The sequence below is a fragment of the Larkinella sp. VNQ87 genome (assembly GCF_049445795.1).
In the GTDB taxonomy this organism is placed as follows: domain Bacteria; phylum Bacteroidota; class Bacteroidia; order Cytophagales; family Spirosomataceae; genus Larkinella.
The window spans coordinates 285,024-339,981 of record NZ_JBMSDT010000004.1 but is presented as its reverse complement, the minus strand read 5'-3'; the positions used below and the strand labels follow the sequence as shown (position 1 = coordinate 339,981).

The window sequence follows — 54,958 nt, the reverse complement described above, 5'->3', positions numbered from 1 at the left end:
GAATAATTGATAGGAACACGGATCGAACGGATCAAACAGATCGTAACGGATAAATCTGTTCAAATCCGTTGCATCCGTTCAATCCGTGTTCCTATCAATAAACCTTCCTTTAACCAATGAAAAAATTTACCTTCTTTCTCGCACTAGGACTTTGTGCGACGCGGGCCATTGCCCAAACCGCCCCCACGCCCGAACTGCAAATCAAAACCGCCGTGCTGGCCGCTCCGGCCGACAAACGCGACGGGGCCATGGTTTACGGTTATTCCGGCAAAAACGAATGGATTATCCTGCGAAAAGGAACAAACGAATACGTTTGCCTGGCCGATGATCCGGCGCAGAAAGGACTGAATGTTTCCTGTTACCACAAAGATCTCGAACCATTCATGGCGCGGGGGCGTGAGCTGAAGAAAGAAGGCAAGTCAGCGGCCGAAATCATGAAAATCCGGGAACAGGAGGAAAAAGCCGGAAAGTGGAAAATGCCAAAACAACCGTCTTCGCTGTTCGTCTATTCCGCACCGGATTCAAGCTACAATGCCATGACCGGTGAAGTGAAAAACGGCTACCTCCGGTACGTCGTCTATATCCCCTACGCAACCGCCGAAAGCACCGGTTTGCCGCTCAAGCCCGAAGCCCCCGGCATGCCCTGGATCATGGACCCCGGCACCCACCGCGCCCACATCATGATCAACCCACCAGCGGGGAAGTAGCATGGGGCAGAGGGCATAGGGCAAAGGGTGGCTTCGCCTGAAATTGAATGCGTCAGCACCCTTACCCCTATGCCCCATGCCCTCTGCCCTTACCCCCCTGCCCTATTTCCCGGGCTTCCGCCCACCGCATCCGGTACGCGTTCATCGCGGTTTTACCGAGGGCGTCCAGCAACCGGTAATTGACCACCAGCCCGACGGCGGCTCCGATGCCGGGAATCAGTTGCGCCATTTTTGCCAGGTCAATGTAGTCACGGTATTCCTGCTGAAAGGTCCGCCAGTCGAACTGATTGATGTCGTTGGGAAGAAGTTGGCTTTTGGCCTGCCAATGGGTCATCTGTTCGTAAACCGCCAGTCGTCGTTCCTGGCTTGAAAACGCCAGTTGAAAGATGTGCATGATGTACAATCGCTCCTTGTATTCGTTGATCGGATACCCATAAATACCCGCAATTTCAAACAGAAGCTTCATTTTCAAGGCCAATAGCAGCGGAAAGTCGGCCAGACCGAGCAGGATGCCACCCGCGCCCGTGACGCCCCCTTCGGCCGCTCCGGCGGTTTTGTAAAACGCAATCCGGTCGCGCACCCGCTCTTCGCGCTCTTCCAGCGACAAGTGATGCAAAACCGGCTCGCGGGTCAGAAATTCGGCTCCGAACAAAACCGCCCGGGTCATTTGCTTGATGGTGGCTGTAATAGCCTGGTGGATTTTTTCGGGAATAATCCGGTTTAGACGGGTTTGCAGGTTTTTAGAAAGCCGGTTCATAGTCGATGGCCTGCGCGTCATTTTCTGTCGCCAGGTTGCCAGTTCACGCAACACGGCATCTTCGTAGGGAGTCATCAGGAGTTTGATTGAAATTAGCGGGGTTGCCGCCGGTTGGTTTGCCGGACGCCCGTTCCCAGCCGGGCGTTGTTCGACACCTTCTTATACCCTTCAAACGTTGTATTTTCGACGGTCGTATTGTACGAATCCAGACTTAGTTGAATGGCGGTTTTGGTGCTATCGGTGGTTACAAACCGGCAGCCACCGGTAATCCGGCTTTGCTTGATTCTGGCTCCTACAATGCCGCTGTTGATAAACTGGCTGTTTTTAATCAGCAATTCGGTCAGTTGCCCGTTGTAATACCGGATATTACCACCACGGAACGTAGCTCCATTGACGGTGATCCGGCGCGACCCGGAGTTTTCGTAGCTAATGTACACATCTTTATCAAACTCGCAACCAGGGCCAATGATGGTTTCTTCGTTGGTCGACGTTCCCCCACCGTAATTGGCAAACGAGTTCCGGGAACGGGTATTGACGGTTTTTACGCGCGTCATCGTCACCGGCCCGCTAAACGTCAGCGCCCCATCGGTGTCGGTAGCTTCCAGACTTTTTCCGCAGTTTCGGGCCGTGAAATTGGTGATTACAATGCGGTATTGGTGATGCAGCCCTTTCACGGCATTCACGCAATTGTCAGCTTCCCCGTTTAGAATAGTGCCTTTAGCCCGTTCCGAAACGCCAAATCCAACCCGGAAGCCAAAGGCTTTGCAGTGGTTCCAGGTCACCCGGTGGTCAGAATCGGTCTGTTCGCCCTCCGACCAGAATCCGGCGTACGGACTGATGCCTTTGGTATGCCGGGCGACACAATGCAGAAAAACCGTGCCGGGCGCATTGTCGCTGTCGTAGGCATCGCCCACGCAGTCGGTCGCGGTGCAATATTCGAAGCGCGTATTTCGGGCATACCCACCAGCAATGAAGGGCGACTTGCCACCCACCTCATGGTAACGTTTCTGGCCCGTAGCCTGACAATGCCGAAACACATTCCGGTCTGAAATGGCTTTGGTCCCTCCGCCGTTGAATAGCTCGTTTTCCACGACAAATGTGGAAGCGTCCGCGTTCCGGATCAGCACGCGGTCGGCTCCGCTGGCGGTGCAGCCCCCGAAATAAATGCCGCCCTCGATGGGGCTTTTGTCGCAATCGATGGTCAGATCGCGAAAAAAAACCCGCTGTTTTTGATTCGCATAGAATGCGTATCCCCGTTGCGAATTTCGGATGATAACGGTTTTTCCCAATCCCGCCCCCTGAATGCTGATCGCCGAGCCGGTGATTTCGACCGGCCCTTGCATAAACCGTCCGGCCGGATACCTCAACGTCCCTCCTCCCTGGCTTTTGAGAAACGCAATGGCCCGAACGGCCGCCGGAGTCAAGTCGGTGTCACCCGGTTTTTTGTAGTTCAGAATAGAAACCGTGGGTAACCCAAAAGCCGCTGATTGCCAAAGGATAAGCGCAGCAACAAGCCATATATGGATTCGCTTCATTCGAAATTAACGTAATCTATCGAATTATTATGGTTAACTTATCGTTATTTACCTACACCCCCTTTTGACATACAAACCTATTAACCAACGTTTTATGAAAAAAGCGCTGTTAATTTTCTTTGCCCTTCTCCCATTCAGCTTTGCCACCACGGGTACAACCATAAAATCCTCCATCCCTCTGACACTCGATCGCGCCAGTCTGTGGATGGGGATATACAACGAATTAAACCTAGAAAGTACGGGGCTTCGGAAAGAAGTTTTTGATTATGCGCTGCGGGGTTTACAGAAAAACCCGTTTCCAAAGTCGGTACTAAGTATTGTCGATTTGAGCCAACCGTCCAGCAAAAAGCGTCTGTACGTGATCGATCTGGATGCGCATAAACTGCTGTTTCAGACCTACGTGGCCCACGGCCGCAACTCCGGCGAACTGATGGCGGCTACGTTTTCCAACACGGCCTCCTCCTTTCAATCCAGTCTCGGGTTTTACCAGACACTGGGCACCTACCAGGGGAAACACGGTTTGTCGCTGCAACTGAAAGGGCTCGAACGCGGCTTCAATGACAACGCTTTCAGCCGAGCCATCGTCATTCACGGGGCTGATTATGTTTGCGAGGATTTTATCCGGCGAACCGGTCGGCTGGGCCGCAGCCAGGGTTGCCCGGCCGTCGACAATGCCGTTAGCAAAGGCATCATTCAGGCCATCAAAGGCGGTTCCTGCGTGTTTGTGTATTCGCCCAACCCGGATTATCTGCAAAAATCAACCTTTCTGCTGTGATTCCATCGGGAATCACATCGGGCGACCGTCCAGCCCGTACACATCCCGATACACCCGCAGCTTGCCGTTATCATCGACATCCGCCCGGTTATAGACCACAAAAACCGGGAACGGTTTGGGCAGTGTCAGGGTCTCCGGTTTCTGACCAATCATACACCGGTTCATAAATCCTTCGTCCAGGACCGGTTCTTCCATCAGGTAGTTGGCCAGTTCGACCGGTTTCTGCACCCGCATACAGCCGTGGCTCCGCCAGCGGTCGCTGGTCAGGTCGAACAGGTCGCGGGCGTTGGTATCGTGCAAATAAATGGCACCCGGCCCAGTCAGGTTAAATTTGATTAGCCCCAGTGAGTTGCTGCAACCGGATGCCTGCCGAAACCGGTACGGAAAATTTTCTGCCGACATTTCTGCCCAATCGATATCGTCGGGATCGACTACCTGGTTTTTTTCATCCAACACTTCCATGTTCTGGCTGGTTAAAAAACCGGGATCACGCTGTACTTTCGGCAAAATCTCCTTAATACCGATTCCGCGCGGTACATTCCAGTAGGGATAGGTAATAATGTCCGTCAGGTAGGTTGTGAAAAAAGGCGTGCGCGTGTCTTTTTTTCCGGCGATCACCTCCATCGGCAGCAAACATTTCCCGCTTCGGTCGTAAACGTTCAACTGGGCCGCTGGCACATTGACTACCAAAAACTTATCGAACCCGAATCGGTTCAGGTACCGGTAAAAGTTCAGCGTTTGCCGAACCAGCTTTGCCGTATCGGACGCGCCGGTTTGCCGCAAGCGGGTATAATGATTCACCAGCGTGGTGTAGTGCCCAAAAACCGGTGTTTTCTTCAGGGAGTCCAGGGCCGAACGGCCTTCGTCTTTTTTCAGCATGGCGATGGCCCAGACCGTATCCACTTTTTCAGGCAGTTTGTTGTATGTAATCCGCGACGGTTTTAGGCCGTAGCGGAGTTCGAGCAACAGACTGGTGAATTTCTCTCCAAACTCTTTTTTAGTGTCGGTTTCCACGAACGAATACCGCATGGTATCGATCCCGACCGAATCAGCCGCCCGGCAAAGCTGCCGCATGACTTGTTCGGCCTGCGCTCGATCCCAGCCCTCGGCCGGTACATCATTTTTGTTCAGAAGCCCAAAATGTTTCAGGCTAAACCAGCCCACAAGCAATACTACTACCGCACTTGCAACGATTATGACGATATTTCGACGTTCCATTTTCATTTATCCAACTAAGTGACTCTGTACTTACTAAACGCCAATTACGGCGGTGGTGTTTAGCCCAGTCCTCAATTTTAGCCGTTAGGATTCTCTAAAAAAGTCCCGCCAGAGAGTGGTGAATCACCTCCGGCGGGACTTTAACCGATTCGTCCTGAATTGTATAGGCTATTTTTTACGGTTACTCCCGAAGAGATACATGACCGTACCGACAATTAGCCCAATACCAATGGCCCGGGCGACGTGGAATGAAACCGGGGGTGGCATGTCGAGGATGCCTTCCTCGTTGGTGTGGGCGGGTTGTTTGGCATACCGGCCTCCTTTGGGTACCTCCCGGTCGTCAAAATTATGAATCAGATCCTCCAGCAATTGCGGTAATTGAATACCCCGAATGGCTTTCCCGTGGCCGGTTCCAGCTGCCGTAGGATTCAGGGCCGCCAGTTCCTGAATGGAGCGTTTGGAAGCTTCCCAATCGATGGTGAAATACGCCGGAGGACCATGTAGCTCCTCTTTTTGCGTCATGACAGCTAACGCTGAATTCTGGTTCGTGTTCGTAAAGGCATCGCCCGCGATCAACACCCGGTCGCTTTCCCGAAACAACGAAACGTGACCCGGTGCGTGACCGGGCGTGTGAATTACCCGCCAACCGGGCAATTCCGGGATCGTTCCGTCCTGGGAGAACGCCCGAACACGGTCGCCAAAATTGTACGGGGAGGTCGGGAACATCCACGACAGATAAGCCATTGCTCCGCCCCCTACACCCGGGTCCGGCGGTGGATAATGCGATTTCCCCTGCAAAAAGGGCAGTTCCAGCCGATGCGCGTAGATGGGCACATTTCCCCACTCCTTCAGCAACGAGTCTAGTGAACCGGCGTGATCGAAGTGGCCGTGCGTCAACACAATGGCCTGGGGCGGGTTGTTTTCGCCGAACAGTTCGCGGGCTTTCTGCCGAATCGGTTCAACACCACTGGGTGTACCGGCATCGACCAATACCCATTTCCCACCGGGTTGGGCCTCACCCACAAAATAGACATTCACAAAAACATTCTTGATGCCCCGCACGTCTTCGGCGACATCGTACGGGCCCAATTCTTCTTTGGTAACCGGATTGGCGGTCGTCTGACTTTCCATATCCCTCATTGTTATTTGGTTTCCGGTTTAACCCCAACCCTGCCGGATTGTTGACATTACTTATCTACCGTTTCAGAGAAAATTAAAGGCACTTCATCCCAAAACGAGTTCTTCCATACCCGGTCGATGACCAATTTTGCCGGTATACAAAAACAACAGCTACTACCATGAACTTCTTTACCCCACAGCTGCACCGTTCCTTGTTTCGCGCGGGACGAAATGCGCTGTATGCCGCCCTCCTGCTCTCAGCAGCGTTTTCCTGCAAAAAAGATCCGGAAGTTGAACCCGACTCAGGAAAAGTTGTCTTCTGGTCCGCCAATGAAGCGATCTCCACCATCAAAGTAGATTGTTATGTCGACGGAAATAAAATCGGGACGTTAAGCAAAGTGACAAATTCGGCTCCTTCCTGTGATGCCTCCGGTTCGCCCATTGCCACCGTGTCGGCGGGTGAACACGAACTGGAATTCCGGGCGGCCAATGGCCAAAGTTTTACCGAAACCTTCGAGGTCGAAGCCGGGAAGTGCGTTGATTTTGAGTTGATGTAAGCCCACCAGGCGGTTTCCCCTTTCATTATTTCGTTATTCGTTATTCAATATTCGCTATTCGATATTAAAAAGACACGAATAATGAATAACGAATAACGAAAGGGAGGTAAGCGACGGGCAAATTATCATAAACAATTCCCCCGGTTACAAAATTGTGTATCTTTACGGCCGCAAACCGCCGTAGAGAATGCGAGTTCTGAAAGTAACCAAATATAGCCCTATTTTGCACGAATTGCGGGCATCGTGGGGCGTGCTGCAAGCCGGAAAATACCTCCTCACGGAGTCAATGCAGAATAAAGGCCCGCACGAAGATTTTTTTGCCTACCAGAATGCAATCGCCGAAATTGGCCGTATTGAACGCAAACTCGACATCCTGTACGATGAAATTCAGGCTATCGAACTGTTGCACCAGGCCGCTATTCTGACCGGAAACTTCGAGAACCTATCGGACCGCAAACGGTCGGGCGATAGCTCTCCGATGAACTAGTGCAACACCCGCACCCCCGCCTGCCTGTATAACTCCAGAATGTCCGAAGCCGCTTCCTGATCCGTCACCAACGTTTGAATCAGGCTCAGGGGAGCCACCTGCACGTATTTGTCTTTTTCCAGCTTCGTCGAATCACACAACAGATACGACACTTCGGCCTGAGCAGCCATCGCCAGGGTCATGCCCGCTTCCACTTCGCTGTGCGCCGACAAACCGTGCCGGACCGAAATTCCATCGATGCCCAGAAAGGCTTTTTGCGCCCGGTATCGCAGGATGTGTTCATGCGCAATCAACCCGTGGACGGCCTGACGCTTCGCATCGACCTCCCCACCCACCAAATTCACCTTCACCTCTGAATTCAGCAGTTCATTGACCACCGGTAACGAATTGGTAATGACTTGGATACGCTTCATTCGAATAAATTGACAGAGCCGAAAAACCGTACTGCCGCAATCCATAAATATGATATCCCCTTCCTGAATTTCCTGAGCGGCCAGTCGGCAAATATGGTCCTTGTTTTCGGCGTTGACGGCGGTTTTATTAACGAACTGCACCGGATTACGGGCCAGTTCCACTTTCATCGCTCCGCCGTGGGTGCGGTAAAGCAGGCCATCGGCCGCCAGCAAGGTCAAATCCCGCCGAATGGTAATTTCCGAAGTTTGGATCAGATCGGCTAATTCCTTCACGTCTACCGTACCCCGTTCTTCGACCGTTTGTAAAATAAGCCGTTTGCGGTTTGGAAACCTCATAGACTAGCTGTTAATTTGAACAAAAATAATCAATTTTTATCAAAATCAATTATGAACAATCCACGTATTAAACTCCTTCGGGAAGAAGTTTTATCCAATAACTGGTACATTCTCCGAAAAGTAACATTTAACTACTTACGAAACGACGGAATCTGGGAAACGCAGTCTCGGGAAGCGTACGACCGGGGCAACGGTGCAACCATTTTACTACATAATCCCGAAAAAGACACCGTTATCCTGACCCGACAATTCCGGATGCCGACTTATGTCAATGGGAATGCGAGCGGAATGCTGATCGAAGCCTGCGCTGGACTGCTCGATAATGACAATCCGGAAGACGCGATCCGACGGGAAACCGAGGAAGAAACCGGTTTTGTCGTCACGAACATTCGTAAGGTGTTTGAAGCCTACATGAGTCCGGGTTCCGTGACTGAGAAATTGTATTTTTTCACGGCTGAATACTCCGACCAGACCGAAAAACGAATCGGGGGCGGAATCGACGAAGAAGACATTGATGTACTTGAACTCAAGCTGACGGACGCCATGCAGATGATTACACGGGGCGAAATTTCCGATGGCAAAACCATCATGCTCCTTCAACACCTCTGCTTGGAACAAAAGATGGTCGCGTGAGTGGAATAACCTAAAACCGACGTACCAAACCGACAATCTTTCAAAACCGGTCTGTTTGGTACGAAAAAAATTGAGAGATGGTAGCTAGATGGCGGACACCGCAGCTTTTGTACCGGGAAAATGGCAGATGGGAATTTCAATTCACATTCCGCTGTCCGGTAAACCGTTCATTTAACAGGCTCCAGCCGCTCTTGTTTGCACGTTTTCTATGAGCGACTGGGCCTGTTTTCAAGCATACGGTGATAACGGAATCCGGTGTCAATAGTAATAGTCGCGTCGGGAATTCCGACGAATCACGACCGGCAGGCCACTCAGGTAAAAATCTTCAATAGGTTGTTCCCAAACCTGATTGAAACGTTCAACTAAATTTTCAGAGTTTGCTTTCTTGTTGCTCTTTATATCCATTTTGTACAATTCATCACCTAGGATGCAGGATAGAAAAAAAAAGGCGTCGTATTTCATCTGGTCAAGCTGTTTAGTGTTACAAAATTCTTTAAAGTGCATTAAAACAACGTGTAAGCCACATTAAAGCAGAATTAAAAGGTACACTTGGCAGCATTCAGGAATTAAAACCAGATTAAAAACACATTTTTTCATCTTTTTTTAGTTCAAACTTCAAGACCCTATTCTCAATCCAACTTTTATCCGGGAGCTCGTTTTGTCTAAAATTTGTTTTGAAGCCAGAAACCGTTTCAAACACCATGACTACCTCCATCGAGTTATTTTCAGACATGTTACGCTCCCTTGTCGCGCTGAGGAAATACGTGAAAATTTTCTATATGACCGATTTAAACGAACTCTTGCAGGAAACGTCGATCATCACCGCTTTTAACTCCGAGCCTGCAGGCGATTTCATTGCGCTGTCGTCTGGCAACTCCATACCTTTGAAGCGACTGGTTACAGTCAATGGTGTATACGCCCCGGGACATGAGGATTATGAAAGCTGTCTGGATTGTCGACTATAACCCATTGGTGAGAGACTTGAATGAAAAAAAGGCCTGATTCGCCGATTTGGTTTCTGGTCAAAAGGCTATTTTGTATAAATAAATGAAAAAACTGTTGGATTGGACTCGAAAAAAAGGGTTCTTTAGGAAATTTTCAATCCCAATTCAATGCAAACAGGAGTAGTTAAATTTTTTAATGAAACCAAAGGATACGGTTTCATTAAACCTGATGGTCCGGGTGAAGACGTTTTCGTCCACTCAACGGGTCTGGTCGATCAAATTCGCGAAAACGACAAAGTGAAATTTGAAGTGGAGCGCGGCAAGAAAGGTTTAAACGCCGTCAACGTAGAATTGGTATAATCGGAAGATAACACCATTTAACTGACACTTGAAAACAGGCCGGCGGCCTGTTTTTTTTTGCCCGCTGAGAACGAAGCAATTACCCCTCGAGGCCGGGATTTCCTGCCTATTTCCGTTGAAAAACCGGCCATTCCTGCTTTTTTTGCAGTCGTATTTTACCAATTGCCCTTCATGAGTCCGACGACTGAATCCAATCCTTTAGCCGCCCGCATTGCCCGTCTGCTTTCGCTGAATATCCGTCAGGTTGCCAATACCGTGCAGTTGCTCGACGGGGGTGCGACGGTACCTTTTATTGCCCGTTATCGTAAAGAAGCCACCGGCCAACTGGACGAAGTGCAAATAACCGTCATCAAAGATACCTACCAAAAGCTGCTCGAACTCGACAAACGGCGGGACGCCATCCTGAAATCGATCGACGATCAGGGCAAGCTGACGGCTGAGCTGCGCCAGAAACTCGAAACCGCCGATTCGCTGACGGAACTCGAAGATTTGTATTTGCCCTACAAACCAAAGCGCAAAACCCGGGCTACCATCGCCATCGAGAAAGGGCTGGAACCGCTCGCAAAACTGATTTTCAGCCAGCGCGAACCTACCATCGAGCGAAGAGCCTCCTCCTTTGTAAACGATCAGGTGCCGTCGGTTTCGGATGCGTTGCAAGGCGCCCGCGACATCATGGCCGAATGGATCAGCGAGAATGCCGACGCCCGCCAGCGTATCCGGAATCTATTCGAGCGCGAAGCCATTCTCCGATCGACCGTGAAGAAAGACAAGGAAACCGTTGGCATCAAGTATAAAGACTATTTCGATTTTGCCGAGCCGCTGCGCCGAATTCCCTCCCACCGGCTGCTCGCCATTCGGCGTGGCGAGGCCGAGGGCATTTTGTCGGTGAGTATCGCGCCCGACGAAGACGCTGCGCTGGACCGGCTGGATCGGCAATTTTTGCGACCCGGTTCGTCGGAAAGCATCGACCAGGTTGCCATTGCCATCAAAGACAGTTACAAACGACTCATCAAACCGTCGATCGAAACCGAGTTTGACAACCTGTCCAAACAGAAAGCCGATCAGGAAGCCATCCGGATTTTTGCCGACAACCTGCGGCAACTCCTGCTGTCGCCCCCGCTCGGTCAGAAACGGGTGTTGGCGATTGACCCTGGCTTTCGGACCGGGTGTAAAGTAGTTTGCCTCGATGCTCAGGGAAATCTGCTGACTAACGATGTTATTTACCCCGACAGCAAACGCGATCAGGCCCGACAAACGCTGCTGAAGCTGGTGGCGACACACCAGATCGAAGCCATTTCGATTGGGAACGGAACCGCCGGACGCGAAACCGAGGAGTTTGTTCGGGGCCAGGATTTCGGCAAAACCGTTCCGATTTTCATGGTCAGTGAGCAGGGCGCTTCCATTTATTCGGCTTCGGAAGTGGCCCGGCAGGAGTTTCCGAACCAGGACGTGACGGTCCGTGGGGCGGTTTCGATTGGTCGGCGGCTCATGGACCCGCTGGCAGAACTGGTCAAAATTGACCCGAAATCGATTGGCGTCGGGCAATACCAGCACGATGTCGATCAGGGCGAATTAAAGGACAGCCTGGATCGGGTAGTCGAGAGTTGCGTCAACCAGGTCGGGGTTTCCCTCAATACGGCCAGCAGTCACCTGCTGCGGTATGTGTCCGGTTTGGGGCCGCAACTGGCGCAGAACATCGTGGAATACCGCGCACAGAACGGGCCGTTCCAATCGCGCGATCAACTGAAAAAAGTGGCCCGGCTGGGGGCAAAAGCCTTCGAGCAGTGTGCCGGTTTTCTGCGCATCGACCAGGCCCGTAACCCGCTCGATAACAGCGCCGTTCACCCGGAAAGCTACCCGGTAGTCGAACGCATGGCCCGCGATCTGAAGTGTACGGTGGGCGATTTGATGAAAAAAAATGAACTCCGGAAGCAGATTAAGCCCGAACAGTACGTTACCGATATAGTAGGGCTACCGACACTCCGCGACATTCTGGCCGAACTCGAAAAACCGGGTCGCGACCCGCGCGAGTCGCTGACGGTGTTTGAATACGATGACCGCGTTCGAAAACCGGAAGACCTGCACGAAGGCATGGTGTTGCCCGGCGTCGTGACCAACGTAACGGCGTTCGGTGCGTTTGTCGATATTGGCGTTAAGCAGGACGGACTGGTCCATATTTCGCAACTGGCCAACCAGTTTGTTTCCGACCCGCGTCAGGTGGTCAGCGTTCACCAGAAGGTAAAAGTGAAGGTGCTGGAGGTAGATTTACAGCGCAAACGCATTGCCTTAACGATGAAAATTTGATAGTTTGTCCATCGGTTTCTGGCTGGTTCTACCAGCCGTCCGATTCTATTCCATTATTTTCTCCCGATCAAACCGTTAAACGTTGAACCTCAAACGTTAAACGAAAACGTATGATAAGGACTCTTTATCGCCCCGTCTGGATTGCCGCTCTGGTGCTTTTGGTGTCTTCCTGTTCGTTTCTGAAAACGTCGCGGTACGTTCCGCCCGCCCAGCGGAAATCGACCGTTGCAGCCCGAAAACCGGTGGCCAAACCGCTCAAAACCGTCGATTCAAAAACGTATCAGCAGGGCTATGTGCCCGAAGTGGTGAAAGTGGCCCGGACCTACACCGGAACCCCCTATCGGCTGGGCGGCTCCACCTCCGACGGCATCGACTGTTCGGGGCTGATTTTTGCGGCTTTCAATACCGTCGGTTTGCAAATGCCCCGGGTTTCGTGGCAGCAGTCGGAAGTGGGCTACGAGGTCGAAGTTCCTCAGATTCAGGCGGGTGATTTGCTCTTTTTTGTACCCGATGACGGCAAAACCGGGTATGTGTCGCACACGGGCATCGTGACGGAAGTGCGCGGGCCGTCGGACATCCGGTTTATTCACGCATCTTCGTCGCGCGGGGTTCGGGAAGACAACCTGTTTTCGAATTACTTCAAAGGCCGGTTTGTGAAAGCCGTCCGGCCTTTCTAAGCATCAATTTTAAGAAACTCGGCCGCCATTTCGAGCGTTTGCCGGTAGCTGGCCTGCGGGGGCGTGTACGAGAGCGAGTAAGCGCCGGAGCGGTATTCGTCCAAAACCGTCGCCAAAGGCCGGAAGCGCAGATCGGCCACTTCGTCGGGCTGCATCACAAACTGCCCGAGCGTTCGATCAACCCGGAAAAGATACACGGCCGCGTGTTCCCGATCAAACAACGATACGGCCTCGTCAATGGCTTCCACATCGACCATTCCCAAAAAATGAAGTTCTCCGGCTTCGGGTCGTACGCCGATTTCCTCCTCAATTTCCCGAATGGCACAGGCTTCGTAGGTTTCGCCGGGGTCGAGGTGCCCGCCCACGCATACATCCCAGTAATTGGGCAGATACCGCTTGTCAGGGTGACGCAAACTCAACAAGACTTCGTTCTGCGTATTTAACACCACGATTTCGGAGGTGCGATGCCAGTCGCCGTCGCGGTGGGCGTCGTGTTTGGGTTTAGTAAAACCCAGCGGCCGGTTTTGGGCGTCGAAGATTTCGAGTAATTCCATAAAAAATCGCCTGGCTGCGGCTGGCTGATGATCGGTGTTTTTAAACCCTGTCAACGGTTGAAAACCCTGACAGGGTGTGGCCCGGTTTTATCGCTTCAGATGAACGGTTCAACTGTAAACTCACTTTTTAACCTCCGTTATCAAATAATCAAGGAGTTCCAGGAAAGATAGCCTGGCAAAATTATAATTCAGCCGATGATAACCGACAATTTGTTCACGGCTATTCACTACCCGTGCTCTTAACTGCTCAAGTTGCTCAAGTAAGCCTTTCTTATCAAGTTTTTTGACAGCTTTGGCGATATCTTCAGGCCAAAGCCCAAAAGCATCGATCCCACAACAGCCTGCCAAACACTCCGTTTCCAGGTAGTTCCAAAATTGCCCCAAGGGATCTTTAGCGTTGTGATATTTGGCGATGGCATCAGATGAGTATCCAAGTAATTCGTCTACTTCCAGAACAGAATCAGGATCATAATCAAACTCAATCAGCTTTATTTCCTGATCAGGTCCTATTGAAATTGTCTGAGCCATACTGATCTGAAAATTAGCACATATTAGGGTAAAATACTGAACTTTAAACCATTCAAAAGGCTATTAGTCCTATCAATCCTTTCACACAAAAAACCGCATGGCTGCGGTTTATGTAAAGTTGCCAAAAATAACTCATTACGCAAAGATCCACCGGTCCGCATATTGTCCTAGACACGCGGAAAAACCGGTTTTCACCGCTGTAACACTTCATCGATAAACCCCTGCGCTTTCGCTTCTTCGGCTTTCATCCAGTAATCCCGGTCGGCGTTGCGCTCGATTTCCTCGACGGCTCGACCGCTGTGGTGGGCCATGATCTCGTACAGTTCCTGCCGCAAAATGACGATCTGACGGGCGGTGATTTCAATATCGACGGATTGCCCCTGCGCCCCGCCGTGCGGCTGGTGAATCATCACCCGGGCGTGGGGCAAGGCCGAGCGTTTGCCGGGCGCTCCGGCGCAGAGCAAAACCGCCCCGAACGACAACGCCACGCTGGTGCAGATCGTCGCGACGTCGGGCCGGACGTACTGCATGGTGTCGTAAATGCCCAACCCGGCGTAGACCGACCCGCCGGGGCTGTTGATGTAAAAAAGGATGTCTTTTTTCGGATCGGCGGATTCCAGAAAAAGAAATTGGGCGATGATGATGTTGGCAATGTTGTCGTCGACGGCGGCACCGAGGAACACGATCCGGTCGGCCATCAGCCGGGAGAACACGTCGACCTCACGGAAGTTCATGGGTCGCTCCTCGATCACGGCCCGCGTCATGTTTTCGACCTGGTGCAAATACCGGTCGACGGTCAGGCCATTCAAACGTTGATCATACACCGCGAATTTTCGAAACTCGCTTTGGCTAAGCTCGGGGTAATACATACGTCAAAAAATAAGGATGAATGAAATTGAAAAGACAATACGATCTCGGACGACCCGAAACGGGTCGTTTTTTTGGAAAAGACGGTTTTGAAAAAGGAGGAAGCGACCGGTTTATCCGAACAGCCGGGTGTGCATACCATCGAGTTCCCGGCGGAGTTGCCGCCGACCGGCCAGCCGAAGGGCTTGGTAAGCCAGCTTCTGAGCCGCAAGCTTCCATTGCCAGTCGCGGTCCCACAACAACCGGATTTCTACCTCCATCCGCTGTTCTTCATTCAGAGTCTCGTGCAGGTAAGCATCGAGCCGTTGGACTTCTTCCAGTGCAGGGCGCATAGCATTCAGGAATTAAAGTGATCGATAGTGAGATGCCCAACGGCTTTGCGGAGCCGTTCCAGGCACTTAAATTTCTGAACGGTAGCCGTGCGGACATTCCGGTAGCCGTGTTGTGTGGCAATTTGCTCCAGGTGTTGCCCGAAGTAATAAAAACTGACCAGAATGGATTTGCAGGTTTCGCCCAGTTGCTCTACAAACGTCATCAGCTTCAACGGGGGCCGATCAGCATCATCCTCCGGCTCTGTCCAAACGGTATCAGCTTCGGTTGCGGTCAACGGCGATTTTCGGGCACGTTTTGTCAACTCCTGCCGCCAGCGGTTTTTGCAGATGCCCATCAGGTAAGTCCTCACCGACGAGGTCAAAACCCGGTTTTCGTGGACGGTCTGCTCGTAGAACGTGATGATGGCTTCCTGAAAAACATCTTTCGCATCCTGGTCGGAGCCACCGTGTTCGCGGACGTAGTGTCGAACCATCGGAAAAGTTTCGGCGTAGATTCGCTCCAGCGTGAGCGCCCGGTCGGTCAGCAGGGCGGCTTTTATCGAAAGGCCTTGGGTGATGGTCATACGCTTTTTTAAGGTTAATCAGAAACCGGCGCAAAAATCACCCAAGGTAGGCACAAAAATTTTGAAAACCGGTTCGGGAAGCCCACAGCCGGGAAGCGCAAAAAAGAAAAAGCCTTCGACCGGATGGATCGAAGGCTTTTTGTCTGCATTCTGTGGAGATAGTCGGATTCGAACCGACGGCCTCTACAATGCCATTGTAGCGCTCTAGCCAACTGAGCTATACCCCCTTTTTTTCGTGGTGCAAAGATGCCGTAAATCTTCAGAAAAAGCAAGGGGTCTGCAAAGATTTCGCGCCAGATTATTGCGCTACTAACTCGGCGTCGGCAATAATGTAGTTCAATTCGTAAATATTGTCGGCGTTCAGCTTGAGCGTTCCCCGGAACGTCCGGCGCTCATCGGTTTTGAACTTCATGCCGCTTTTCTTGAATTTCAGCGATACCACCGACTCCGGCCCGGCGCCCCCGCAAAAGAAACAGGCGCTGTACGGAAACGCCGACAGCACGTAGGTGTTCGACTCAATATCTACCGGCAGTACATAGCCCGTCAGTTCGACCGGTTTGCCGCTCAGTTTCTGAACCCCGGCCCCAAATGTCGGGTAAAGCATGTAAACCGATTCTTCCGGGTACCATTTTTTCTTAAATGTAACGTCACGCAGCGTTTCCCACGACAGTTTGACCGGTTCGGCAACGGAAGCCGACGGGCGAAGATTCGTGGGAGTACCGGGCGTAAAACCGGCTAATGTCAGCACGCTCAGCAGAGCCAGAAAGCAGACGTTTTTTTTCATGAGTAGGTCGCGTTCGGATTAATACAAATCTACGTCGATTTATGCAAAAAAAACAACAGGATGCGGGGATTGGTTCGGATTTGGAGTCCGTTGACGTATAAGTTCGGACAGGTAATCCTCCAAATATTATAAATTTTGTTACCTTTACCTTAATCAACGTTGGTACGAATATAAACCGTGTCGGAAGTCGTAAACGAAAGCGCTCAGCATACGCAGCCTTCAGCCCGTCATTTTAACCGCCTGTTTCTAACGACGCTGGTCATCATTGCCATGCTTCTGACGGCGGCCGAAATCGTGACTCAGTTTCAGACCCGGCGCGAATCCGAACGCGTGCTGGTCATTCAGATGGCCTCGGCGCAGCGCCACCAAAGTCAGCAACTGGTGAGTAAAATTCTCCAGTTGACCCAAGTCGGCGACCCGGCCCGGTTTCAAGCCCAACTAGCTGAAATCAAGCAGCTTTTTGGCCGCTTTGAAACCAATCAACTCAACATTGAGCAGGGGACGGTGCCCGGTTATGCGGTGATGTTTCAAAACAGCGATAGTGTCCGAATCCGTTACCAGACCCTGCGTCCGTATTTCTTCGGTTTCCGGTCCAGTATTCAACAAATTGTCCAGCAGGCTGAACAGGCCCAATCCCCTGAACAATTCAAGGCAACGGTGGATTTAACGAAGCTGATGGCTAACGACACGCCTTATCTGGAAAAGATAGATGAGGTAGTTCAGCAATACACCCGGGAAACGCTGGAGAATGTGGATACAACCCGGTTAATCGAGTTTGTGATTTACCTGTTGACGCTGATCACGCTGGTCCTGGCGGGTTGGTTTATTCTGCGCCCGGCCGTTAACAAGTTTGAAGGCTTGATCAATCAACTGGTCGAAGCCGAAACCCGGACGGCCACCACCAACCGGAAGCTTCTTTCGCTAAACCGGGCGTTGAAAGAAACGCGGCAACAACTTTTCGACGCCACCCGACAGCAATACCAGCAACAGATGGACGAACAGAAGCTACGGACGTCGTACCTGGTGGCTGGCCAGGAAGAAGAACGGAAGCGGCTCTCGCGGGAATTGCACGACGGGATTGGTCAAATGCTGACGGCGATTAAATTGCAGGTGGAAAGTTTTGAGAAAAGTTTGAGCAATAAAGAGAAGGAAACCAAAAGTTTTATGGTCCTGAAAAACCTCATTGCCCAAACGATTCAGGAGACTCGCAATGTATCTAACAACCTGATGCCCACGGTCTTAAGCGACTTTGGTCTGGTTCCGGCCGTGAAGATGCTGGCCGACACCCACGACAAGGATAGTAAGATCGATATAATTTTTCACACGAACCTATCCAATACACGTCTGGATAAAAGCGTTGAAATAGGCGTATACCGGATTGCTCAGGAAGCCGTCAGCAATGCCATCCGCCACGCCGACCCCCGCCAAATTACAATTGATCTCTTCGAAAAAGACAATTATCTGCATTTGATTGTCAACGACGACGGGAAAGGGTTCCGAATTCACCGGAGCAAGAAAGAGGACGTAAAACGGCCCTCGCAGGGCATTCACAACATGAATGAGCGCGCGGCACTGATCAACGGTAAATTTAAAATTTCATCAGCGCCCGATAAAGGCACCAAAGTTCAAGTCAGTATACCATTTAAACTTGCACACCAGGAATATGAGTACACTCAAACTGATGCTGGTTGACGACCACTCGATTGTCCGCAACGGAATTCGCTCTTTACTGGAACAGAACGATGAATTTGTCATCGTGGAAGAAGCCGGCGATGGCGAAGAAGCCCTTGAAAAACTGAAAAGCCAGCAACCGGATGTTGTCCTGATGGACATTTCACTGCCGGGGATGTCGGGCATTCAGACGACGCAGATTATTTCCCGTCTGTACAAAAACATCAAAACCCTGATGTTGTCGATGCACAACAACGAGGATTACATTCTTCGTTCAGTAGAAGCCGGGGCTTTCGGCTACATCCTGAAGGACTCGTCGAGCGACGAGATGATGAAAGCTCTGCGCACCATTGCCGGGGGGGAAAAGTACTTCAGCTCGCCCGTAGCCACGATTATCCTCAACGGCTACATGCACCAGTTGAAGAAAACCGAACGCACCAGCAAGGTCCGGCGGTCGAAACTGTCGAAGAAGGAAAAGGAAATTCTGCAATTCCTGGTCGATGGCATGAGCAGCCGCGAAATCGCCGAAAAACTCCAGCTTTCGGTCCGGACCGTCGATAACCACCGCGCCAACATGATGCGTCGGCTCCAGGTTAAAAATGCTGCGGAACTCGTCAAAATGGCCGTTGAGGAGAAATTAATTTAATTTCTTCAGGCACTTTTTACCTATAGCCCTGTGTTCAATAACCACTGAACGGCAGGGTTATTTTTTCATTTTTCAGGAACAAAGTCTATAGCGTTTCTGTATTAACCCAACTCGTTGAGTAAAATTGAAGGAGAAAAGAGGAGCAATCTATTGACAATCAGAATCTTTTTTATGTATTCTTGCACTCTTTCTCTTCCAGCTTACGTATAACTACTAAACCATTTCAAATATGGCACTCCGATTAGGCGACATTGCCCCGGACTTTACAGCAGAAACCACTGAGGGCACTATCCACTTCCACGAATGGCTCGGCAACTCCTGGGGCATGATTTTTTCGCACCCGGCCGATTTTACCCCGGTTTGTACGACTGAGTTAGGTCGTACCGCCCAATTGAAAGATGAATTCGAAAAACGCGGTGTAAAGGTTATTGCGGTTAGCGTCGACCCGCTCGAATCGCATACCGAATGGGTGAAAGACATCAACGAAACCCAGAGCACGACCGTTAACTTCCCGCTTATTGCCGACCACGACCGCAAAGTGGCCGAGCTTTACGACATGATTCACCCGAATGCGTCGGAAAAAGCGACTGTCCGCTCGGTGTTCATCATCGGTCCCGACAAAAAAATTAAACTGACGCTGACGTATCCGGCATCGACGGGACGGAATTTCTTCGAGATTCTGCGGGTGATCGATTCGCTCCAACTGACGGCGAACTATCAAGTCGCGACTCCGGCCGACTGGCAGGACGGGCAAGATGTGATCGTCGTTCCGGCCGTCAGCACCGAAGATGCGATTCAGAAATTTCCGAAAGGTGTCAATATCGTCAAGCCGTACCTGCGGACAACTCCGCAACCGAATAAATAAGATATTGTACCAACTACCATCTACCGGTAAAACCGTACCATCGTCGGCTTTACCGGTTTTTTATGGCCCTCTATGGCCCGTTACGGACATTTAGCTCATTATTCAAACAATCTACCCGGTGAGTCGTTTCGCTTTTGTAACCAAAATCAAACAACGTTATGGAAGTATTTGAGCAAACCCGTCCGAAAGGATCCGTTAAGAATCCAAATCCTACCCACAAAGAAGGCCCGGTCGCGGAAGCCATTGAAGAGCAAACCGCCAAGCTACCCTCCGATGTATTTCTGTGGGCATCACTGGCTTCGATGGGGGTATCGCTGTTTTATAAAATTCAGGGTGAAAACGAGAAAGCACTTTTTGTGGGCCAGTGGGCAGCTCCCTTTTTGTTGTTAGGTCTTTATAACAAAATCGTGAAACTCGAAGGGCACGACTAAGTTGTTGAACGAATTTGCGGTTGAGTGAAAAGTCTCTGGACATTCAGTTGGTATTTCAATCAATCGCGAATTCGCCCCATAACTTACAAAAAAGGGAGAGGGAGGAGCGGATAGAAGAAGGTAAAGGAGGTTAAATTTTCCTTTCCCCTTCCATCCGCTCCACCCTTTCTCCTTTTTCTGCTTACTTTTGCCCCGTATGAGTCGGCTGGTCCTGTTACTTTATCGAAAAAGAAAGGTACTCGTTTGGCCGTTTCTGGCGTTATGCCTGTTGCTGGTCGGGTTGTGGTGGCAGCGTTCGCTGGAAAAAGTCAATGAATTGCAGTGGCAGTTTGTAAACGGATATGGTATTCGCATACCGTTGAAGTATACCGTCCATGGCATCGATGTTTCGCACCACAACAGCCGCATCAACTGGAAACGGGTTTGCCAGGCACAGGCCGACGGCGTTGCCCTGCAATTCGTTTTCGTAAAAGCCACTGAAGGCGCTACCCTTATCGACCGCCGTTTTAAACACAACTGGCAGGAAGCCCGCAAAGCCGGACTCCGACGAGGAGCTTACCATTTTTACCACCCCAAACGGGACCCGGAGAAACAGGCCCGTAACTTCATCAAAACCGTGACGCTTCAGCCCGGCGACTTTGCTCCGGTGCTGGATTTTGAACGAAACGCCAATGGCAAAGTGCCCGCCGATCAGTTGATTGCCGACATCCGGGTCTGGCTGCGCATCGTGGAGGATCACTACGGCGTCAAGCCGATCATTTACGTCAACCGCCATTTTTTCAAACTATACATCGACGGCAATTTCGATGAGTATCCGCTCTGGATTGCCGACTATTCGACCAATCACCCGCGTGCATTCAAGGCCGAACGGTTGTACATTTGGCAGCACAACGAAAAAGGCTCCGTTGACGGCATCCGTGGCAATGTCGATTTTAATGTGTTTATCTTCGAACCCGACCGATTGAACGAAATTTGTCTTTGACCCCATAAATCATGCAACCTACCCATTCTTTTCTGCAACTTCCGGCTTATCAGCAACTCCAGGACCATTACGAGCAACTTAAAGAACGCCATCTGCGGGACCTTTTTGCCGAAAACCCCAGCCGGTTTAATCATTTCTCACTTCGTTTCGAAGACATTCTGGTCGATTTTTCCAAAAACCGCATCACCAGCGAAACGCTGACCCTGCTGCGTCGGCTGGCGGGCGAAGCCGGTTTATATGAGGCCATTGAGAAAATGTTTGCGGGCGACCGCATCAACGTGACCGAAGACCGGGCAGTTTTACACGTTGCCCTACGAAACCGCTCAAATACGCCCGTGCTGGTGGATGGAAAAGATGTGATGCCGGACGTGAACGAAGTACTGGATAAAATGAAAAGCTTTGCCGACCGGATAGCCTCAGGCGACTGGAAAGGCTATACCGGCAAACCCATCACCCAACTGGTCAACATCGGGATCGGTGGCTCCGACCTCGGCCCAGTCATGGTGACCGAAGCACTAAAACCGTATGCCGTGCAGAAAGACGGCAAACCACAACTAGAGGTGCATTTCGTGTCGAACGTCGACGGGGTACACATCTACGAGACGCTGCAAAAACTCAACCCTGAAACGACGTTGTTCATGATTGCCTCGAAGACGTTCACGACGCAGGAAACGATGGCCAATGCCCATTCGGCGCGGCAGTGGTTCCTGGATCATTCGGGCGACGAATCGGCCGTAGCCAAGCATTTTGTGGCTATTTCCACGAACAAAACCGAGGTTGAGAAATTCGGCATCGATCCCGAAAATATGTTCGGTTTCTGGGATTGGGTCGGTGGCCGCTACTCACTCTGGTCGGCAATCGGTTTGTCGATTGCCTGCTACATCGGGTTCCACAACTTTGCGGAGTTGCTGGAAGGCGGGCATGCGATGGATTTGCATTTTAAAAATACGCCCCTCGAAGAAAACATTCCGGCAACCCTGGCGCTGATTGGCATCTGGTACAACAACTTTTTTGGGGCCGAATCGCACGCCATTTTGCCGTATGACCAGTACATGCACCGGTTTGCAGCCTATTTCCAGCAGGGCGATATGGAAAGCAACGGCAAATCCGTCGACCGGAACGGCCAACCGGTGGCCTACCAAACCGGCCCTGTGATCTGGGGAGAACCCGGCACGAACGGACAACACGCTTTCTATCAGTTGATTCATCAGGGCACGAAGTTGATTCCGTGTGATTTCATCGCGCCAGCCATCAGCCACCGGCCGCTAGGGAACCACCATAAGATGCTGTTGTCCAATTTCTTCGCCCAGACCGAAGCCCTGATGAATGGCAAATCCGGCGAGGAAGTCGTGGGCGAACTCGTGAAAGCGGGCAAGAGCGAAGACGATGTCAAACTGCTGATGCCATTCAAGGTCTTTTCGGGAAACCGACCCACCAACTCCATACTGGTGAAGCAGATTACCCCCCGAACCCTCGGCAGCCTCATTGCGATGTACGAACACAAAATCTTTACGCAGGGCGTTATCTGGAATATCTTCAGCTTCGATCAGTGGGGCGTTGAACTCGGTAAACAGCTTGCCAACCGTATTCTGCCTGAGCTGGCCGATGATCATCCGGTGGCGTCGCACGACAGCTCAACCAATGGATTGATCAATTATTATAAAGAATTACGAAATTCGTAAACAATCCAAGAGTAAGCCTGTTAGAAAGGTGTATGCGTTGCATGCACCTTTTTTTTATACAACTTTTACAACGTTATGATCATGAAACGGAGCAGTACAATGCTGGCACTTTGCCTGCTGGGAACGTGGAGCGGATTTGCTCAAACCATGTCGTCGGATACTACGAGAGTACAATCGAACACGACGACAACGACCATCAATCAGACTGGGACTGACACGACATACCGCTCGAATTCGGGAAACAATACGATGAATAATTCGTCGGCGACCAGCACGAGCCCGTCGAACAGTTCGTCGTATTCGACCACCCCGAACACGAGTGGTTCTTATTCGAGCAGTTCAACCCGTTCTTCGACAACCGATTACAGCAGCCGGGAACGGCGCCCCCGCGCCGACAAACCGTACAAAGCCTTTACGGGTGGTTTTTACGTGGGTGCTAACACAACCCGTTACCGGGGCGAAGACATCGACGGTGATAATCCCTCGGGGCGCCTGGGCTATCAGGTTGGGGCATTTGTCCGGGGCGGTGGCCGTCTGTACGGGCAGTTGGGTGTTGAGTATTTTGCGTCCAGTTCCAATTATTTCCGTCCCGGTGATGGCGCTTCGCTGGAGGACATTTCCGGCCGAATCAACACCAAATGGCTGCAAGTTCCGGTGCTGGTGGGTGTAAAACTGGCGCAGTCGGAGCGCGGTATCTCGGCCGTTCGGCTGGGTGTTGGGGCTGAATATGCCAATCGGTTGAGCAGCAGCAACACGATTGACATCGACAATGATGAAATCAAAAGCGGCACGTTTCTGGGGTTGGCCAACCTGGGCTTCGACATTGGTCCGGTATTGATCGACATCATGTACCACCACGGTTTTTCCGATGCCATCGAAGGCTTTAACGACTCCCAACGGCGCTCATTGGGTGTCAATGTCGGCTTCAAGTTTTAATCGAGCAATCGAATTTAAAAAAAGCCTCCTGTATCGCTCAGGGGGCTTTTTACATATTACTCCTGTCGGATTAGTTCACCTCCGACACCAGCATTTCCACTAGCTGGGTGGCCGTCAGTTTTTGCTGTTCGCCCGTTACCATGTTTTTCAGTGCCAGCAATCCGGTTTGCATTTCTTCCGAACCAATGAGCACCACGTAAGGAATGTGTTTGGCATTGGCGTAATCCAATTGTTTTTTCAGTTTGGCTGTATCGGGATAAGCCTCCGTCGGAATGTTTCCGGCCCGCAACTGACTCAGCAAGGGAAGCCCAATCGACCGAGCTTCCGGATCGAGATGAACCACCAGCACCCTGGTAGATTGCAAACCGGTTTCCGGAAATAGCTTCAGTTCCTCCATGACATCGTATATCCGGTCGACGCCCAGAGAAATGCCCACACCCGACAAGCCCGGCATGCCAAAGGCCCCGGTCAGGTTGTCATACCGCCCACCCCCGCTGATGCTGCCGATTTGAACACCGTTGGCTTTCACCTCGAAAATCGCGCCGGTATAATACGACAGCCCACGTGCCAGCGTTACGTCGAGTTGCATCCGGGCATCGTTCAGGCCATACTGCGTCACCAATGCCCAGACTTCTTCCAGTTCGGTCAAACCTTTTAAACCGATTTCCGAACCAGATAGCCATTTTTTCAATTCGGAAAAAGCCACCAGTGAGTCAGTCGGGAACGTAAACATGGGTTCCAGTTTCTGAATCGATTCATCGGAAAAACCGCGTTGTTTCAGTTCTTCCACCACCTTTTCCTTGCCGATTTTGTCGAGTTTATCAATCGCAACCGCCAGTGCAGCTTCCTGCCCTTCCGCCCCGACGACCTCGGCTAAACCGGTCAAAATCTTGCGGTTGTTAATTTTTATGGTAAAGTCCTGGATGCCCAGGTTTCGTAAACTTTCGTGCAACATCAGCACAATTTCGGCTTCGCACAAGAGCGAATCCGTCCCAACGACGTCGGCATCGCACTGCACAAACTCCCGGTATCGGCCTTTCTGCGGGCGGTCGGCGCGCCAGACCGGCTGAATCTGGTACCGTTTGAAGGGCATCGTCAGGGCGTGTCGGTTCATCACGACATAGCGGGCAAAAGGCACCGTCAGGTCATAACGTAGTCCTTTTTCCGATATCTTCAGGGTCAACTTGCGTGCATTCTCCTGCCAGTCTGATTCTGACAAGCCGCTGGTAAAGTCACCGGAATTGAGGATTTTGAACAGGAGTTGATCGCCCTCTTCACCGTACTTGCCCATCAAAACGGATAGGTTTTCGAGCGCGGGGGTTTCAATGGGTTGAAAGCCATAGCGCCGGAACGTCTGCCGGATGGTTTCCAGCAGAAAAAGCCTCTTGCTCATTTGTTCCGGCCCAAAGTCGCGGGTGCCACGGGGTAAACTCGGTTTTTGCATGCCGCAAAAATAGTAAGCCGGATGGATTAGAGGTTGGTTTTCTGCGGGATTTCCACTAATTTTGCGGACCATTTGGCATAAACGAATTAATTCATACAATCATGGGAGTAACTGCACTGAAGCGCAAAGACCAGAAAAATAAGGCCCGGGCCAATAATAAAATCGCCCGCATCAAGCAACTGTTGCGTCGTCCGGATATCAAAAATGTGGATGTAGACGCCATCAAAGCCTCTTTTGCGGAGAAGAAAGAGCAAGCGGCTTCCTAAGTTCTGCTGCCTTTCGTTGGGCCGACCGCTTGCTGAACACTGGTCATCACCCGATTGCCTCGTTACGCTCGACGGACGGGGTTTTCTTTTTTAGGGCGGGGTCGATTCCGCAGCATTTTTTTCATGTACCGCCGAATCATCCGACGGTTTTCGATCTGCATCCGGAACAGGATGGCTTGCCCGAACAGCGATAATCCCGCGTTGATCACGACCAGGCTATACGTTCCGAGTAAAAACCAACGGCTAAAGGGTTCACCCGTGTGTTTGAGATGAGCAGCCTCGCTGAATACACACAAACCGTAGCCCACCAGCATCAAACTAAAGGGTGCCAGTAAAAGCCATTTCGTGCGCGTACTCATGCGCTTGATGAGCCGGCGGCCGGGCGGTTTGGAAGGAGCAGGTAGAGCCATCGTAACGGGGTAAATGAAAGTGATTAAGTTACTAATTTAACGGTCTAAATGACATATTGTCTTTTGATCCGTTACTTTTTGCGTGTTCGGATAACCACAAAGGCCCCTGTCTTCGTTTTTTGTCCGTCTTCTTCGTTGTATGAAACACCTCATCAGCTTTATCCTTCGCACCGTGCCCCGCCCGGTTTTGCAGCGCATCAGCCATTACGCCATGAAAGCGATGGTGGTTTTTTACCGGGGCAACAACGTGGAATGTACGGTTTGCAGCAAAAATTTCCGGGAATTTATGCCCTACGGCCGGAATATTCCGCGCCCGAATGCGCTGTGTCCCAATTGCCTGGCCCTGGAGCGGCACCGGCTGATGAACCTGTATCTGCAACGGAAAACCAATTTTTACCGCGACCCACTCAAAGTACTCCACGTAGCTCCCGAGCACTGCTTCATCGACCGGTTTGAAAAACTGCCGAATCTGGAGTACATCACGGCCGATATCGAATCGCCCCTGGCGAAGGTCAAAATGGATATCCACCAGATTCCGTTTCCCGACAATACGTTCGATGTAGCGTTCTGCAACCACGTTATGGAGCACGTCGACGACGACGCCAAGGCCAGCAGCGAACTATACCGGGTGTTGAAACCGGGTGGCTGGGCCATCATTCAGTCGCCCATCGACTACAACCGCCCGACGACCTTCGAAGACCCGACCGTCACCGATCCGAAAGAACGCGAGCGGCTGTTCTGGCAAAGCGATCACGTCCGGCTGTTTGGTCGGGATTACGCCCAGCGACTGGCCAAAGGCGGTTTTACGGTTATTGAGGATCGCTTTGTATTCGACCTGCCGAAAGAGGAAGTCAAACGGTTTTCGCTGCCCGCCGGGGAAGTGATTTACCTCTGCAAAAAATAAACGGAGCTACTCGACCGGATACGGTCCTTCCGAAAACCGGGTGGCGTGGTAGCGCTTGACACCGACCATCTTTGCCAGCGGGCTTTGGAGCGTTCCGCCGTTTTTCAACCGCTCAATCACCGCCTTAAAATCGTGCCGGGGCTGCCAGCCTAGTTCGGTTCGGGCTTTTTCGTTCACATATACCCGGTCGATTTCTGCGAACATCTGCCAGCCGCGACGCTCGTATTCAGCCCGGTACTCGGGAACGTATCGGTCCACCACGGCGGGTGCGTTGGTACGGATCTCAGCCCTGTCTTCCGGACGGAAAGGGGTCGTTGCACTGATGATGTACCTGCCAAAACCGATTGTCGGTGCCCGTTCGGCCGCCAGCAGGTGAGCCGAAACGACATCTTCCAGATCGACCCGTCGGAACAAATATTCGTTGGCTTTCAGGTTTTCGCCCGGAAAGGCATCCCGCATTCCCTTGTTATCATCCTCTTCCGGAAAAAACCGTGAGGTTCGGAGAATGAGACACGGCAAACCGTGATTGCGGTGAAAAAGCTGGCAAAGGTCTTCAGCGGCTGCCTTCGTCACTCCGTAAATATTCTTGGGAACGGGCGTAACGTCCTCCGTAATCCAGGCGGCTGGCTGGCCCAACGGCGGCACCAGCGCATCGCCGAACACACTGGTCGTGCTGGTAAAAATGAATTGTTGAACACCCGCAGCAACTGACTCTTCCAGCAAATTGAGCGTACCGGTGATGTTGGTATCAATAAAATCCTGCAAGCTATGCGTAGCGACATGGGGCTTGTGGAGGGTTGCCGTGTGAAAAACCGTATCGACGCCGTTCAGACAGTGTCGTACAAAATCCCGATCGGTTATGGAACCAATATAGGTAGTAAACGGAGATGCCAGCCGGTCGAGACCCACAACGTTCCGGCTGGTTTGTTGAAGTGTGCGAACCAGTGCTTCGCCCAGGTGTCCGGCACTGCCGGTGACCAAAACTTTCATGCCGCAAAAGTATACAATGAATCCGGAAACCGCTACGTTGCCAAGGTAATACCGATACCTTTTCGGAGTGTGTTCTGAACTTCGGCAACCTGGTCGGTATGTCGGATCAAAGCCTCGATGTCGGCGCGGGAAGCATCGGCCTCCACCTGAACGGTGTACGAAAAATTACTTCCTGGTTCCCCATCGGCCCCAAATTCGCCGGTTACGTCTACGTTCACCTCCTTAACCGCGAGATTCCGTTTGGCGGCTTCCCGGTACAAGTCATTGCAGAAACAGGTAGCCAGGGCCAGCAACAGCAGTTCGCCCCCGTTAATGGAAGAGCCAAAACCGGTCGGTTTGGTAGCTATGGCCAGACTTTTTACGGTTCCGTTGGTCTGTACGACACAATCGTGCCGATTGTAAGCACTTTTTATGCTGGCTGAAAGGTTCATAAATACTGTGGTTAAGGTGAAGGAATCACTATCTAAAGCTAAGCAGAATTCGGATCAGACGGGATTAAAATCAAAAAGCCCCGGTAACCAGCAGGTTCCAGGGCCTCGTTTAACCAGGCGGTTTTTACGACAGATACTTCCGCAGCATCCAGGCCATTTTTTCGTGGGCTTCCATCAACCCCGTCAGGAAGTCGGCCGTACCGGCATCACCCAGGTCTTCGCATTTGCTAACATCTTCGCGCAGTTCACGGATGGCTTGTTCGTGGTCGTCCAGCAGCCGTTGGAACATATCGGCGGTTTTGACTTCGGCACTTTTATCTTCTTTCAGGCTGGTGTGGGCCAGAAAATCTTCCATCGTCGACAACGGACGGCCACCCAGCGTCCGGATTCGCTCGGCGACTTCGTCAATTGCGGCTTCAAGCTGCTTGTACTGCTGTTCAAAAAACTCATGGTACTCCAGAAAACTCGGTCCGCTGACGTTCCAGTGGTACTTGCGGGTTTTGATGTATAGCACATGCTGGTCGGCCAGCAAGGCATTCAGAAGGTCATTGACTTGTTTGAGTGTGTCCTGATCGAGACCGATGTTAAGTTTCATGTTGTGTGTTGGCTTAAAATAGGAACAATGGCTTGTCAGCCGTCCTTCTAAAAACCACCAGAAAGCCGGTTTGTTTGCTAATTCGTGCAAACAACCTCTTCCAATTCTGGTTTGAGAGTGCAGAGCGAACGGGTCGAGCAAAAGTAACGGCTCCGGCCTGGGTCTTTTGTCTCACGTCTACTCTCTTTTTTTCTTAACAACAACGTTATGGCAGAGTCAAAATTGAAACGCACCCTCTCGGATACCTGGACGCTGCTGGTGGGTGCCTACAACGGTTTTACCAACGACCGGGGTCTGAAACTAAGTGCCGCACTGGCCTACTACACGGTTTTTTCCCTGGCTCCCCTGCTGGTGCTGGTGATTTCCATCACCAGTATTTTCTTTGGGGAGGAAGCCATTCGGGGACAGGTTTTTTCGCAGATTAACGGACTGGTCGGCAACGAAGCCGCCAGGCAGATTCAGGATATGATTAAAAATGTCGAGTTATCGGGCAAAACGAATGTCGCCCTGATCACCGGTATTTTTACCCTGATTCTCGGTGCCACCACCATTTTCATCGAGATTCAGGATTCGATCAATCTGATCTGGCGGGTGAAGCCCAAACCGAAAAGGGGCTGGCTTAAAATCCTGAAAGACCGGCTGCTTTCGTCTTCGCTGATCGTCAGCCTGGGCTTTCTGCTGGTTGTTTCGCTGATAATAAACGGTATGATTCTCGCCCTGAGCGAGTTGCTGATGCGTTATTTCCCCGACATTGCCGTCATCTTCGCCCAGATTCTCAATGTACTGATCAGCTTCGCCGTCATTACGGTCTTGTTCGGGGTCATTTTCAAAGTTCTGCCCGACGCCAAAATTGCCTGGAAAGACATACGTTGGGGAGCCTTTTTCACGGCCTTGCTTTTTATGATTGGGCGGTATTTAATTGGCCTCTACATCGAAACCAGCAGCACGGGTTCGGCCTACGGAGCCGCCGGATCACTGATTGTGATTCTGGTCTGGATTTACTACACAGCCGCTATCTTATACTTCGGAGCCGAATTCACCCAGGTGTACGCCGAGCATTACGGGATTAAAATCGAGCCCGCCGAGTATGCCGTCTATGTGGAGCAGCAGGAAAAAGAAAAGGAGGTCAGTGAACTGCCTCCGCAAAATAACCTGGAAAAAGTAAAGTAAGCGGTCGCTAGCCTACGGTTTTACGTCAATCCGTGGTAGCCGTATTCTTTCCGCAGAATTTCTTTCACGACTTCGGCTTCTTCATCGCTCAGACCGTCGATGGTCAATTCACTGCCATCCTCAGTAGCGGATACCTTCAGCCGCTCTTTGTGTGAAATCGGAAGCCGTTTGTCGATCACTTCAGCCGCGTGTTGCAGCAGGGTTTCTTTCTGAGAGGCCATATGGTTTACGGTATTTGGTTTACGATGTTGGCACGTACCCACGGACTTTAGTCCGTGAGATTCTAACCGCACCATGAGTCAATAGAAACACGGACCGCCGGGCGGCCCCGTAAAGTCCGTGGGTACGTGCCAACACCGAAAATCTTACGATTTCTTCTTCTCCTTCGCCCAGGTGTCTTTCAGCGTCACCGTCCGGTTGAAAACCAGTTGGTCGGCGGTCGAATCGGGATCAACGCAGAAATAGCCTTTACGCATAAACTGGAACCGCTCGCCCACTTGTGCGGTTTTCAACGAAGGCTCGATGAAGGCCCGGACGATTTCCAGCGAATTTGGATTAATAAACTCCTTAAAATCGCGGTCTTCGGCAGAAGGGTCTTCGCTGGTCAACAGCCGGTCGTACAGACGCACTTCGGCTTCCTGGGCGTGCGCCACCGACACCCAGTGAATCGTTCCCTGCACTTTCAGACCCGACGTATCCGAACCGCTCCGGCTTTCCGGAATGTACGTACACCGAAGTTCTACCACCTCACCCGCATCGTTTTTGACCACTTCCTCACACTTAATAATATACGCGCCTTTCAGCCGAACCATGCCACCCGGCGACAACCGGAAGTATTTTTTCGGCGGATTTTCAAGGAAGTCTTCCCGCTCGATGTACAGTTCACTTGAAAACGGTACGTTGCGGTGACCGCTTTCCGGATCTTCGGGATTGTTTTCGATGGAAAGCTCCTCGATCTGCCCTTCCGGGTAATTGGTAATGACAACCTTGATCGGTCTGGAGTCGACCACCGCCATCACCCGCGTCGTGGTTTTGTTCAACTCCTCGCGAATGCAGAATTCGAGCAGTCCGACGTCGATCAGGTTGTCGCGTTTGGCAATTCCGATCCGGTCGGCAAACTCCCGGATGCTGGCGGGTGTGTAACCGCGCCGACGAATCCCGGCGATGGTCGGCATCCGGGGATCATCCCAACCGCGTACATGGCCTTCGTTCACGAGTTGCAGCAGTTTCCGCTTACTCATGACCGTGTATGTCAGGTTTAGGCGGGCAAACTCAATTTGCCGGGACGGAAAAATTTCGAGTTTTTCGATGTACCAATCGTACAATGGGCGGTGCACTTCGAACTCCAGCGTGCAAAGTGAATGCGTAATCCGTTCGATGGAATCCGACTGCCCGTGTGCAAAGTCGTACATCGGGTAAATGCACCATTTGTCGCCCGTGCGGTGGTGATGGGCGTGCTTGATCCGATACATGATCGGGTCCCGGAAGTGCATATTCGGGGCAGCCATATCGATTTTGGCCCGCAGCACTTTCGCACCGTCGGCAAACTCCCCGGCCTTCATTCGCCGGAACAGATCCAGGTTCTCGTCGACGGAGCGGTTTCGGTAGGGACTTTCCTTGCCTGGTTCGGTTGGGGTACCTTTCTGGGCGGCAATTTCTTCCGAAGTCGAATCATCGACGTAGGCCAACCCTTTCTGAATCAGTTTTTCAGCAAATTCATAGAGCTGGTCGAAGTAATCCGACGCATAAAACTCGTTTTCCCATTCAAAACCCAGCCAGCGAACGTCGGCCTTGATCGACTCAACGTACTCCGTATCTTCCGTAACCGGATTGGTATCGTCGAAACGCAGGTTTGTTTTTCCGCCGTATTTATCGGCCAGCCCAAAGTTCAGGCAAATCGATTTGGCGTGCCCAATGTGCAAATAGCCATTGGGTTCGGGCGGGAAGCGGGTATGAACGCGGCCCCAGTTTTTACCGGCAGCCAGATCATCCTCAACGATCTGTTCGATAAAATTCAACGAACGCTCGGCGGGGCCTTCGCTCCGCCGTTCCAATTCGTTGGGGGTACGACTATCCGTATCATTGGGTACTTCAGGCATACCGCATCAAATAAGTTATCAAGGCCCGATCATCAGGCCTTCGGTTAGCGTAAAATGCAAAAAGATTAGTTTCGACGGCTCATTTCGTCCCGAATCTTGGCGGCTTTTTCGTATTCCTCCTTCTTCAGGGCTTCATCCAGCGATTGCTGCAACTCGTCGTAGGTCATATCTTTCAGTTGCTCGGTCAACGAGCGTGAAGAGCGGGAGGTCTGCTGGGGCACCAGTTCTTCCTGTTGCTCGTCGGCTTCGTCGGCCGCGCTGGCCGTAATACCGGCTTCGGAAAGTATGGTTTCGTAAGTGTAAATCTGAACGTTAAACCGGATACCGATCGCGATGGCGTCGGACGGGCGGGCGTCGATCACGGTTTCGCGGGTGCCGTCGGTGCAGACAATCCGGGCAAAGAAAATCCCTTCCCGCAAGTCAGAAATCACGATTTCACGAACCGTAAAACCAAATTTGTCGGCAAATGATTTGAAGAGGTCATGGGTCATCGGGCGGTTAGGCACAATTTTCTCGATCTCGATGGCAATGGCCTGCGCTTCAAACATACCGATGATGATCGGTAACCGGCGGTTTCCATATTCCTCACCCAGTACCAATGCAAATGAACCCGATTGGGATTGGCTGGGGGATAAACCTAATATTTCAAGTCTAATCTTCTCCACGGTGCAAAGTTAATAGAGTTTGGGAGTTAGAGAGGGCGGTTTCGGGAGTTTTTCATCAAAAACTAAAAAACGCCCGAAACCGTTGCACCCGAATTCCCTCTTCTTCAAAAATTACAACTCCTTCACCGCATTCGTCAGCCGGGGCAGTACGTCGAACAAGTCACCAACAATGCCGTAATCCGCCGACTTGAAGAACGGGGCTTCTGGGTCTTTGTTGATAACGACGATCACCTTCGAGGAGTTCACCCCGGCCAGATGCTGGATAGCGCCTGAAATCCCGCAGGCGATATACAGATTCGGGCTGATTTTAATCCCGGTTTGCCCGACGTGTTCGTGGTGTGGGCGCCAGTCGAGGTCCGAAACCGGTTTCGAGCAGGCCGTAGCCGCGTGCAAGGCTTTCGCCAGGTCTTCCACGAGGCCCCAGTTTTCCGGCCCTTTCAAACCCCGGCCACCCGAAACGACAATGTCGGCTTCCGGCAACAGAATATCACCGGTTGCTTTCTCGGTATGGGTTATTTTGAGGGCAAAGTCGGCTTCGTTCAAGGCCGGATTGAACGTTTCGACCGTGGCCGACGCACCGGTTTCTTCGGGCGTGATTGTGTTTTTCTTGATCGTCAGAATTTTTTTCTCCGCCGACAGTTCCGTCACCGCAAACGCTTTACCGGTAAAGATGCTCCGTTTGACGCGAAATCCAGTACCGGTTTCCGGCAGTTCAATGACGTTAGCGGCCAGACCGGCTTTTAGTTTTCCGGCCAACCGGGCCGCCACGGCATCCCCCAGCGAGGATTTGGCCAGCACAATCACGTCGGTCCCTTCCTGTTGCACGGCTTCGGCAACCGCACTGGCATAGGCCATCGCGTTGGCTTCGTTCAGCCGGGCATTGATGGCGTGCAGCACTTTCGTGGCCCCAAACCGCCCGGCTTTGGTCAGTTCGTCGGCGCTGGCTTCGCCCAGAACAAGGGCGGTGACCGAGGTGCCGGTTTGTTCGGCTACTTTTGAGCCGTAGTATATCGCTTCGAGCGACGATTTCTTAATCGCTCCTTCTTCGAGTTCAACAAAAATTAAGACTGACATAGCATATAATGGAATTAAAAGGGTGGGAAAGAACTATTACACAGGGTTAATCAGAGTTTATCAGGGATTTCTCTGATTGCCTCTGATATTCTCTGATTAACCCTGTGTAACAACCATCAGATTACCTTTGCCTCAGTTCTGAGCAATTTGATTAAGGTTTCAGCCTGATCGGCGGGGATCATTTTGCAGGCACCCCGGGCCGGGGGAAGTTCATAGCTGGCTACCTGTGTCAAGGTTTCTTTCCCGGTCGGTTCGACTACCTTGAGCGGTTTAGTCCGGGCGCTCATGATGCCGCGCATGTTCGGAATTTTCCACTCGGCAATCGGTTCCTGACACCCCAGCACCAGCGGCAGGCTCGCTTCCAGTTCTTCGTGCCCCCCTTCAATTTCGCGGGTGATTTTGGCGGTCGTACCCTCAATGGCCAGTTTCATGACCGGTGAAATCGACGGGATGCCCAGCAGTTCGCCCACGATACCGTGGACCTGGCCGCCGTTGTAATCGATCGATTCGCGCCCCATCAGTATCAGGTCGTAGTTATTTTCTTTGGCGATGGCCGCAATCTGTTCGGCCACAAAATAGGCATCGGTCGGCTCGGCATTGACCCGAATCGCGTCGTCGGCGCCGATCGCCAGACACTTCCGGATGACGGGCTCGGCATCGGCTTCGCCTACATTCAGGACCGTCACGGTGCCGCCCACTTGTTCCTTCAGATCCACGGCCCGCGAAAGGGCGTAGTCGTCGTAAGGCCCGGTGATGTACTGTACACCGGCTTTATTCAGTTTGGTATTGTTGTCGGTCAACGTAATTTTGGTGATCGTGTCCGGTACACTGGTCACACACACTAAAATTTTCATATTGTCTGTGGTTTAGATGATATTCGCAAAAATACAAACTTGTCGGAATAAAACGTATGCTTGCATACTAATTTTCGTTTAACGTTACGTAATTCTCTTCAATCGTTAAACCTTAACCTTCAAACGTTAAACGATGAATAACACCCGCATTCAACTCTTGCAGCAATACATAAGGGAACAACCCGACGACCCGTTCAATGTTTACGCGCTGGCGATGGAATACCGGGATGAGCAACCCCAAAAGGCCCTGCATTACCTGAAAAAGCTGCTCGATGAACATCCCGCCTATTTAGCGACGTATTATCATGCAGCGGCTCTCTTTGCAGAGCAGGACGACCGTACGGCGGCTCAGGCAGTGTACGAAAAGGGCATTGCCCTCGCCCGGGAGCAAAAAAACGAGAAAGCCCTTCAGGAGTTGACCCGGGCCTACCGGGCTTTTCAGGATGATGATGAGTTTTGATAGGAACACGGATTCAACGGATGAAACGGATTAAATCAGTTCTAATCCGTTTCATCCGTTGAATCCGTGTTCCCAACCAAATCAGTAGGCAAAGCGATTTGGGTGCTTATAGTGGTAAACATTCAATCTATCCATGAAAAAAATTGCTCTGCTGACTGCGTTTGCCTTCCTGATCGCGGTGACTTCGTTTGGTCAACGGTTTAGTAAAAGCCTGAAAGATACTCCCGGTATGGTATCGTATACCTTTCGCAACGAATTTGCCAAAGATATGCCCGGCACGCTCGACAAAATCAAGGCGATGGGCATTACCAACATTGAATTCTCCAACCTGTTCGGCAAGACGGCCGCCGAAATCCGGGCCGAACTCGACAAACGGGGGATGCGCTGCACGAGCCACGGCGTCGGCTACGACGACCTGATGAAAAAACTGGATATGGTGGCCGAGAACGCCAAAACCCTGGGTGCCAAGTATGTCCGGCTGGCCTGGATTCCGCACCAGGGAAAATACTCCCTGGAAGCAGCCCAAAAAACCGTCAGCGAGTTCAACCAGATTGGTAAACAACTGAAAGACAAGGGCCTGATGTTTGTCTACCACAACCACGGTTTTGAATTTGAACCCTACGAAGACGGCACCCTGTTCGATTACATCGTTCAGAAAACCGATCCGAATTACGTCAACTTCGAGATGGATATTTTGTGGGTGTACTTCCCCGGACAGGACCCCGCCAAACTCCTCGCCAAGTACCCCAACCGATTCAAGCTCATGCACCTGAAAGATTTGAAAAAAGGCATTCAGGGCAATATGTCGGGTGGAACGCCCCCGGAAAACGACGTTGCTCTGGGCACCGGCCAGATTAATCTACCTGCCGTGCTGAAAGCCGCCCAGAAATCATCGATCGAGTATTTTTACATTGAAGACGAAAGCCCGTCGGCCCAGCAACAGGTACCGCAAAGCCTGGCTTATCTCAAATCGATTTAAGCACCGGTTGAACATTCGATTGAAACATTGCATTGGGGTAATTGGGCCGGCGCCTGATTGCCCCACTTTCTTTTCCAGGCAGCCTGTCCGGTTTTTCTTTAACTTGTCGGGCCAATGTGGCTTGTACGACCTGAAATATTCAAAAAATGACCCAATCTGCACTTCCTTCGGCGTTTCGCCATCCCTATGCGTTTGATCCCCGATTCAGTAAATCCGTTGCCTATTTTTCGATGGAGTTTGCCATCGACCAAGCCCTTAAAACCTACTCCGGTGGACTGGGCTTTCTGGCAGGTTCCCACATGCGAAGCGCCTTCGAATTAAAGCAGAACGTGATTGGTATCGGTATTTTATGGAAATACGGTTATTATGACCAGACCCGTAAAACCGACAACGCGATGGATGTGCAGTTTCGCGAGAAGATATATAGTTTTTTGGACGATACGGGCATCCGATTTACCATCAATGTGCATCACACGCCGGTTTGGGTGCAGGCCTACTACCTCGACCCGAAGCACTTCGGCACGGTTCCGATGTTTTTTCTGACCACCGACATCGACGGCAACGACAGGCTGGCCCGGTCTATTTCCTTCCGGCTATACGATAGCTACACGTCGGCCAAAATAGCCCAGTGCATGGTGCTGGGCCTTGGTGGTGCCAAGCTGCTCGACGAACTCAATTACTCGCCCGATGTCTACCACTTGAACGAAGCCCACGCGGTTTCGGCGGCTTTTCATTTGTACCAAAAGTTCGGCGACGCCGACGAAGTACGGAAGCGGCTGGTGTTTACGACCCACACCCCCGAAGAAGCCGGGAACGACAAACACGATATCAACCAGTTGGCGGTCATGAGTTTCTTTGGAGACGTACCGCTCGAAAAAGTTCGGAGAATTACCGGCATTCAGGACAATGTGTTCAACCACTCGCTGGCAGCTCTGCGGTTGAGCCGGAAGGCCAACGGCGTTTCCAAACTCCACGGTGAAGTATCGCGGCAAATGTGGGGAAGTTACTCGTCTATTCCGGAAATCACCCACGTCACCAATGCCCAGAACCAGCAGTACTGGACCGATTCTGAACTAACGCAAGCTCACCAGCAAGGGGACGGACCGTCCATCGCTGAACGAAAAAAACAACTCAAATCGCTTCTTTTCAAATCCGTGGCTGATCAGTGCGGCAAATTGTTCGATCCCAACGTGCTAACCATCGTCTGGGCCCGGCGGTTTGCGGGGTATAAACGCCCGGATTTGCTGGTGCAGGACGACGAGCAATTCAACCGGCTGATGAACCAGACGACCTACCCGATTCAGTTTATCTGGGCCGGAAAACCGTATCCCGCCGACGAAACCGCTACCCATATTTTCAACTCGCTGGTGTACAGGAGTCACCTGCACAACAACATGGCGGTTTTGACCGGCTACGAACTGGGCTTGTCAAAACTGCTGAAAGACGGTTCGGACGTCTGGCTGAACACCCCGGTTGTGACGCGGGAAGCCTCGGGCACGAGCGGCATGACGGCTGCCATGAACGCCAGCCTCAACCTCTCCACCTTCGATGGCTGGATCTGCGAGTTTGCAGTTCCGGGAAAAAACTCGTTTATCGTGCCGGTTGCCCCGTCGGATCTGTCACCCGATGCCCGTGATGCCCACGACCGCAACCACCTGTTCCGGCTGTTACAGAACGAACTTCTGCCGATGTACTACAACCGCCCGGACGAGTGGCAAACAATGATCCGGCAAAGCATGGATGATGTCAACGCCTTTTTCGGCTCCAACCGAATGGCAACCGACTATTTTGAGAAAATGTACTGAATACTTTGCGACGCTTAGGCCAGGTACGGCGAAGTTGGAAGGGGATGGTAAACATTGGTCAAACCGCCGAGTTTGGCGCGGCCCTGCCAGTCGTAATCGAGCTGATCGAGTCCCAGTAAAGCGATATCTTCCAGCGTCACCACCCGCTTGTCGGGTTTGAGCGTGCCGCCAAATTCGCCGGGCTGGGCCGACGGGTTCCATTGGTACGGCGGGTCGACCAGCGTGCCGCGTGGATACATGATGCCGGGCTGTCCTTTGCCGATTAGGTTGAGATTGGGAGGGTGGCCGTCGGGCGTGCCGGGTACCAGCCCCCAGCCGTGCCCCATTTCGTGGGCTTCGGTGGTCGAGCCCTCAAAACCGACGTTATCGAGCCGCAGAAAACCGGTATTGCTGTTTCGGCCATCCATGTACGAAATACCGCCCAGTGGGTTGTCGGTTTCGGGTTCGATGCGAAAAAATACTTTTTTATAGTCCCGGTTTCGGCTCAGCAGTTGGCGGGGGTCTTGGGTGTGGACGCCGGTAATCTCGAAACGAATCAGGAATTCGACCTCGTTTAGCGAAAGCAGGATTTCGGGGCCATTCCAAAGCCGGTCGATGTTTCCGGCGATACGGCTGGCCAGATCCTCGGTCGCGACCGAACCGTAGAGGTAAATTTGCGCGAAGATGGTCAGCGTTTGTCGGACTTCGTCCTTAAAAACATTGTGGTTTCCCAGGAAATCCGGAAAGGTGGCCGAAAGCATGTCAGACAGAGGGTCGGGTTTTGGCACAAGATACGATGCAGGCGGCAAAACCCACAACGGTTTATGGCAAACTCAATGCGGCTCGCAAGGATCGGAAATAGGCGGCCGCTTTCAGCATCCGGCTTCCGTACCAGCTAAACAATTCGCCATCCACCCGAACGACCGGCGTTCCGGGGCACAAGGACTGGAATTCAGCCCGATGTTTGTCCTGAAACGGATACGGTTCGGAAGCCAGAAAAATGAAGTCGGGCCGAGCGGTTTTCAGGTCGGTTTCCGTAATTTCGGGATAGCGGGTCAACCCGGCGAAGGCATTCCCGAAGCCTGCCATTCCCAGCATCGAATGAATGAACGTCTGGCTAGCGGCTACCATGTACGGTTTTCTCCAAATGAAATAGGCCACCGTGGGACTTTCGGCATCCGTCGGTAACGCATGCAGAGCCTCTTCAATTTTCGATGCCAGCTCGAAAGCAGCGGTTTTTCGTCCCACCAACGCCCCAACTTCCCGAATCATCGCCAGCGCATCGGCGACGGTGTCTATGTCAGTGACGTGAACGGGGTAGTGCCGATGAAGCTCTTCAATCTGTTCGCGGGTATTTTCTTCTTTGTTGGCCAGAATCCAGTCCGGCTTCAGGCTATGAATTCGGTCGAGGTGCAGCGTTTTGGTGCCCCCCACCACGGTTTTGTGTTTCACCCGGTTTTCGGGATGGATGCAGAATTTGGTCACCCCCACGATTTGCTCATCCAGCCCCAGATCGAAAAGCAGCTCGGTTTGAGAAGGAACAAGGGAAACAATGCGTTGGGGCGGCTTTTTTACTGTATTTTGCACTTCCTGACAGACCACATAAAAACGAAAACGTTATATTTAAAGTAAGCTATGCCAAGCAACTCCGAAGGTATCTATGATCCGGAATATATAAAAACTTTGTTTGATAAAATGTCCAAAACCTACGGACTAGCCAATTATGTATCGTCCTTCGGGTTTACGGAACGATGGCGGGCCGCCTGTCTCAACAACCTTCCTCCTATACCGCCCGATTCGGTAGGGTATGATTTAATGACTGGTATGGGTGAAGCCTGGAGCCATATTCTTCCGCGGCTGAATGGGGCTGGAAAACTCATTGCCGTCGATATTTCGCCCATCATGATCCGGAAAGCAGTCGCCCACCGGGAGAAGGTACGAAACCGAACCATCGAAATCGTCCAAGGCGATGTATTGAATAATTCCTTAGCGGCCCATTCAGCCGATTTTATTGTTTCCACCTTCGGTTTAAAAACTTTTAATGAGACTCAATCCCTCGCCCTCGCCAAAGAAGTCAACCGGCTGCTCAAACCGGGCGGGGTTTTTTCCTTCGTGGAGATATCGTCGCCCGACGGCTGGGCGTTAAAAGGCTTGTATCTGTTTTACCTAAAATCGATCATTCCGCTCATTGGCACGCTGTTTCTGAATAGTGCCGCCGAATACCGGATGCTGGGGGTATATTGCCAAAAATTCCAGAACTGTAAAAACTTTGTCCATCACCTGGTTTCGGAAGGTCTTGAGGCAGACTACCAGACTTATTTTTTCGGATGTGCTACCGGCGTAACCGGCCGAAAAAAGAGTCTTTAAGCAACTGATAGAATTAGATCGATCCGTCGATTGCCTATATTTGTTAAAGTTATCGAACGTAAACAACAACATGCGTATTCAATCGGAGAACGGCATTAGCCAGCCGTCGTCGGCCCTGACGGAACTGGGGCGGATTGCCGTCGGGGAGAAAGTGGAGCGGTCGGGGCAGGTGGTGCCCAGCAGCATCGACAGTTTCCGGATCCGGGGGGATCATGCCGGGGTCGTTCATAAAATCTACGGCGACTCCATCACCGAACTGCCCATTCTGTTCTACTCCGATCAGGAAGAACTCGTTTGCAACGAACGGCTCGAAATCCGGACCAACGACGGCAAACTGTTTGGCTACGGCGACAATCACACCTTCCACATCTGGAACGACGAGTTGAAGAAATACGCCGTCACAACCACCGACCGCCGACCCCAGATCCGGGACGAAACTGTGGCCTTTTTGCAGAAAAGCCTGCCACCCGCCAAAGCTAAGCTCATTAAATGGTTGCCGGTGTTGACGCTGCGGTTTGTGATCCGCGACATCCCGCTGCTGGGCTACTGGCAGTTTAGCACCCGCGCCGTGCAAACAACGATCCCGAATCTGCGGAACAAGTTCGATGAATACAAAAAGCTGTTCGGCAGCGTCCAGTACCTGCCGTTTCTGCTGAAAGTCAAAAAAGTGAAGACCAACAAACCGGGGCTGGCCTACCAGTACCCGATTGTCGACCTCGTGCCGCAGTTTTCGTTCGAAACCGCCCACCGACTGGCTCGCTACCTCCGCGAAAACCCCACCGCCGACGCCAGCCGCTGGCTCCGCGAGCAGGGCGACAGCCTGGAATCGCTGCCGTCGGCGGAGTAAACAACAAGATAATCATTCAATCGGGGTTCAAGCGTGAGCAAGTGATTAAAGTCCTCGAAATGAACCGAAAAGTTGCTTCTATTTGTTGATCCCCAGAAAGCAATCATGGCAATGTCTGGAAGAATTTGACAGACCAGTGACCGTCACCAATCATGCGCACTTTACACATAACCATTCCTGAAAGCCAGCATCAAGCCGTGAAGGACTTTCTGAAATCGATTCCCGCCGTGGAAGTTTCGGAGGACAGCGATCCCTGCATTCTCCCATCCAAAGCGCTTGCCGATGAAAAACCATCTGATTTCGATGGTCCGTGGAAAGGAGATGATCGTGATTTTCAAGAAATTCGGCGCAAGTCATGGACAAAAAAGCGTTGATTTTGTGCGACACGAACATCATTGTTGACTACTTCCGTGAAAATGCAACCGTCCGCCAGGAATTAGATCTGATCGGTTTTGCCCGGCTAGCGATCAGCGCCGTTACCGAAGCGGAACTCTATCAGGGAATGTATAAAAAGGAAATACGAGCCACAAAAGAGTTGATCAACAAATTTGCCATTATCCACATCGATAAATACGTTTCACAACGCTTCACCCAACTTCTTTTTGAGCATTCCGGAGGACGGCTTTTTATCGGCGATGCCTTCATTGCTGCTACCGCCCTGGAATTAGATCTCCAACTTTATACGCAAAACAAGAAGGATTTTCAATTCATCAAAGGGTTGCGGTTTTACCGGCCTAAAACTAAGCTGGTTTGAATCTCATACAATCAGCTTATACCCCACCCCCCGCACATTGACGATCTGAATCTGCGGGTCCTCTTTTAAATACCGGCGCAACCGGGTAATGAACACGTCCAGACTCCGGCCGTTGAAGAAACTATCGTCGCCCCACAACTCCAGCAACACCGCTGAACGCTCCAGCACCTGGTTCCGTTGCTCATACAGCCGTTTCAACAACTCCGCTTCCCGGTGCGACATCGCAATTTCGTTTCCATTGAACGCCAGCTTCTGCTTCAGGTAATCGAACTGGTACCGACCAATCGGCAGACGATCGGGCATGGCAGGCCGAACGCCCAGGTTGCGATTGAGCAGCGCCTTGATTCGCACAATCAACTCGTCGATGCTGAACGGTTTTTTCAGGTAGTCATTGCCCCCCAATTCAAACCCGCGCACCACGTCGGCGGTTTGCGAACGGGCCGTCAGGAAGATAATCGGAATGTCGGCGTCGGCCTGGCGGATGCGCTCGGCCAGGGTAAACCCGTCGAGCCGGGGCATCATGACATCGGCCACGACCACATCCGGTTTTTGCTCCCGGAACAGCGCGTAGCCTTCCTCGCCATCGGCTGCGTACAAAACCGTAAACCCGCGCACTTCCAGGCTGTCGCGCACGATCATGCCCAGGGCGACTTCATCTTCGATTAATAGGACATTTGGCATGTTGCTGAGAGAACTATTTCGCGGAGATGAGCGGAGAATGAAGAGTTGAGCGGAGGATATTTTTCTCTGCTTAACTCCTGTTATCTCCACTGCACTCCGCGAAACAACCTTAAAATTCACCCCGGAATCCAGATAATAAACTCACTCCCCCGCCCCGGTTCGCTCGACACGTCGATTCGCCCGCCGTGTTTCTCGACCACCTGCCGGACGTACGACAGCCCCAGTCCGAAGCCCTTCACCGGATGCAGATTCCCCGTCGGAACCCGGAAAAACCGGTCGAAGATCGCTTCGTGGTAGGCTTTCGGAATCCCGTTTCCATTGTCCTGCACCGACAACCGCCAGCCCTGCCCGTCGGTCCGGCTGCTAATTCGGATTTCGACCGACTCCTTCGAGTACTTGATGGCATTGTCGATCAGGTTGTTGATGGCGTTGCCCAGATGAAACCGGTCAGCCTGCACGGGCCGGTCTTCCGACTCGGTTTCGACCTGGATGGAAACGGGTTTAGGGGTTTTCAATTGATGATTCCCGACCACTTCCTGAATCAGGTCGGCAGGAGTCAACCATTCCCGGTTGAGTTCGAGTTCTTTTTTCTCATCGACCGCCATGTTCAATACCTTCTCGACCAAATCTGACAGGCGTTGCAGTTCGTTTTTCGAAATCCCGAGGTACGTCTGCGTTTTCTGCGGGTCGTTCAGCGCCCCGAAATGCTGCATGGCTTCCACGGCCGCCGAAACCGTGGCAATCGGCGTTTTCAGCTCATGAGTCATGTTGTTGATGAAATCATTCTTGATTTCCGACAGCTTTTTTTGCTTCAGAATGGTCGACAGCATGTAAACAAAACACCAGGTCGTCAGGGCCAGCAAGAGCGTCGAGCCCGCCAGCAGCCAGCTCATTTTTCCCAAAATATAGCCCATTGGACTATCGAACGACGCTTGCAGAAACTGATTTTTGACCGGATTGATCGGCATCGGCGGGGTCTTGATCGGTGTTTCATGCCGACCTTGCGGTTCCAATTGGCGCACAAACGCCCCGGGTTTGATCTGAATGGTATCGAGCCGGTAAACCGCTTCGACCTCCCGCAACCGCAACTCGGCCCGGTAGGTCGAATCAAATTTTTTAAGGTTAAACCGGTGGCTACCTGCCCAGTCGACAATAATCATTTCGGAGATCCGGCGGGCCAAGGTGTCGATGAACAGACTGTCTTTCGGTGGACGGATCTGCCGCCTGATGGTGTAGTTCGTGACCTTCGTGCCGCCGGTGGCCGACTGATCGACGCGCACCAGTACACTGTCCTGCACCCGGTCTAACCGAACCTGCTCCGGTCCGTCGGACTCTTCGGAATCCATTTCACGAAACCGCCAATGGGGAGGTCCGGATGGGCCGTCGCCCCGTATCAATCGCCGAGCCTCTTTGAACTGCTGCTGCTCGACTGCCGAGATAAACGCACTCCGCACCGTTCGCCGGAATTGCTGCTCGTGGAGTTGGTAGCTGGTCAACAGCCAATACCCCTGAAACGCCACCACGCCCAGGATACAAACCGTCATCAGAACAAAGATCGACCGAATGCGCTGTTTCATACTTTGCAAAGGTACCGAGTGTTGGGCGGTCCGTCAAAAACCGTTAACACTACTTAACACTGGGTGCGGTTATTTAACAAAGTGGATTACAGCAGCGTATACCCCGCCATCAGGCTGAAGCCTTTGGTATTTTCGCCGTAAGCCTTGACGCTCATTCCCAATGAAAGCCCGCTCCGGAAGCGATACAACAAATTATACCGCTGGTACGTAGCGGGTTTGTACTTGCCAGGCCGGATAATATTCCAGCCGTGGTGAGCCGCAAACATGAATTGCCCCTGCCAGAATTCGTATCCGGCCAATAGAGTCACCTGCCGGGCGTCGTTGTCCTTGTAACCCCAACGATAGGTCTGTTCCTTAAAATACCGGTCGTCGACGAATTCAGCTCCGGCGGTTAGGGCATGATTCCGGGTGAAGCAGTAGCCACCGACCCAGTTCACGCCAACCATAGGCAAGGCCATTTCCGGTTTTTTATCGGTTTCGGGCAACACCCGCACTGACCCCATGAGCAGGGCACGGGTCAGCCAGCGCCGAGTCAAAGCCGCCGGAGCCCATTGGCGAGCATCCGGAAAAGCCGCCCTCCGGAGTTGGTATTCCGCCCCCAACGCCAGCGTCGGAATGTTCATGCCCTGGTTGGGCAGGCGCGTTCCGGCGTTGGAAATGTGGTTATAATGAGCGCCGAACGCCAGCGACCAAGTCGGACTCAGGCGGTAATGCGCCGTTAAACCGGCCCCGATCAGGGCGCTGACGGGCATACTGAAATGATCATTGGTTGGGTTGGTGACGGGGTCATACACCCGGGTCAGGTAAGTCAGTCCGGCCAGCACCCGGACCGAAAAGTACAACGATCGACGGTAATTGATGAGCGGTTCGAAAAAAAGCCCGGCCCCCGTCGTTCGGCCCAACGGAACCGGATTTCGGAACGTGATGTAGTTCAGATAGCCCCCAACCCGGGCAAAACACTGACAACTCGCCCAGGCCCTCCGGCTCATCGTTACCTGACTGTACACCAACTCGATGCCTGCTGGCAATTGGTCGGAAACCGGAACGACCTGCGTGGAGTTGGATACCCCCTGATGAACAAAAAGGCCAAGTTGCCGGGGCGTTACGATCGAGTCTGGCTGCGCCTTTAACGTTGGCAAAATAAGCAGCCAGAAGGCCCAGATAGCTAAAATCCTTCGGAGAAGTCCTGTCTTGTAAACAACGCTCATCAATCTGATCAACAGCTAGTTAAAAATTAAACTGTAAGCTATTAACAGATTGATCGATTTTGATTACCACTTACTCAAAAATTAAGAATCTACTCTTATTTCACAATTTTTCAATATTTTCTGCCTACTCAGGCAATCTTTCTCCCCCTAATTGGTTCTTTTCCAGGCCGTTTCCCTAAACGCTAACTGGACTCACTTTCTTTGCTCTGGGGCTTTTTAAGCATCGTCAGTGTACAACGGGTGTAGTGTCCTAGTTCGCTTTCGATTGTAAGCTTTCCGCCGTGCATCTCCACAATCCGTTGCGACAGCGACAGTCCAAGGCCGGTACCGGGATAATCGGCGGTATTTGAGCCCCGGAAAAAGCTTTTTTTCACGTGCTTCAGTTCATCGGCGGGAATACCGATTCCGTGATCCAAGACGTAGAGCCTCCATTCCCCATCCAGTTCGGACAGCGTCAACTCCACGGGTTTGTCGGATTCGGCCGAGTATTTCAGGGCATTGTTCATCAGATTTTCCAGCACCTGCTCAAACAAAACGGGGTCTACCCAAACCGGTAAGGTCGGGACATTGCTGGTAAAGACGATTCGCTGGTAAGCCGGGTCCAGTTGCCGTTGTTGGATGATCAGATGCTGACAAAATTCGACCAGATCCAGTTGTTTGCGACGAATCTCCATTTGGCCCGATTGAATCCGATCATTGAACAATACTTCGGTGATGAGCTTGCTGATTCGGTGGATATCCCGGGTGACCTGCTCGGTATAATCGGCCACTCGGCGGGCAAACACCCGGTCGCTGCTGCGTTCGCTAAACCGCTTGAGAGCCTCCGCTTTCAATGAAATGCTGGTCATTGGCGTCCGAAACTGATGGGATACCAAATTGATAAACTCGGTTTTGAGTTGATTAGCCTCCCGTTCTTTTTCCAGCGCCCGGTTCACTTCCAGCTCGGCAATTTTCAACCGATCGATATCGACATCCACCTGCTCTTTGGCATCCTGCAAATTGCTTAGCTGGCTTTCGAGTTGTGCCTTCGCCTTTTTCAATTCCGTAACGTCCAACCCGATCCAGAGAACGTCATCGCCTACTTTATGAAAGTGCCCATCGATCCAGATGTCGAGCCCAAAAGCGGTAAAGTGCCCATTCAGCGTCTGGGGTTGCCCACTTTGAAAACAGGCCAGCAGATTTTGCCAGAATACATCAGGGCCGGCCTGTGGGAACACTGTTTTCAGCGTCTGGTTGATCAGTTTTTCTACGGCAAGGCCACCAGTTTTGGCATTGGCGGGATTGGTGAGTTTAAACAGGAAATCGCTGACCCGGCCCTGCTCGTCAAAAACCGGGGTAAACAGGGAAATGCCTACCGGCGATTGTTCAATGAGCGTCGACAACAAGTCAACCAGGTGATCTTCTCTCTGATGGCTTTCCTGCGGCCTGTTTTCGTAGTGCTTCTCTTCGGTCAAGTCATGGATTACCCCCCCAAAACCCGACAATTGATCTTTCTCGTAAATGGGCGTCAGGGTAATCTGAGCCCAAAACCGGCTTTGGTTCTTCCGAAGCAGCCAGGTTTTTTCCTCAAATCGGCCCTGTTCGATGGCCTGCGTGAGTTTATTGGAGTAGCTTCTCCGATCAGACGCTGTCGTGTAATAGAAATCGAAGACGGGTTTCTTGATGGCTTCCGCGGAAGAATATCCCAGTAATCGGTGCCCCCCCGGATTCCAGGTCTGAATGGTACCTGGTATGTCCAGCAGGAAAACGCAATACTCCCTGGCGTTTTCCACCAGTAACCGGTACTGCTCCTCCATTTGTTGTTGTATGGACATACTCAATTACATTTCCGGGACAGGCTCAGAATTATTTTACAATTTTCACATAATCCGTTTTCAAAAAAACTGCGCGGCTAAAAAGAGAGCGTACGGCCCCGTTGTAAGCTCGGCATCTTCCCTGTTAACACTACTTAACACTAAATAACAGTGCTTCACACCCGGCTTCCGCATCTTTGCATCATCAAGTTCAGCAACTATTTACTCCTTCCAATCATGCAACGATTCCGACTGTTCATGCTGGCATTCGTCTGGCTAACAATGGCTTCCGGCCCGGCCAGATCCCAACCCAAATCCGGCAAAATCACTTACGAAGTGATGCAGAAAGTAGACTTTTCGCAGATGCGAATCGTCATTAACGGCCAGGAAGTCCGGCCAGGAAGTGCCGAAGCCCCCCCGGACTTACCCGAAACCCGCTCGTTTACGCAGCATTTTCTCTTTTCGGGCAACTACGGGAAAGAAGAACAGGATCGAAACGGCGGAGATGGCCTCATGATTCGTCGCGACTTTCCGGGAGGCCCGGCTGGAAGCCCCGGCCCACCGCCCGGCCCCGGCGGCCCCGCCGGACGCGGGAACCGAAATTTCGGCGGTCGCCCGTTCGAACGCAACGTGTATTTTGACCTGGCCGCCGACAAAACCGTCGAAGTGCTGACCCTCAAAAAGGATTCCGTAACGACGCATTACCAGACCGAACTGCCCGTGAACCGCGTACCGGGCTGGCAGGAATCCGGCAAAACGAAAAAAATTGCGGGTTACCTCTGCCGGAAAGCAACCGTTCTATTCCGAAACCTGACCTACACCGTCTGGTACACCACCGAATTGCCGTTCAGCTACTCGCCCATTCCCGGCTTAAGACCGGAAAAAGGGGTTGTCCTACAAATTGAGAGCGACAACGAAGCGTTTAAAGCCACGAAAGTCGACGCGCAGGCCGTCCGGGAAAGCGACGTGATGCCGCCCCAAACCGCCCAGGTCGTTACGCCCGACGAACTCAACACCATCCGCCAGAAAGCGATGGCCGACTTCCGTCAGCGGATGATGGACAATTTTCAACCCCGGTGACCATAAACTTTTGCTTTCATGCGTCTACTTTCTCTTGCCTTTCTGCTTCTCATCAGCGTGACGGTGGCAACGGCCCAATCCAGCATCCGGGGGATTGTCCTTGACTCGACCAGCCGAAAACCGCTGATGGAGGCCAATGTTACGCTGTTGTCTGCCCGGGATTCGTCGCTCGTTCAGTTCATGATCACCAACGGGGAAGGCGGGTTTTCGTTTCCCAAAGTAGCCGTGGGCACCTACCGGCTGCTGGTGACGTTTGTGGGTTACCGGAACCAGTCGAAACGAGTTTCGGTACAGCCTGACAAACCGACCGTCGATGCCGGGATTATTTACATGGTGCCGCAAACCGTCAACCTGAACGAAGTGATTGTCAAGCAGGAAGGTCCGCCGATCACCATCAAACAGGATACGGTGGAGTTCAACGCAGGCTCGTTCAAAACCCAGCCGAATGCGATGGTCGAGAATATGCTGAAGAAATTGCCGGGCGTAGAAGTCGAGCGCGACGGGACGATCAAGGCGCAGGGCCAGGAGGTGAAAAAAGTGCTGGTGGATGGCAAACCGTTCTTCGGCGACGACCCCAAAATGGCGACCCGCAACCTTCCGGCCGATATTATCGACAAAGTCCAGTTGTACGACCAGCAATCCGAGCAGTCGCAGTTTTCGGGTTTCGACGACGGCGACCGCAGTAAAACCATCAACCTGGTTACGAAAAAAGAAAAGCGCAAGGGCTACTTCGGCCAGCAGTCCGTTGGCGCAGGGCCGGGCGAAACTGGCGACGACGTTCGGTACGCGGCCCGGCTGAACCTAAACCGGTTCAACGGGGTGCAGCAGATGTCGCTGATCGGCCAGGCGAATAACGTCAACCAGCAGGCGTTTACGGGGCAAAGCATCTTCGGCGGTGGAGCCGGACTGGGGGCCAACGTAGGCGGAGGGGGCGTTGTCGTTACCGACGGCCGGGGCGGTGGCGGCAACGGGGCTAACACCAATGCAATCACCCGGACACTGGCTGGTGGCCTCAACTACCGCAACGAGTGGGGGCAAAAAGCCGATCTGGCCGCCAGCTATTTCCTAAACGATCTGAACACGCTTACCAACCAGCAAAGCCGCCGTCAGTACGCCCTGCCTGACACCTCCTACCGGGTCAACCAGACGAGTACGTCGCAGAATCAAACCACCAGCCACCGGCTTAACCTGCGGTTTACGTATCAAATTGACTCCTTGACTTCCCTGCGGATTACCCCCGGTTTTACGATTCAGAATTCGAATTATGAAAGCCTGAACAACTCCCAAACGTTTACTGGAGAGGGTATCGGCGAAACCGGCCAGATCGACTCTACCCGTCTGATCAATACCAGCGCAACCCGGTATTACTCCACCGGCCGAGGCATTTCGGGCAACAACAACGCCCTGCTCATGCGGAAGTTTAACCGGAAAGGCCGGACGCTGTCGCTTAACTGGAACCTTGCGGTGAACAACCAGACGACCGACGGAATTAACCAATCGACCAACCGGTTTTACAGCGAAACGGGCGATCGGGAAGATCAGGTGATCAACCAGCAGAACGAACAAACCAACCGATCGGTCACGAACACGATGAACCTGGCGTATACAGAGCCGTTGTCCTTAAATAAAACCCTGGAGTTTCACTACAACTTTTCGAATAACCGTAACACCTCCGACCGAATTGTAAACGACTTTAACGAAGCGACTGACAGCTATTCGCTTCTCAACCCAACGTTAAGCAATAACTTTGTCAATACGTACCAGACCAACCGGGCCGGATCGACGCTGCAAATCAAACGATTAAAGTATACGTACGGCCTGGGTTTCGATGTTCAACAGGCTAGCCTACGAAGCGATAATCAGACTACCGATGCCAGCATCCGGAAGAATTTTACGAACGTGTTGCCGAACGCAATGCTGACGTATAATTTCAGTAAAAACCGGACGCTCCGCTTCAATTACCGCAGCCGGACCAATGCGCCCTCTGTAACCCAGTTGCAGCCAGTGCCCGATAACACGAACCCGCTTAATATTCGAATCGGCAATCCGGATCTGAAACAGGAGTACACGAATACCGTTACGATGAACTACAACAGTTTTCAGCAAAGTACCTATCGCTCGCTGTTTGCCCTGCTGAACGCCAGCCAGACGACAAACAAGATCGTCAATGCCACCTCGTTCAACAGCCAGGGTGCCCAGACCACGCAGCCGATCAACACCAACGGGTATTACACTCTGAACGGTTTTCTGGCTGTCGGCCGGCGCATCCAGCCACTGAAGGCCAACCTGAACCTGACCAGCAACGTCAACTTTATCCGGAACGTCAGCCTGGTCAATAACCAGACCAACCGGTCACAAAACTGGACCCTGAGCCAGAGCGCCCGACTCGAATCCAACTTTGACGATAAAATTGAGTTTGGCCTGAGTGGGAATGTTAGTTACCAGACCGCTTTATACTCCCTGCAATCCTCGCAAAACACGGAGTTTTTCAACAAATCGCTCACCGGTGATCTGTACTACCAATTGCCGTTCAGCTTCGTCTTTACGACCGATATTACGTACAATAATTATTCAGGAAAATCGGCCGGAACAGTTCAAAACTTTGCGCTCTGGAATGCGGCCATCAGTCGGCAATTTTTCAAAAATAAACAGGGAGAATTGCGGTTCCAGATCTATGATTTACTGAATCAAAACCGGAGTATTACCCGAAATGTAACGGAAACATACACCGAAGAAACCCAAAGCCGCGTCTTAAACCGGTATTTTATGCTCAGTTTCACGTACAACCTGCGCCGGTTCGGAAGCGGGTCATCATCCCGGTTGGATCGCAATGCGACTGGCGCTCAACGGGGATATCAACGTTCCGGACGGGCAGTGGTTGATTAAGGACTGACTCTAAAAGCCAGCTTTTCCGACCCGGACTTAATTCCGTATTCCAAAAAGTCTCTTTACTTTTTCCAACGCCCGTTGATACGACTCTAAATCCGGATTTTGACGATCCGGATTTAAGTCGGATAATAACATCCCCTCCCGCAAACGCGGTTGTCCCATATACGCCCACATGGTTAGTGTCAGGTGCGCTTTTTGCTGTAAAACCGTATCGCTGCCCTCCAGACAATCGACCAGAAACCGTTGCAGTGGTTTGTTATCGATCATCTCGTTAAAAATCCAGAAAATATCGTCGGCCATCCGGTCCCGGTGCGTGAGCAGTAGCTCGTGTAAAATGGAAAAGCTGGGCTTGTAATGACATAGTTTCCAGAGTTTTCCGGCAATCACAGCCCGTTGTTTCAGGCTAGCCTGATCGAGTCGGGCCGTTAACTTTTGGAGCAGATTCGGGGCCTGGTGGTAGGACAGGGTATCGATACAACTTTGCAGCAACGGAAGGTTATCTTCGGTATCGAGCAGGTGCCATTTCAGTGCAATCAATTCCTCCGTCCACTGCTTTTCCTCGGCGGGTGTAGCCCGGTACTCCTCGCCAAATCCATCGCGGTGGATGTAGGCCGTAATCCCGCCATTCATGAAAAACAGTTCTTTTGACGTCATGGTATTGCGGTTTTCCGGGCAAAAAACAGAAGCGCAGCCTACGATGGCTGCGCTTCCCCAGATCTCGTATTCGGGTATTCCTTACTTGATGTACCGAAAATCCTCGTTACCTTTTACGGCCAGCAAGGTCTCATAAATCAACTGGATCACGGCCTGTACATCGTCTTTATGGACAGTTTCGACCGTGGTGTGCATGTATTTGAGTGGCAGCGAAATCAGCGCCGAGGCACTCCCTTCGGCTGCATAGGCAAACGAGTCGGTGTCGGTTCCGGTCGAACGGCTCACGGCCTGGCGCTGGAAGGCAATCTCCTTGTCCTGCGCCACCTGGATGATAAAATCCCGGACTTTGTTCTGGACCGCCGGACCGTAGCAAATCACCGGACCGCCCCCGGCTTTCAGGTCGCCCTGCTCCTTCTTGTCGTACTTGGGCGACTGCGTATCGTGCGTCACGTCGGTAATGATCGCCAGGTCCGGTTTCAGCCGCCGGGCGATCATTTCGGCCCCGCGCAGCCCGATTTCCTCCTGTACCGCGTTGACGATATAGAGCGTAAACGGCAACTCCACTCCGTTCTCCTTCAGCATCCGGGCCACTTCGGCAATCATAAAACCGCCCATGCGGTTGTCGAGCGCCCGGCCGACGTAATACCGGTCGTTGAGTTCAAAAAGGCCGTCGGAAAACGTACAAACCGTGCCGACATGGATGCCCATGTCCAGCACCTCCTGCTTCGTCTGCGCGCCCACGTCGATGAACAGGTCCGTCACTTTCGGGGCGGCATCTTTCGCCAGATCCCGCACGTGGATGGCAGGCCAGCCGAAAACGCCCTTCACAATGCCGTTGGCCGTATGCAGATCGACCCGCATCGAAGGCGCAATCAGGGCGTCGGAACCGCCGTTGCGCCGGACGTACAGGTACCCATCGTCGGAAATGAAATTGACAAACCACGAAATTTCGTCGGAATGGGCTTCAATGACCACTTTGTACGGTTGCTCCGTCGCACCCGCTTTGGCATTCACCACCCCGACAACCGTGCCGTACGTATCGACCAGGTACTCATCAATATAAGGCTTGAGGTAATCCAGCCAGATTTGCTGCCCCGTGGACTCGAAACCCGTCGGCGAGGCATTGTTCAGATAAGCATAGAGAAAGTTCTTACTCGATTCGGTCATTCGTTTCAAAAATTAATGGACTAGTCACCAAACCAAACGAAAACGGTCGACAAATCCCACTTGCCGACCGTTTTTTTGCGGATAGTTTGTTTAAAAGGCAACCCGGTAACTCAGAACCGGAATCAGGGGCGTCATATAGCTGGTTTTGACCTGCCCGCTACGGGGTTCAAAATACCGGCCGTACACATTCGGGCGGTTGGTTACGTTCTGGATATCGAGCGAGAGCGTACGGGTCGAATGGGGTCGGTTGCGTTTCCAACTGGCTCGGATATCCGTCCGGAAATAATCCGGTAGTTTCTGGCTGTACGACTGGCTGTCGATGTACACGGTTTCCTGTTTCCGGACCGATTCAGCCAGGTCGATGGGCGTCGTCCGGTAGCCACCGTAATACGTCAGTTTCAGGTTCAGACCAATCACGTTCCGGCCCGACTCGCCCAGAATGAATTCTTTGCCGCCCTGAAACGTGAAGGCATACTTGCCGTTGAAGCGGGTATCACGCCAGACGTTGTCCGAAGCCCGGTATTTCGATTCATAGAGTGACGACGAAAACAGGAAGTAGACATTGTTGTGTAAAAACTGCTCCAGCGTCAGTTCCAGGCCATAGTTTTTGCCGACGCCTTTATTCGTCAGCCGCTCGACAGTCAGCCCATCGAAGCTATTGACCAACGCAAACGCATCCTGCTTGTCGGCGCTGATCGGAATGTTGAACAGCGACTGGTAGTAGGTTTCGGCTTTCACGCGCAGGTGGTCGTTGAGCAGCCAGTCGTAGGCTAGCACCAGGTGGTGGGAGCGCGTCAGGCCGAGGTTCCGGTTCAATAGCTGCTTCACGCCGGTTTCGGACTCGCTGGTAGCAAAATACGTCGCCAGGTTCTGAATCTGGCTGTGCAGGCCGTAGCCCAGGCTCAGCGAATGCCCCGGCACAAACGCCCAGCGGACCGACCCGCGCGGTTCAAGCGCATCCGAATCGTTAAGCAACAGGCGTAGGTAGTGCAATCCGGCATTGATCGTTAGTTTTTCGCTCAGTCGGTAATTCCACTGGCCGTAGCCCTGCACGGTTTGAGTCTGGTCCTTCGTCTGGACCTGGGTTTCGAAGCGGTCGGTTTCGTCGTTGCGTTCGTTCCGTTCCAGATTAAAGCCCATCGCCGTCGCCGTCAGACCCGCCCAGACAGTATGCCGGGCATTGAACTTGTAGGTGAGCGTGGAGGAGACAATTTGTTTCCGGAGGCTATACGCTTCCCGCATTTGCAGCAACGGCACGTAGCCGGTTTCCAGCGACTCGCTCTCGTAGCCGCTCTGGTAGCCCGACCACAGCACGACGGTTTTCAGGAAAGCTTTCCAGCTGAGGTTGATGGCGTGGGTGGCCCCCACGGCGCCGGTTTTGGCAAAAAACCGGTCGTTGTACTGCTCTCCCTCGCTGGTCCATTTCGTCGAATCCTGTTCGGCGTCGATGTTACTCGTGCTGGAACCGCCGAAGCCAAACACCGTAAAGTTGCCCGCTTTGCCCGCCGGAAAATATAAATTGAACGACAAATCCTGAAATACGTTAACGGCCGGCCCCACGTTGACGCCCATTTTTGCGAGTAAGCCCAGCGTCGAATACCGGTAATTAAACAGGTAAGAGCCTTTGTAACTTTTGGAAAACGGGCCTTCGCTGGCTACGTCCAGCCCCAGAAAACCGGCCTGAACCGTATGTTCGCGTTTGGCATTGTTGCCCTTCCGCAACCGCAGATCGAACACACCGGATAGCGCATTGCCGTATTCGGCCGGGAACGCGCCGGTCATGAAATCGGAGTTGGTCAGCAATTGCGCACTCAGGATTGAAATACCGCCCCCGGCCGAGCCCAGGTTGGCAAAATGGTTCGGATTCGGAATTTCGACGCCCTCCATGCGCCACAACAGGCCGTTCGGCGAATTGCCCCGGATGACGATGGTGTTATTGCCATCGTCGGCCCCGACGACGCCCGCGTAGGCCGTCGCCATCCGGGCCGGGTCGTTGACGGCGGCTGCAAACTTCTGGGTTTCTTCCACCGAGAACGTCCGGGCGCTCACGGTGGCCATCTCATTCAACGGTTTGTTTTTTTCCAGTTGCGGTTTTACCGTCACTTCGTTGACCGTCACCACAGCTTCCTCCAGCGCCACATTCAGCACCAGCT

Annotated in this window: 58 protein-coding genes and 1 tRNA gene (1 of these 59 running past the window's edge); 28 read left to right on the top strand and 31 right to left on the bottom strand. The window is 52.2% G+C overall.

Going from position 1 to position 54,958, the window contains the following annotated elements:
- Positions 1-116 precede the first annotated feature (116 nt).
- Entirely contained in the window at positions 117-707 is a 591-nt protein-coding gene (locus tag ACO2Q8_RS09025) for a hypothetical protein (RefSeq protein ID WP_423344467.1), read from the top strand.
- 67 nt (positions 708-774) lie between these two features.
- Here the strand turns inward: ACO2Q8_RS09025 and ACO2Q8_RS09020 are convergent, their stop codons facing one another.
- Entirely contained in the window at positions 775-1,539 is a 765-nt protein-coding gene (locus ACO2Q8_RS09020) for an EcsC family protein (RefSeq protein ID WP_423344466.1), read from the bottom strand.
- Positions 1,540-1,556: 17 nt separating this feature from the next.
- Positions 1,557-2,999 carry a hypothetical protein gene (locus tag ACO2Q8_RS09015; RefSeq protein ID WP_423344465.1) on the bottom strand — a complete coding sequence of 481 codons (1,443 nt, stop codon included), beginning with the start codon at positions 2,997-2,999 and terminating at the stop codon, positions 1,557-1,559.
- 94 nt (positions 3,000-3,093) lie between these two features.
- Between ACO2Q8_RS09015 and ACO2Q8_RS09010 the strand changes: the two genes are divergently transcribed.
- Entirely contained in the window at positions 3,094-3,774 is a 681-nt protein-coding gene (locus ACO2Q8_RS09010; protein ID WP_423344464.1) for a murein L,D-transpeptidase catalytic domain family protein, read from the top strand.
- A gap of 12 nt (positions 3,775-3,786) precedes the next feature.
- On the opposite strand, the gene ACO2Q8_RS09005 is transcribed toward ACO2Q8_RS09010, so the two are convergent.
- Positions 3,787-4,992, bottom strand: coding sequence for a L,D-transpeptidase family protein (locus tag ACO2Q8_RS09005; protein ID WP_423344463.1), 1,206 nt, complete (start codon positions 4,990-4,992; stop codon positions 3,787-3,789).
- Positions 4,993-5,160: 168 nt separating this feature from the next.
- Positions 5,161-6,123, bottom strand: a complete 963-nt coding sequence (locus ACO2Q8_RS09000) for an MBL fold metallo-hydrolase (protein ID WP_423344462.1) — start codon at positions 6,121-6,123, stop codon at positions 5,161-5,163.
- A 167-nt stretch (positions 6,124-6,290) separates the two neighbouring features.
- Between ACO2Q8_RS09000 and ACO2Q8_RS08995 the strand changes: the two genes are divergently transcribed.
- Together ACO2Q8_RS08995 and ACO2Q8_RS08990 are read left to right on the top strand one after the other, a co-directional pair.
- On the top strand, positions 6,291-6,668 hold the full coding sequence (locus ACO2Q8_RS08995; protein ID WP_423344461.1) for a hypothetical protein: 378 nt from the start codon (positions 6,291-6,293) through the stop codon (positions 6,666-6,668).
- Positions 6,669-6,855: 187 nt separating this feature from the next.
- Entirely contained in the window at positions 6,856-7,155 is a 300-nt protein-coding gene (locus ACO2Q8_RS08990) for a hypothetical protein (protein ID WP_423344460.1), read from the top strand.
- Here ACO2Q8_RS08990 and ACO2Q8_RS08985 read toward each other — a convergent pair.
- Complete coding sequence (locus ACO2Q8_RS08985; protein ID WP_423344459.1) at positions 7,152-7,904, bottom strand: DeoR/GlpR family DNA-binding transcription regulator; 753 nt, start codon at positions 7,902-7,904, stop codon at positions 7,152-7,154. The genes ACO2Q8_RS08990 and ACO2Q8_RS08985 overlap by 4 nt on opposite strands.
- Before the next feature lie 51 nt (positions 7,905-7,955).
- On the opposite strand from ACO2Q8_RS08985, the gene nudK reads away from it, so the two are divergent.
- The 5 genes from nudK (at position 7,956) to ACO2Q8_RS08960 (ending at position 12,822) form a co-directional block, all read left to right on the top strand.
- Positions 7,956-8,537: a GDP-mannose pyrophosphatase NudK gene (nudK, locus tag ACO2Q8_RS08980; RefSeq protein ID WP_423344458.1), complete on the top strand. Its 582-nt coding sequence runs from the start codon at positions 7,956-7,958 to the stop codon at positions 8,535-8,537.
- Positions 8,538-9,238: 701 nt separating this feature from the next.
- The gene (locus tag ACO2Q8_RS08975) at positions 9,239-9,502 is read left to right on the top strand and encodes a hypothetical protein (protein ID WP_423344457.1); all 264 of its coding nucleotides are present in this window, start codon (positions 9,239-9,241) and stop codon (positions 9,500-9,502) included.
- A 147-nt stretch (positions 9,503-9,649) separates the two neighbouring features.
- On the top strand, positions 9,650-9,841 hold the full coding sequence (locus ACO2Q8_RS08970) for a cold-shock protein (protein WP_423344456.1): 192 nt from the start codon (positions 9,650-9,652) through the stop codon (positions 9,839-9,841).
- A gap of 171 nt (positions 9,842-10,012) precedes the next feature.
- On the top strand, positions 10,013-12,145 hold the full coding sequence (locus ACO2Q8_RS08965; RefSeq protein WP_423344455.1) for a Tex family protein: 2,133 nt from the start codon (positions 10,013-10,015) through the stop codon (positions 12,143-12,145).
- A gap of 110 nt (positions 12,146-12,255) precedes the next feature.
- The gene (locus ACO2Q8_RS08960) at positions 12,256-12,822 is read left to right on the top strand and encodes a C40 family peptidase (protein WP_423344454.1); all 567 of its coding nucleotides are present in this window, start codon (positions 12,256-12,258) and stop codon (positions 12,820-12,822) included.
- Here the strand turns inward: ACO2Q8_RS08960 and ACO2Q8_RS08955 are convergent.
- The 7 genes from ACO2Q8_RS08955 to ACO2Q8_RS08925 form a co-directional block, all read right to left on the bottom strand.
- Positions 12,819-13,376, bottom strand: coding sequence for an NUDIX hydrolase (locus tag ACO2Q8_RS08955; RefSeq protein WP_423344453.1), 558 nt, complete (start codon positions 13,374-13,376; stop codon positions 12,819-12,821). The two genes, ACO2Q8_RS08960 and ACO2Q8_RS08955, sit on opposite strands and share 4 nt — an antisense overlap.
- Before the next feature lie 120 nt (positions 13,377-13,496).
- Positions 13,497-13,904: a DUF6331 family protein gene (locus ACO2Q8_RS08950; protein ID WP_423344452.1), complete on the bottom strand. Its 408-nt coding sequence runs from the start codon at positions 13,902-13,904 to the stop codon at positions 13,497-13,499.
- A gap of 191 nt (positions 13,905-14,095) precedes the next feature.
- Positions 14,096-14,773: a ClpP family protease gene (locus tag ACO2Q8_RS08945; protein WP_423344451.1), complete on the bottom strand. Its 678-nt coding sequence runs from the start codon at positions 14,771-14,773 to the stop codon at positions 14,096-14,098.
- Between the two features lie 111 nt (positions 14,774-14,884).
- The gene (locus ACO2Q8_RS08940) at positions 14,885-15,103 is read right to left on the bottom strand and encodes a hypothetical protein (protein WP_423344450.1); all 219 of its coding nucleotides are present in this window, start codon (positions 15,101-15,103) and stop codon (positions 14,885-14,887) included.
- A 5-nt stretch (positions 15,104-15,108) separates the two neighbouring features.
- On the bottom strand, positions 15,109-15,666 hold the full coding sequence (locus tag ACO2Q8_RS08935) for an RNA polymerase sigma factor (RefSeq protein ID WP_423344449.1): 558 nt from the start codon (positions 15,664-15,666) through the stop codon (positions 15,109-15,111).
- A 153-nt stretch (positions 15,667-15,819) separates the two neighbouring features.
- Positions 15,820-15,893 (bottom strand) — tRNA-Ala (locus ACO2Q8_RS08930).
- Between the two features lie 71 nt (positions 15,894-15,964).
- Complete coding sequence (locus ACO2Q8_RS08925) at positions 15,965-16,450, bottom strand: DUF3299 domain-containing protein (RefSeq protein WP_423344448.1); 486 nt, start codon at positions 16,448-16,450, stop codon at positions 15,965-15,967.
- 177 nt (positions 16,451-16,627) lie between these two features.
- Here ACO2Q8_RS08925 and ACO2Q8_RS08920 point away from each other — a divergent pair, with 177 nt between their 5' ends.
- The 7 genes from ACO2Q8_RS08920 (at position 16,628) to ACO2Q8_RS08890 (ending at position 23,663) form a co-directional block, all read left to right on the top strand.
- Positions 16,628-18,142 carry a sensor histidine kinase gene (locus ACO2Q8_RS08920; protein ID WP_423344447.1) on the top strand — a complete coding sequence of 505 codons (1,515 nt, stop codon included), beginning with the start codon at positions 16,628-16,630 and terminating at the stop codon, positions 18,140-18,142.
- Positions 18,132-18,767 (top strand): response regulator transcription factor, encoded by a 636-nt coding sequence (locus ACO2Q8_RS08915; protein WP_423344561.1) that lies wholly within the window; start codon positions 18,132-18,134, stop codon positions 18,765-18,767. Before ACO2Q8_RS08920 ends, ACO2Q8_RS08915 begins: the two co-directional genes overlap by 11 nt.
- A 229-nt stretch (positions 18,768-18,996) precedes the next feature.
- Complete coding sequence (locus tag ACO2Q8_RS08910) at positions 18,997-19,632, top strand: peroxiredoxin (RefSeq protein ID WP_423344446.1); 636 nt, start codon at positions 18,997-18,999, stop codon at positions 19,630-19,632.
- Positions 19,633-19,790: 158 nt separating this feature from the next.
- Positions 19,791-20,063: a hypothetical protein gene (locus tag ACO2Q8_RS08905; RefSeq protein WP_423344445.1), complete on the top strand. Its 273-nt coding sequence runs from the start codon at positions 19,791-19,793 to the stop codon at positions 20,061-20,063.
- Positions 20,064-20,259: 196 nt separating this feature from the next.
- Positions 20,260-21,045: a glycoside hydrolase family 25 protein gene (locus tag ACO2Q8_RS08900; RefSeq protein WP_423344444.1), complete on the top strand. Its 786-nt coding sequence runs from the start codon at positions 20,260-20,262 to the stop codon at positions 21,043-21,045.
- 11 nt (positions 21,046-21,056) lie between these two features.
- A complete protein-coding gene (gene pgi / locus ACO2Q8_RS08895; RefSeq protein ID WP_423344443.1) occupies positions 21,057-22,727 on the top strand; it encodes a glucose-6-phosphate isomerase in 1,671 nt (556 codons plus the stop codon).
- Positions 22,728-22,802: 75 nt separating this feature from the next.
- Complete coding sequence (locus ACO2Q8_RS08890) at positions 22,803-23,663, top strand: PorT family protein (RefSeq protein ID WP_423344442.1); 861 nt, start codon at positions 22,803-22,805, stop codon at positions 23,661-23,663.
- 70 nt (positions 23,664-23,733) lie between these two features.
- Here the strand turns inward: ACO2Q8_RS08890 and hisS are convergent, their stop codons facing one another.
- A complete protein-coding gene (gene hisS, locus ACO2Q8_RS08885; RefSeq protein WP_423344441.1) occupies positions 23,734-25,107 on the bottom strand; it encodes a histidine--tRNA ligase in 1,374 nt (457 codons plus the stop codon).
- A 101-nt stretch (positions 25,108-25,208) separates the two neighbouring features.
- Between hisS and ACO2Q8_RS08880 the strand changes: the two genes are divergently transcribed.
- Positions 25,209-25,373 carry a hypothetical protein gene (locus tag ACO2Q8_RS08880; RefSeq protein ID WP_423344440.1) on the top strand — a complete coding sequence of 55 codons (165 nt, stop codon included), beginning with the start codon at positions 25,209-25,211 and terminating at the stop codon, positions 25,371-25,373.
- 62 nt (positions 25,374-25,435) lie between these two features.
- Here the strand turns inward: ACO2Q8_RS08880 and ACO2Q8_RS08875 are convergent, their stop codons facing one another.
- Positions 25,436-25,783 carry a hypothetical protein gene (locus ACO2Q8_RS08875; protein WP_423344439.1) on the bottom strand — a complete coding sequence of 116 codons (348 nt, stop codon included), beginning with the start codon at positions 25,781-25,783 and terminating at the stop codon, positions 25,436-25,438.
- Positions 25,784-25,922: 139 nt separating this feature from the next.
- Here ACO2Q8_RS08875 and ACO2Q8_RS08870 point away from each other — a divergent pair, with 139 nt between their 5' ends.
- Entirely contained in the window at positions 25,923-26,687 is a 765-nt protein-coding gene (locus ACO2Q8_RS08870) for a methyltransferase domain-containing protein (protein WP_423344438.1), read from the top strand.
- Between the two features lie 6 nt (positions 26,688-26,693).
- Here ACO2Q8_RS08870 and ACO2Q8_RS08865 read toward each other — a convergent pair whose 3' ends face one another.
- The 3 genes from ACO2Q8_RS08865 to ACO2Q8_RS08855 all read right to left on the bottom strand — a co-directional run bounded on the left by ACO2Q8_RS08865 (position 26,694) and on the right by ACO2Q8_RS08855 (position 28,703).
- Positions 26,694-27,677: an NAD-dependent epimerase/dehydratase family protein gene (locus ACO2Q8_RS08865; RefSeq protein ID WP_423344437.1), complete on the bottom strand. Its 984-nt coding sequence runs from the start codon at positions 27,675-27,677 to the stop codon at positions 26,694-26,696.
- Positions 27,678-27,709: 32 nt separating this feature from the next.
- On the bottom strand, positions 27,710-28,108 hold the full coding sequence (locus ACO2Q8_RS08860; RefSeq protein WP_423344436.1) for an OsmC family protein: 399 nt from the start codon (positions 28,106-28,108) through the stop codon (positions 27,710-27,712).
- A 124-nt stretch (positions 28,109-28,232) separates the two neighbouring features.
- Positions 28,233-28,703, bottom strand: a complete 471-nt coding sequence (locus ACO2Q8_RS08855; RefSeq protein ID WP_423344435.1) for a Dps family protein — start codon at positions 28,701-28,703, stop codon at positions 28,233-28,235.
- A 207-nt stretch (positions 28,704-28,910) separates the two neighbouring features.
- Between ACO2Q8_RS08855 and ACO2Q8_RS08850 the strand changes: the two genes are divergently transcribed.
- Positions 28,911-29,873 carry a YihY/virulence factor BrkB family protein gene (locus ACO2Q8_RS08850; protein WP_423344434.1) on the top strand — a complete coding sequence of 321 codons (963 nt, stop codon included), beginning with the start codon at positions 28,911-28,913 and terminating at the stop codon, positions 29,871-29,873.
- A gap of 20 nt (positions 29,874-29,893) precedes the next feature.
- Here the strand turns inward: ACO2Q8_RS08850 and ACO2Q8_RS08845 are convergent, their stop codons facing one another.
- The 5 genes from ACO2Q8_RS08845 to ACO2Q8_RS08825 form a co-directional block, all read right to left on the bottom strand.
- Positions 29,894-30,094: a hypothetical protein gene (locus tag ACO2Q8_RS08845; protein WP_423344433.1), complete on the bottom strand. Its 201-nt coding sequence runs from the start codon at positions 30,092-30,094 to the stop codon at positions 29,894-29,896.
- A 144-nt stretch (positions 30,095-30,238) separates the two neighbouring features.
- Positions 30,239-31,972 (bottom strand): glutamine--tRNA ligase/YqeY domain fusion protein, encoded by a 1,734-nt coding sequence (locus tag ACO2Q8_RS08840; RefSeq protein WP_423344432.1) that lies wholly within the window; start codon positions 31,970-31,972, stop codon positions 30,239-30,241.
- 65 nt (positions 31,973-32,037) lie between these two features.
- Complete coding sequence (locus tag ACO2Q8_RS08835) at positions 32,038-32,637, bottom strand: bifunctional nuclease domain-containing protein (protein ID WP_423344431.1); 600 nt, start codon at positions 32,635-32,637, stop codon at positions 32,038-32,040.
- Between the two features lie 111 nt (positions 32,638-32,748).
- A complete protein-coding gene (locus ACO2Q8_RS08830; protein ID WP_423344430.1) occupies positions 32,749-33,711 on the bottom strand; it encodes an electron transfer flavoprotein subunit alpha/FixB family protein in 963 nt (320 codons plus the stop codon).
- 116 nt (positions 33,712-33,827) lie between these two features.
- Positions 33,828-34,565: an electron transfer flavoprotein subunit beta/FixA family protein gene (locus ACO2Q8_RS08825; RefSeq protein ID WP_423344429.1), complete on the bottom strand. Its 738-nt coding sequence runs from the start codon at positions 34,563-34,565 to the stop codon at positions 33,828-33,830.
- A 133-nt stretch (positions 34,566-34,698) separates the two neighbouring features.
- On the opposite strand from ACO2Q8_RS08825, the gene ACO2Q8_RS08820 reads away from it, so the two are divergent.
- From ACO2Q8_RS08820 to glgP, 3 genes are all read left to right on the top strand, one after another.
- Positions 34,699-35,025 carry a tetratricopeptide repeat protein gene (locus ACO2Q8_RS08820; protein WP_423344428.1) on the top strand — a complete coding sequence of 109 codons (327 nt, stop codon included), beginning with the start codon at positions 34,699-34,701 and terminating at the stop codon, positions 35,023-35,025.
- Positions 35,026-35,158: 133 nt separating this feature from the next.
- Positions 35,159-36,004, top strand: coding sequence for a sugar phosphate isomerase/epimerase family protein (locus ACO2Q8_RS08815; protein WP_423344427.1), 846 nt, complete (start codon positions 35,159-35,161; stop codon positions 36,002-36,004).
- 146 nt (positions 36,005-36,150) lie between these two features.
- On the top strand, positions 36,151-37,809 hold the full coding sequence (glgP, locus tag ACO2Q8_RS08810; RefSeq protein ID WP_423344426.1) for an alpha-glucan family phosphorylase: 1,659 nt from the start codon (positions 36,151-36,153) through the stop codon (positions 37,807-37,809).
- A 14-nt stretch (positions 37,810-37,823) separates the two neighbouring features.
- Here the strand turns inward: glgP and ACO2Q8_RS08805 are convergent, their stop codons facing one another.
- Together ACO2Q8_RS08805 and ACO2Q8_RS08800 are read right to left on the bottom strand one after the other, a co-directional pair.
- Positions 37,824-38,549, bottom strand: coding sequence for a hypothetical protein (locus ACO2Q8_RS08805; RefSeq protein WP_423344425.1), 726 nt, complete (start codon positions 38,547-38,549; stop codon positions 37,824-37,826).
- Positions 38,550-38,610: 61 nt separating this feature from the next.
- A complete protein-coding gene (locus ACO2Q8_RS08800) occupies positions 38,611-39,375 on the bottom strand; it encodes an ABC transporter substrate-binding protein (RefSeq protein WP_423344424.1) in 765 nt (254 codons plus the stop codon).
- Between the two features lie 48 nt (positions 39,376-39,423).
- Here ACO2Q8_RS08800 and ACO2Q8_RS08795 point away from each other — a divergent pair, with 48 nt between their 5' ends.
- The 4 genes from ACO2Q8_RS08795 (at position 39,424) to ACO2Q8_RS08780 (ending at position 41,756) form a co-directional block, all read left to right on the top strand.
- Entirely contained in the window at positions 39,424-40,155 is a 732-nt protein-coding gene (locus tag ACO2Q8_RS08795) for a class I SAM-dependent methyltransferase (protein WP_423344423.1), read from the top strand.
- 70 nt (positions 40,156-40,225) lie between these two features.
- A complete protein-coding gene (locus ACO2Q8_RS08790) occupies positions 40,226-41,002 on the top strand; it encodes a hypothetical protein (RefSeq protein WP_423344422.1) in 777 nt (258 codons plus the stop codon).
- Between the two features lie 152 nt (positions 41,003-41,154).
- Positions 41,155-41,376, top strand: coding sequence for a hypothetical protein (locus tag ACO2Q8_RS08785; protein ID WP_423344421.1), 222 nt, complete (start codon positions 41,155-41,157; stop codon positions 41,374-41,376).
- Entirely contained in the window at positions 41,358-41,756 is a 399-nt protein-coding gene (locus tag ACO2Q8_RS08780; protein WP_423344420.1) for a type II toxin-antitoxin system VapC family toxin, read from the top strand. Before ACO2Q8_RS08785 ends, ACO2Q8_RS08780 begins: the two co-directional genes overlap by 19 nt.
- Before the next feature lie 3 nt (positions 41,757-41,759).
- On the opposite strand, the gene ACO2Q8_RS08775 is transcribed toward ACO2Q8_RS08780, so the two are convergent.
- The 4 genes from ACO2Q8_RS08775 to ACO2Q8_RS08760 form a co-directional block, all read right to left on the bottom strand.
- Positions 41,760-42,437 carry a response regulator transcription factor gene (locus ACO2Q8_RS08775; protein WP_423344419.1) on the bottom strand — a complete coding sequence of 226 codons (678 nt, stop codon included), beginning with the start codon at positions 42,435-42,437 and terminating at the stop codon, positions 41,760-41,762.
- Positions 42,438-42,553: 116 nt separating this feature from the next.
- Positions 42,554-44,014: a sensor histidine kinase gene (locus tag ACO2Q8_RS08770; RefSeq protein ID WP_423344418.1), complete on the bottom strand. Its 1,461-nt coding sequence runs from the start codon at positions 44,012-44,014 to the stop codon at positions 42,554-42,556.
- A gap of 86 nt (positions 44,015-44,100) precedes the next feature.
- Positions 44,101-45,153, bottom strand: coding sequence for an acyloxyacyl hydrolase (locus ACO2Q8_RS08765; RefSeq protein WP_423344417.1), 1,053 nt, complete (start codon positions 45,151-45,153; stop codon positions 44,101-44,103).
- Positions 45,154-45,404: 251 nt separating this feature from the next.
- Complete coding sequence (locus tag ACO2Q8_RS08760) at positions 45,405-47,036, bottom strand: PAS domain-containing sensor histidine kinase (protein ID WP_423344416.1); 1,632 nt, start codon at positions 47,034-47,036, stop codon at positions 45,405-45,407.
- Positions 47,037-47,252: 216 nt separating this feature from the next.
- On the opposite strand from ACO2Q8_RS08760, the gene ACO2Q8_RS08755 reads away from it, so the two are divergent.
- Both ACO2Q8_RS08755 and ACO2Q8_RS08750 read left to right on the top strand, forming a co-directional pair.
- Positions 47,253-48,095, top strand: a complete 843-nt coding sequence (locus ACO2Q8_RS08755) for a GLPGLI family protein (RefSeq protein ID WP_423344415.1) — start codon at positions 47,253-47,255, stop codon at positions 48,093-48,095.
- Positions 48,096-48,113: 18 nt separating this feature from the next.
- A complete protein-coding gene (locus ACO2Q8_RS08750) occupies positions 48,114-50,981 on the top strand; it encodes a TonB-dependent receptor domain-containing protein (RefSeq protein ID WP_423344414.1) in 2,868 nt (955 codons plus the stop codon).
- 36 nt (positions 50,982-51,017) lie between these two features.
- Here ACO2Q8_RS08750 and ACO2Q8_RS08745 read toward each other — a convergent pair whose 3' ends face one another.
- The 3 genes from ACO2Q8_RS08745 to ACO2Q8_RS08735 all read right to left on the bottom strand — a co-directional run.
- Positions 51,018-51,638, bottom strand: a complete 621-nt coding sequence (locus ACO2Q8_RS08745) for a hypothetical protein (protein ID WP_423344413.1) — start codon at positions 51,636-51,638, stop codon at positions 51,018-51,020.
- Between the two features lie 81 nt (positions 51,639-51,719).
- Complete coding sequence (locus tag ACO2Q8_RS08740; RefSeq protein WP_423344412.1) at positions 51,720-52,805, bottom strand: M20/M25/M40 family metallo-hydrolase; 1,086 nt, start codon at positions 52,803-52,805, stop codon at positions 51,720-51,722.
- Positions 52,806-52,895: 90 nt separating this feature from the next.
- Positions 52,896-54,958, bottom strand: the 3' portion of a protein-coding gene (locus ACO2Q8_RS08735) for a TonB-dependent receptor (RefSeq protein WP_423344411.1). The gene runs 295 nt beyond the window's last position; only the last 2,063 of its 2,358 coding nucleotides appear in the window; its start codon lies off the right edge, out of view — the gene reads right to left on this strand; it ends in the stop codon at positions 52,896-52,898.

What these genes read in the sequence shown, in the direction of transcription:
- ACO2Q8_RS08970 (WP_423344456.1), top strand. Translation starts at nt 9,650, where the DNA reads ATGCAAACAGGAGTAGTTAAATTTTTTAATGAAACCAAAGGATACGGT.
- ACO2Q8_RS08740 (WP_423344412.1), bottom strand. Translation starts at nt 52,805, where the DNA reads ATGACCGAATCGAGTAAGAACTTTCTCTATGCTTATCTGAACAATGCC.
- ACO2Q8_RS08955 (WP_423344453.1), bottom strand. Translation starts at nt 13,376, where the DNA reads ATGGAATTACTCGAAATCTTCGACGCCCAAAACCGGCCGCTGGGTTTT.
- ACO2Q8_RS09020 (WP_423344466.1), bottom strand. Translation starts at nt 1,539, where the DNA reads ATGACTCCCTACGAAGATGCCGTGTTGCGTGAACTGGCAACCTGGCGA.
- ACO2Q8_RS08910 (WP_423344446.1), top strand. Translation starts at nt 18,997, where the DNA reads ATGGCACTCCGATTAGGCGACATTGCCCCGGACTTTACAGCAGAAACC.
- ACO2Q8_RS08905 (WP_423344445.1), top strand. Translation starts at nt 19,791, where the DNA reads ATGGAAGTATTTGAGCAAACCCGTCCGAAAGGATCCGTTAAGAATCCA.
- ACO2Q8_RS08965 (WP_423344455.1), top strand. Translation starts at nt 10,013, where the DNA reads ATGAGTCCGACGACTGAATCCAATCCTTTAGCCGCCCGCATTGCCCGT.
- ACO2Q8_RS08975 (WP_423344457.1), top strand. Translation starts at nt 9,239, where the DNA reads ATGACTACCTCCATCGAGTTATTTTCAGACATGTTACGCTCCCTTGTC.
- ACO2Q8_RS08915 (WP_423344561.1), top strand. Translation starts at nt 18,132, where the DNA reads ATGCTGGTTGACGACCACTCGATTGTCCGCAACGGAATTCGCTCTTTA.
- ACO2Q8_RS08795 (WP_423344423.1), top strand. Translation starts at nt 39,424, where the DNA reads ATGCCAAGCAACTCCGAAGGTATCTATGATCCGGAATATATAAAAACT.
- ACO2Q8_RS08805 (WP_423344425.1), bottom strand. Translation starts at nt 38,549, where the DNA reads ATGCTTTCGGCCACCTTTCCGGATTTCCTGGGAAACCACAATGTTTTT.
- ACO2Q8_RS08860 (WP_423344436.1), bottom strand. Translation starts at nt 28,108, where the DNA reads ATGAACCTTTCAGCCAGCATAAAAAGTGCTTACAATCGGCACGATTGT.
- ACO2Q8_RS09000 (WP_423344462.1), bottom strand. Translation starts at nt 6,123, where the DNA reads ATGGAAAGTCAGACGACCGCCAATCCGGTTACCAAAGAAGAATTGGGC.
- ACO2Q8_RS08925 (WP_423344448.1), bottom strand. Translation starts at nt 16,450, where the DNA reads ATGAAAAAAAACGTCTGCTTTCTGGCTCTGCTGAGCGTGCTGACATTA.
- ACO2Q8_RS08830 (WP_423344430.1), bottom strand. Translation starts at nt 33,711, where the DNA reads ATGTCAGTCTTAATTTTTGTTGAACTCGAAGAAGGAGCGATTAAGAAA.
- ACO2Q8_RS08985 (WP_423344459.1), bottom strand. Translation starts at nt 7,904, where the DNA reads ATGAGGTTTCCAAACCGCAAACGGCTTATTTTACAAACGGTCGAAGAA.
- ACO2Q8_RS08790 (WP_423344422.1), top strand. Translation starts at nt 40,226, where the DNA reads ATGCGTATTCAATCGGAGAACGGCATTAGCCAGCCGTCGTCGGCCCTG.
- ACO2Q8_RS09010 (WP_423344464.1), top strand. Translation starts at nt 3,094, where the DNA reads ATGAAAAAAGCGCTGTTAATTTTCTTTGCCCTTCTCCCATTCAGCTTT.
- ACO2Q8_RS08785 (WP_423344421.1), top strand. Translation starts at nt 41,155, where the DNA reads ATGCGCACTTTACACATAACCATTCCTGAAAGCCAGCATCAAGCCGTG.
- ACO2Q8_RS08935 (WP_423344449.1), bottom strand. Translation starts at nt 15,666, where the DNA reads ATGACCATCACCCAAGGCCTTTCGATAAAAGCCGCCCTGCTGACCGAC.
- nudK (WP_423344458.1), top strand. Translation starts at nt 7,956, where the DNA reads ATGAACAATCCACGTATTAAACTCCTTCGGGAAGAAGTTTTATCCAAT.
- ACO2Q8_RS08770 (WP_423344418.1), bottom strand. Translation starts at nt 44,014, where the DNA reads ATGAAACAGCGCATTCGGTCGATCTTTGTTCTGATGACGGTTTGTATC.
- ACO2Q8_RS08840 (WP_423344432.1), bottom strand. Translation starts at nt 31,972, where the DNA reads ATGCCTGAAGTACCCAATGATACGGATAGTCGTACCCCCAACGAATTG.
- pgi (WP_423344443.1), top strand. Translation starts at nt 21,057, where the DNA reads ATGCAACCTACCCATTCTTTTCTGCAACTTCCGGCTTATCAGCAACTC.
- ACO2Q8_RS08820 (WP_423344428.1), top strand. Translation starts at nt 34,699, where the DNA reads ATGAATAACACCCGCATTCAACTCTTGCAGCAATACATAAGGGAACAA.
- ACO2Q8_RS09015 (WP_423344465.1), bottom strand. Translation starts at nt 2,999, where the DNA reads ATGAAGCGAATCCATATATGGCTTGTTGCTGCGCTTATCCTTTGGCAA.
- ACO2Q8_RS08825 (WP_423344429.1), bottom strand. Translation starts at nt 34,565, where the DNA reads ATGAAAATTTTAGTGTGTGTGACCAGTGTACCGGACACGATCACCAAA.
- ACO2Q8_RS08870 (WP_423344438.1), top strand. Translation starts at nt 25,923, where the DNA reads ATGAAACACCTCATCAGCTTTATCCTTCGCACCGTGCCCCGCCCGGTT.
- ACO2Q8_RS08775 (WP_423344419.1), bottom strand. Translation starts at nt 42,437, where the DNA reads ATGCCAAATGTCCTATTAATCGAAGATGAAGTCGCCCTGGGCATGATC.
- hisS (WP_423344441.1), bottom strand. Translation starts at nt 25,107, where the DNA reads ATGCAAAAACCGAGTTTACCCCGTGGCACCCGCGACTTTGGGCCGGAA.
- ACO2Q8_RS08780 (WP_423344420.1), top strand. Translation starts at nt 41,358, where the DNA reads ATGGACAAAAAAGCGTTGATTTTGTGCGACACGAACATCATTGTTGAC.
- ACO2Q8_RS08960 (WP_423344454.1), top strand. Translation starts at nt 12,256, where the DNA reads ATGATAAGGACTCTTTATCGCCCCGTCTGGATTGCCGCTCTGGTGCTT.
- ACO2Q8_RS08875 (WP_423344439.1), bottom strand. Translation starts at nt 25,783, where the DNA reads ATGGCTCTACCTGCTCCTTCCAAACCGCCCGGCCGCCGGCTCATCAAG.
- ACO2Q8_RS08945 (WP_423344451.1), bottom strand. Translation starts at nt 14,773, where the DNA reads ATGTATTACCCCGAGCTTAGCCAAAGCGAGTTTCGAAAATTCGCGGTG.
- ACO2Q8_RS08815 (WP_423344427.1), top strand. Translation starts at nt 35,159, where the DNA reads ATGAAAAAAATTGCTCTGCTGACTGCGTTTGCCTTCCTGATCGCGGTG.
- ACO2Q8_RS08890 (WP_423344442.1), top strand. Translation starts at nt 22,803, where the DNA reads ATGATCATGAAACGGAGCAGTACAATGCTGGCACTTTGCCTGCTGGGA.
- ACO2Q8_RS08880 (WP_423344440.1), top strand. Translation starts at nt 25,209, where the DNA reads ATGGGAGTAACTGCACTGAAGCGCAAAGACCAGAAAAATAAGGCCCGG.
- ACO2Q8_RS08750 (WP_423344414.1), top strand. Translation starts at nt 48,114, where the DNA reads ATGCGTCTACTTTCTCTTGCCTTTCTGCTTCTCATCAGCGTGACGGTG.
- ACO2Q8_RS09025 (WP_423344467.1), top strand. Translation starts at nt 117, where the DNA reads ATGAAAAAATTTACCTTCTTTCTCGCACTAGGACTTTGTGCGACGCGG.
- glgP (WP_423344426.1), top strand. Translation starts at nt 36,151, where the DNA reads ATGACCCAATCTGCACTTCCTTCGGCGTTTCGCCATCCCTATGCGTTT.
- ACO2Q8_RS08995 (WP_423344461.1), top strand. Translation starts at nt 6,291, where the DNA reads ATGAACTTCTTTACCCCACAGCTGCACCGTTCCTTGTTTCGCGCGGGA.
- ACO2Q8_RS08755 (WP_423344415.1), top strand. Translation starts at nt 47,253, where the DNA reads ATGCAACGATTCCGACTGTTCATGCTGGCATTCGTCTGGCTAACAATG.
- ACO2Q8_RS08900 (WP_423344444.1), top strand. Translation starts at nt 20,260, where the DNA reads ATGAGTCGGCTGGTCCTGTTACTTTATCGAAAAAGAAAGGTACTCGTT.
- ACO2Q8_RS08855 (WP_423344435.1), bottom strand. Translation starts at nt 28,703, where the DNA reads ATGAAACTTAACATCGGTCTCGATCAGGACACACTCAAACAAGTCAAT.
- ACO2Q8_RS08950 (WP_423344452.1), bottom strand. Translation starts at nt 13,904, where the DNA reads ATGGCTCAGACAATTTCAATAGGACCTGATCAGGAAATAAAGCTGATT.
- ACO2Q8_RS08745 (WP_423344413.1), bottom strand. Translation starts at nt 51,638, where the DNA reads ATGACGTCAAAAGAACTGTTTTTCATGAATGGCGGGATTACGGCCTAC.
- ACO2Q8_RS09005 (WP_423344463.1), bottom strand. Translation starts at nt 4,992, where the DNA reads ATGGAACGTCGAAATATCGTCATAATCGTTGCAAGTGCGGTAGTAGTA.
- ACO2Q8_RS08940 (WP_423344450.1), bottom strand. Translation starts at nt 15,103, where the DNA reads ATGCGCCCTGCACTGGAAGAAGTCCAACGGCTCGATGCTTACCTGCAC.
- ACO2Q8_RS08850 (WP_423344434.1), top strand. Translation starts at nt 28,911, where the DNA reads ATGGCAGAGTCAAAATTGAAACGCACCCTCTCGGATACCTGGACGCTG.
- ACO2Q8_RS08760 (WP_423344416.1), bottom strand. Translation starts at nt 47,036, where the DNA reads ATGTCCATACAACAACAAATGGAGGAGCAGTACCGGTTACTGGTGGAA.
- ACO2Q8_RS08845 (WP_423344433.1), bottom strand. Translation starts at nt 30,094, where the DNA reads ATGGCCTCTCAGAAAGAAACCCTGCTGCAACACGCGGCTGAAGTGATC.
- ACO2Q8_RS08865 (WP_423344437.1), bottom strand. Translation starts at nt 27,677, where the DNA reads ATGAAAGTTTTGGTCACCGGCAGTGCCGGACACCTGGGCGAAGCACTG.
- ACO2Q8_RS08990 (WP_423344460.1), top strand. Translation starts at nt 6,856, where the DNA reads ATGCGAGTTCTGAAAGTAACCAAATATAGCCCTATTTTGCACGAATTG.